The sequence below is a fragment of the Frigoribacterium sp. Leaf186 genome (assembly GCF_001423905.1).
Classification (GTDB): domain Bacteria; phylum Actinomycetota; class Actinomycetes; order Actinomycetales; family Microbacteriaceae; genus Frigoribacterium.
On record NZ_LMPQ01000001.1, the window covers coordinates 329,382 to 385,630 of the forward strand.

Consider the following 56,249-nt stretch of genomic DNA (forward strand, 5'->3'; position numbering starts at 1 on the left):
CCTGTCGACCACCGACGGTTCGGGTCCGTTGTGGAGGACCCGTGAGCCCGCCCGACCCCGTATCCTGGTCGACATGGCTCGACGCACGTCCCCCGAGAACACGTCCCCGAAACCGCCGAAAGAACCCGGCCGTCTCAAGCAGATGTGGCAGGTCTTCACCATGACCCGCCGCATCGACAAGACGGCGCTGCCGATGATGCTGCTGGCGTTCTTCGTACCGGTGCTGCTCGGTGTGGCCGCAGCGCTGCTGCTGACGGACGGCAACGTCCTCGCCCTCGTGCTGTACATCGTCGTCGGCGTGATGCTCGGGTTCTTGCTCGTGCTGATCGTGCTGGGCCGCAAGGCCGAGCGTGCCGCCTACTCGCAGATCGAGGGCCAGCCGGGCGCCGTCGGGGCCGTCATGAAGAGCGGCCTGCGTCGTGCCTGGCGGGCCGCCGAGATGCCCGTCGCCGTCCAGGGCCGCAGCCAGTCGGCCGTCTACCGCGCTGTCGGCCGGCCCGGCGTCGTGCTGATCGCCGAGGGCGGTGCCGGTCAGACCCGTCGCCTCGTCGACGAGGAGCGCCGCAAGATCACGCGCATCCTGCCGAACGTGCCCGTCCACGTGCTGAACGTCGGCCCGGACGCCGACGCCGTCCCGCTGCACAAGCTCGCCGGACGCATGAACAAGCTGAAGTCGTCCATCAACCGCAACGAGGTGCTCGCGGTCAGCAACCGCCTCCAGTCGCTCGGTCAGAACGGCCTGCCGATCCCCAAGGGCGTCGACCCCTTCAAGGTGCGGTCGGGTCGTCCGCGCTGACGCCCCACCCCGACGTGTCGTGACGACGGCGCCCCTCCGACCAGGAGGGGCGCCGTCGTCGTCCGTGGCGAGGTCCCTGGTCAGACGCGGACGAGGAGCGTGCCGGCGACCCGGTCGTGCAGGCCCCGCTGGTCGAGGTCCCAGACGACGGCCGGGATCACCAGGACGAGCAGGGCGGATCGCAGCGCGGGCCGCCAGACGCCGATGCGGCCGCCCGCCATCGGCACGAGGCGCAGGCCCACCGCGAGGTGCCCGAGCGACCCGCCGAACAGCACGAGGAACAGCACCTGCATCAGCAGGAAGACGCCCGTGATCGCGAGCCCCTCGCCGCCGAAGAAGAGGGCGGCGACGGCGTAGGCGACCGCCCAGTCGACGGCGAGGCCGGCGACTCGTCGCCCGAGCCGTGCCACCGACCGCGGACCCTTCTCGGGCAGGCCGAGGCGTTCGCCCGGCCAGCGCTGGGCCCCGTCGTCGGGACCGCCGACCGAGGGGCGGGAGGGAGGCGCGGTGCGATCGGGCATGCCCCGAGCCTACCGAGGGGCCGAGCCGTAACATGCCCGAAACATGAGGGACACCGCAGCGAAACGGCCCCTCCGTAGCCTCGTCGCAGGCTGCGTCCCGCATCCGATCCGTTCCCAGCTCATTGGAGAGACATCTAGATGTTCACCGATTCTTCCGAGGTGCTGAAGTTCATCAAGGACACCGACGTCAAGTTCCTTGACATCCGCTTCACCGATCTGCCCGGTGTCCAGCAGCACTTCAACATCCCCGCCTCCACGGTCGACGAGGAGTTCTTCTCCGTCGGACAGCTCTTCGACGGGTCCTCCATCCGGGGCTTCGCCTCCATCCACGAGTCCGACATGCAGCTCATCCCCGACGTGACGACCGGGTACGTCGACCCGTTCCGCGCCGAGCGCACGCTCGTCCTCGTCTTCGACATCTTCAACCCGCGCAACGGCGAGCTGTACAGCCGTGACCCGCGCCAGGTGGCCAAGAAGGCCGAGAAGTACCTGGCCTCGACCGGCATCGCCGACACCGCGTTCTTCGCCCCCGAGGCCGAGTTCTACATCTTCGACGACGTCCGCTACGAGGTGAAGCAGAACGCGAGCTTCTACAGCGTCGACAGCGAAGAGGGCGCCTGGAACACGGGTCGCGTCGAAGAGGGCGGCAACCTCGCCAACAAGACCGCCTACAAGGGTGGCTACTTCCCGGTCAGCCCGGTCGACAAGACCGCCGACCTCCGCGACGACATCAGCCTCAAGCTGATCGACTCGGGCCTCGAGCTCGAGCGTGCGCACCACGAGGTGGGCACCGGCGGCCAGCAAGAGATCAACTACAAGTTCGACACGATGGTCCACGCCGCGGACGACATCCTGAAGTTCAAGTACATCGTCAAGAACACCGCAGAGCAGTGGGGCAAGGTCGCGACCTTCATGCCCAAGCCGCTGTTCGGCGACAACGGCTCAGGCATGCACACGCACCAGTCGCTCTGGAACGACGGCAAGCCGCTGTTCTACGACGAGAACGGCTACGGCGGGCTCTCCGACCTCGCGCGGTGGTACATCGGTGGCCTGCTCAAGCACGCCCCCGCCGTGCTCGCGTTCACGAACCCCTCGATCAACTCGTACCACCGGTTGATCCCGGGCTTCGAGGCCCCCGTGAACCTGGTCTACTCGGCCGGCAACCGCTCGGCGGCCATCCGCATCCCGATCACGGGCACGAACCCCAAGGCCAAGCGCATCGAGTTCCGCGTGCCGGACGCCGCCTCGAACCCCTACCTGGCGTTCGCGGCACAGCTGATGGCGGGTCTCGACGGCATCCAGAACCGCATCGAGCCGCACGAGCCGGTCGACAAGGACCTGTACGAGCTGCCCCCGGAAGAAGCGAAGAACATCCCGCAGGTGCCCGCGTCGCTCGACGGTGCGCTCGACGCGCTCGAGGCCGACCACGAGTTCCTGACCAAGGGCAACGTCTTCACGGAAGACCTCATCGAGACCTGGATCGCGTACAAGCGCGAGAAGGAGATCCTGCCCATGGCGCAGCGTCCCCACCCGTTCGAGTTCGAGCTGTACTTCGGCGTCTGACCCGTCGGCGACGATCGCCAAGAGGCCCGCATCCCCCCGGGGGTGCGGGCCTCTCGCCTGTGGTGGGCGGGCGTCCTCGGCGAGGCGACCCGCGCCTCCTCGGCGAGGCGACCCGCGCCTCCTCCGGGCTGCAGACGCCCTGGAGGCGCGGGTCGCGCACGCAGGACGGGCCGCCTCCCGCAGGAGGCGGCCCGTCAGCCCGTGCCCGACGATCCGGTCAGGCGGGTACGGCGGTCGGCGCCAGCACGCGGCGCTGGGCCGGGATGCGGCGGCCGCCCAGGGGACGGACCTCCCACCCGGCGGCGGACCAGACCTCGGCGTCGAGCACGTTGCGTGCGTCGATCACCACGGGGTTCGCGGCGAGCTCGGCGAGCCCGGCCGCGTCGGCCCCGACGAACTCGGGCCACTCGGTGAGCAGCAGCACCGCGTCGGCGTCCGTGACGGCCTCGGCGGCCGAGTCGGCGAACGACAGCGTCGGGAAGCTGCGCTGGGCCGTCTGCGTCGCCTCGGGGTCGACCACGAGCACCTGCGCACCCCGGAGGTGCAGGGCGGCCGCCACGTTCAGCGCCGGCGAGTCACGGACGTCGTCGGTGTGCGGCTTGAACGCGGCACCGAGCACCGCGATGCGCCGGTTGAGCACCGAGCCGCCGCAGGCGTCGATCGCCTGGTCGATGACCCGCTGACGCTGGGCCATGTTGATCTCGTCGACCTGCTGCATGAGCCCGACGACGCGGTGCGCCGACAACTCGTTCGCCCGGAACATGAGTGCGCGGATGTCCTTCGGCAGGCAGCCTCCCCCGAAGCCGAGACCGGCGTTCAAGAACTTGCGGCCGATGCGGTCGTCGAAGCCGAGCGCGTCGGCCAGGGTCGACACGTTGGCGCCGGCGGCCTCGCAGAGCTCGCTGATGGCGTTGATGAACGAGATCTTGGTCGCCAGGAAGGCGTTGGCGCTGACCTTGACCAGCTCGGCGGTGGGCAGGTCGCACGAGATGACCGGCGTCCCCGTGGCGATCGGCATCGCGTAGACCGTGCGCATGACGGCCTCGGTGCGGACGTCCGTGCCGCCGAACACGATGCGGTCGGGACGCAGGGTGTCCTCGACCGCGTGACCCTCGCGGAGGAACTCGGGGTTCCAGACGAGGTCGGCCGTGACGCCTGCCGGCACCACGCCGGCGACGATCTCACGCAGGTGGGCGGCCGTGCCGACGGGGACGGTCGACTTGCCGACGATGAGGCCGTCGTGGCTGAGGGCGGCGGCCACGTTGCGGGTGGCCTCCTCGACGTAGGAGAGGTTCGCGGCGTGGCTCCCCCGGCGCTGCGGCGTGCCGACGCAGACGAAGTGCACGTCCGACACGGCCACGGCCTCGGCGAGGTCGGTCGTGAAGGCCAGCCGACCCGAGGCGACGTGCTTCACGATCAGCTCGGGCAGGCCGGGCTCGAAGAACGGCACGCGGCCGTCGGCCAGGGCGGCGACCTTGGCGGGGTCGGTGTCGACCCCGATCACGTCGAAGCCCATCTCGGCCATGGCGGCGGCGTGCGTGGCCCCGAGGTAACCGGTGCCGATGACGCTGATTCGGGGCTTGACCGGGCTGCTGGCGGTGGTCTGCTCGAGGGCGGCCGAGTCAGAGGTGGTGGCGTCGTTCGTCATGATGCGCTCCTGGGGGTGAGGGAGGTGCGTGAGGGGTGCGAGGTGGTGGGGAGGGCCGTCATGTCGCCGGCTCGAGGTCGTAGCCGATGTCGCGACGGGTGATGCCCTCGGTGAAGGCGGCGAGGCTGTCCGACCGGGAGGTGAGGCGCCAGTCGTTCGTGGAACGGACCCCGTCGACGACGGTCGTGGCGACCAGGTCGAAGTACGAGAAGCCGATGATGTCGTCGTTCGCCGGGTCCGCGAGGGCGGTGAAGAGCGAGTCGAACCACTGGGCCTTCTCGCTGGTCGTGGTGGGGTCGGACGACCCGCCCGTCTCGCTGGCGCCGATCTCGGCGAGCAGGATGTTCTTGCCGGGTGCCACGGCCCGGAGCTGCGCGAGCGTGGCCCCGAACGTGCTGTCGAAGGTGGGCTTCGACTTGTCGTCGTAGGGCGGGCGGTAGTAACCCGACATGCCCACGATGTCGACGTAGTCGGCGCCCGGGTAGAGGGTGGCCAGGAAGTCCTGCGCCGTGTGGTTGCTGCCGCCCGTCTTGCCCGTCGCGAGGCGGTCGACGCGCGTGGGCGCCCAGACCCAGGCGACCAGGTCGTTCGCCCCCTGGCGTTCGAAGAGGTCGTGCACGTGCTGCCAGGCCGCCACGAAGTCACCGGGCGCGTTGCCGTTCACCGCGCCCTTGCTGTTGCCGTAGTCGGTGCTCCAGGGGTACCAGGTGCCGTTCATCTCGTGGTCGAAGCGGAGCGCCAGGGGCATGCCGTTCGCCACGATGTCGTCGGCGTAGGTGGTGAGGTACTGGTCGAAGCTGCCGTCGATGATCTTCGACAGGCTGTAGTCGGGCTGCTCGGGCTCGTTGTTGCCGGCCTTGATCGGCTGTGACTCCCAGGTCAGCACCGGCAGCTTGCCGCGCGACCACGACGACCGGACGGCGTCCGCCCGGAAGCCCTGGTCGAAGCCCTGGAAGTAGCCGACCATGTTGGCTTCGGACCCGACGGCCGCTTCCTGAGCGTCGTAGGTCGCCCAGTTGAACGGTGCCTGATCGGTGAAGAGGCCGAAGTAGCGCGACTCGGGGTCGACGATGGACGCCAGCGACGGGGTCCGGACCGGCACGGGGCCGATCGTGCCACCGCCGGTCGATCCGTTCGAGCCACCGCCTCCCGAGCCGGTGCCCGTGCCGGTGGAGGCGCCGCCACCGCGACCACCGGACGCCGTCGCCGCGGTGCCCGAGCCGGCGCCACCGCCCGCGCCGCTGCCTGCCCCGCCACCGCTCGAGGAGGCGGCGGACTGGGCCTGGGCGAGGGCCGATTCGGCCGAAGAGAGCTTCGCCTGGGCCGCCGACAGCTGCCCCTCGGAGGTCCAGGCCTGCTGCTGGACGTCGGCCAGGGCCGCCTTGCTCTCGGCGAGTTGCTTCTTCGCCGAGACGAGTTGGTCGAGCAGGGCCGACCGGTCGGCCTTGAGCGACGAGACGTTGATCGACGGGTCGACGCCCGTGACCTCGGTGACGGCGCTGCGGACGACGTTGTCGGACGGTGAGATCCAGATGAGCCACGAGATCATGGCGAGCAGCACGACCACGGCGGTCGCGCCGAGTGCCGTGCGGCGCGCGTTGCCGTGCGAGGTCGCCCACCAGGCGCCGGACTGCATGTGGAGCGGCGTGACGAAGTCCTGAGTCGAGTCAGACAATGAAGAAGACCTCCAGGGCGATGATGGCGGCGCCGATCAGGTACGGGAATCCGGCTTTGGGGTTGAGACGGCGTCGAGGAGGCGCGGTGGTGGTCGCCACGGCGGCGACCGGCGTCGAGGTGGGCGCGCCGGCCTCCTCGGCCTCGGCCTCGGCGGCCAGAGCGGCCTTGCGGCTCCTCACGAGGACGGCACCGCGCTCGTCGGTCTCGTCGGCTGCGGAGCCGAAGTCGAAGAGGGTGTCGACGCCGGGGTCGACGCCGTCACGGAACTGCCGCTCGAGGGCGTCGATGGGGGCCTCGTCGGCCACCTCGTCGAGCGCGCCCTGCATCTCGTCGTTCGCCGCGCCTCCTGCGTACGCGCCGGCCCTCGTGCCCCACCCGCTGGCGTGACCCATGCGGAAGAAGCCGATGACCCGGATGGGCATGAGGAAGAACGTCGACACGATGATGAACACCGGCAGGCGGAAGAAGTCCGACGGCTTCTCGGCGAGGTGGCGCATCTGGCGGATCGCCATGCTGAGCACCGACGAGAGCACCATCAGCACGACGATGCCGATGACGCCGGTCTGGACGCCGTACTCCTCGAGGATGCCCCGGTAGAGGTTGACGCCCTGGCCCGTGATGCCACGGTAGATCCAGCCACCGATGACACCCATCAGCATGAACGGCAGCACGATGTCCATCGCGAAGAAGAACGCGAGCAGCGGTGCGTGCCCGACCATCCACGGCATCATGCGCAGGGTGTTGTACTGGCTGCCGCGAGCCCAGCGCAGCTGCTGCTTGTAGAGCTTCTTGACCTGCAACGGGGCGTCCGTGTAGACGAGGCTCGTGTGCTGGTACACGGTGCGGTAGCCCTCTTTGAGCGTGAGGTTCGTCAGGGTGCGGTCGTCGCTGACCTCGAGGAAGACGCCCATGAACTTCTCGGTCATGAACTTGTCCATGACCCGGACGAGGATCTCGCGCCGGAACGCGATGGTGCGGCCGGGCAGGCAGCCGATCTGGCCGAGCACGCTCTGGGCGGGCATCGAGTAGAGGGCGCGGGAGTTCTCGAGCCAGTCGGCCCACCGGGTGATCCAGCTGCGCTCGGGCTCGAGGATGCGCTGACGGGTGGTGACTCCCCCGACGTTCTCCTGGGCGAAGGGCCGCAACAGCTCGGGCAGCGTGCCGGGCGTCCAGACCGTGTCGGAGTCGACGAGGACGGTGATGTCGCCGCGGCTCAGCTCGGTGCCGATCATCACGGCGTTCCGCTTGCCCGGGATCGGCGTGTGCACCCACCGGACGAGCGGGCCGAACTCGTCGCACACGGCGGCGAGCTCGGGGTTGGGCTTGCCGTTGATGACGACGATGATCTCGCCCGGACGCTGCTCGACCATGCGGCCGATGACGTCACGGAACAGGTCGAGGGGCTCGTCGACCACGGGGACGACGACGCTGGTGGTGCCCCGGAACTGGCCGGTGAAAGGGCGGTAGCGGCGCGAGAGCAGGACTTTGACGATCCACAGCACCCAGATGAGGGCGCTGTAGGCGGCGAAGAGGTAGATCTCGGGGTATCCGCCGGCCATGGATCGGAGTTGCAGGATGAAGGTCAACACGATGGCCACCTGAGGTGTGAGAAAGGGATCGGCTTCCACAACGCTGGGGAACTGGTCTATCGGGTTGAGGGAATTCTCAGTCACGGACGGGACGCTCACAACCGCCCCCCGCGCGCGGGGCATCCACGGGTGACGGCGGGGTACGTCGGGTCCGTCGAGCTGCTGTCGGCCGAAGTGCCGACACGGAACCCGTCGATCGACGCACGCCCGGTGACGGTGCCACCAGAGGGCCGGGCCGTGGGCCGCGTCTCGCGAGTCACCGCCAAAAGGCCCGCTCAGGGGCATCATGCCCTGAGCTCGACATGTCGTTTCCCTTTGGGCACCCAGGGCACGCGTCACGGCGTCTCTGCGGTGGACCCCGCACGCGGGCCATCTGCCCGAAACAGCCCGGACATCTGGCCCGGGGTACGGGCGACCCGTTCGGGGTACGCCGGGGAAGGACCGAAGTACCCCGGAACGAGAACGACGCGCGATCGCATCCCGGGCGTGTCGCGTCCGGCGGAGGCGTCAGCCGAGCGGTTCGGGTGTCTCCTCCAGGCCGTAGAACTCCCTCTCGAACACCGCCCGCGACCTCCGGGTCGCGGCGAGGTAGTCCTCTTCGAGTGACGTGGCGGAGCCGGGCGGGTACTCCATCAACCGGGCCACTCCCTCGAGCTGACGTCGATCGCGGGGCAGGACGTCCTGCGTGCGCGACGTCCAGAGGGTGACGGCGGAGCGGGCTCGCGACGCCATGATCCACGCGTCGTGCAGGCGCTGCGCGTCGTCGGGCGAGACGAGGCCCGCGTCGCGGGCGGCGGAGAGCGCGTCGAGCGTCGACGGCGTCCGGAGGCCGGGCACCCGGACCGCGTGCTGCAGTTGCAGCAGCTGGACGAACCACTCGACGTCGCTGAGGGACCCCCGTCCGAGCTTCAGGTGCCTCGAGGGCTCGGCCCCCTTCGGCAACCGCTCGGATTCGACCCGGGCCTTGATGCGCTTGACCTCGCGCACCTGTTGGTCGGTCAGCTCGGCCGGGTAGCGCACCGTGTCGGCGACGGCCATGAAGTCGTCGAGCAGGGCCTGGTCACCGGCCACGGGTCGGGCTCGCAGCAACGACTGGGCCTCCCAGGTGAGCGACCAGCGGGCGTAGTAGGCGCGATACGACGCCAGCGACCGGACCACCGGCCCGTTCTTCCCCTCGGGGCGCAGCCCGGTGTCGAGGTCGAAGGGCACGAGGGCGTCCGAGGTGAGGCGGCTCATCTCGGCGGCCACGGCGAGGGCCCGGCGGTGCGCCGTGTCGTCGCCGTCCTGGGCGCGGTAGACGTAGAGGACGTCGGCGTCCGAGCCGAAGCCGAGCTCACCCCCGCCGTAACGACCCATCGCGACGACGGCGAACTCGAGGTCGCCGGCCCCGCGACGGGCCAGGGCGAGGGCTCCGGTGACCGACGCGGTGGTGACCGCGGTGAGCCCGCGCGCGAGCGCGTCGATGTCGAGGATGCCGAGGATGCCGCCGACGGCGAGACGGAGGATCTCCCGTCGACGGGCCTGACGCAGCACGGCTGCCGCCGCGTCGGGCGACCGGTGGCGGGAGAGGGTCGCCGTCGTCTCGTCGAGCAGGCTCTCGAGGGGCCGCGCCGCCAGTTCGACGTCGTTCTCGAGCCAGGCCGCCGCCTCGGGGATGCGCTCGAGCAGGTCGGCCGCGAAGGTCGACGACGACAGCACCGTCGTCAGGCGGTGAGCGGCCCCCGACGAGTCACGCAGCATGCGGAGGAACCAGTACGACTCCCCCAACCCGTCGCTCAGTCGCCGGAACGCCAGCAGGCCGAGGTCGGGGTCGGTGCCGTCGGCGAACCACTGCAGCATGGCGGGCAGCAGGTGCCGCTGGATGTTGGCGCGTCGGGAGACGCCCGCGGTCAACGCCGCGATGTGGCCGAGCGCACCCTTCGGGTCGGCGAAGCCGATGGCCGCGAGCCGCGCGGTCGCCTGGTCGGAGCTGAGGGCGAGGTCCTCTTCGGGTCGCGCGGCCACCGCCGACAGGAGAGGGCGGTAGAACAGCCGGACGTGGAGGGTCCGCACCCGTCTCTTCACCCCCTGCCACAGGTCGACGAGCTGGGTCGCGCCGGCCGCGAGGCCGGTGCCGCGGGCGAGCACGCGGAGGGCGTTCTCGTCCGTCGGCATGAGGTGCGTGCGGCGCAGTCGCGTGAGCTGGATGCGGTGCTCGAGCAACCGCAGCACACGGTAGTCGCGGTCGAACTCGGCGGCCTCGGCGCGACCGACGTAGCCGCGCGAGGCCAGGGCCCCGAGCGCGTCCAACGTGGAGCGCTGGTGCACCCGCTCGTCGGCCTGGCCGTGCACCAGCTGCAGCAGTTGGATCGTGAACTCGATGTCGCGCAGGCCACCCGGACCGAGCTTCAGCTGCCGGTCGACCTCGTCGGCGGGGATCAAGGCCGTGACGCGTTCGCGCATGGCCTGCACCGACTCGACGAAGTTCTCGCGGGACGCGGCGGACCAGACGAACGGGGCCATCGCCGTGACGTACCGCTCGCCGAGCTCGACGTCGCCCGCCAGCGGCCTCGCCTTCAGCAGGGCCTGGAACTCCCACCCCTTGGCCCAGCGGTCGTAGTAGGCGACGTGCGACTCGAGCGTGCGGACGAGGGCGCCGTCCTTGCCCTCGGGGCGCAGGTTCGCGTCGACCTCCCACAGGTCGGGCTCGACGGCGAGATCCGAGATCGCCCGGGCCGCGTGCATCGCGAGGCGGCTGCCGATCTCGACGGCCCGACCGTTCTCGAGCCCGTCGACCCCCTCGGCGACGTAGACCACGTCGACGTCGCTGAGGTAGTTCAACTCGCGTGCCCCGGCCTTGCCCATGCCGATGACGGCGAGGCGGGTGCGTTCGACGTCGGCCGCGGGGAACGGCACCTCGCGCCGGGCGACGTCGACGGCCGCGTCGAGTGCGGCGCCGGCGAGGTCGGCCAGGGCGGCGGCGACGCGGGGCAGCACCTCGACGGGGTCGTCGGCCTCGAGGTCGTACGAGGCGAGCTGCAGCAGGTGCCGTCGGTACCGCACGCGCAGGGCGACCCGGGCCTCGTCGCCGGTCAAGTCCTCGGCGGCCCGACGGACGTCGAGACGGTAGTCCTCGGCCGACGGCGGCTCGTCGAGGGGGTCGAGCAGCACCGCCGCCTCGGCCGGACGTCGCGCGACAAACTCGGCGAGCCCTTCCGATGCGCCCAAGACCCTGAGGAGGCGCGGGCCGGCCTGGCCGTCGAGCAGCGCCTCCACGCCGGCACGGTCTCGCTCGACCGATCTCTCGAGGTGCCGCAGGGCGGCGTCCGGGTCGGCGACGGTGGCGAACCACGGGACGAGGTCGCGGATGCCCGGCACCTCGGACACGAGGCGGTCGAGCCGGTCGCGACCGCCCCCGAGGTCGTCGAACCCGAGCCGCGCCAGCTCGGAGAGACCGGTCGCGGATCGGGGCATGGGGACGGGCCGGCCGGTCGTCAGAGGATCTCGAGGTTCGAGCGCAGCTCGAACGGCGTGACCTGCGCTCGGTACTCTTTCCACTCTTGGCGCTTGTTGAGCAGGACGTAGTTGAAGACCTGCTCGCCGAGCGTCTCGGCCACGAGCTCGCTGTTCTCCATGATCGAGAGGGCGTGGTCGAGGCTGGCCGGCAGCTGCCGGTACCCGAGGGCGCGACGCTCGGCGTCGCTCAGGCCCCAGACGTTGTCTTCGGCCTCGGCCGGCAACTCGTATCCCTCTTCGATGCCCTTGAGACCGGCCGCGAGCATGAGCGAGAAGGCCAGGTAGGGGTTGGCGGCGGAGTCGATGGCCCGGTACTCGACGCGACTCGAGTTGCCCTTGTTCGGCTTGTACAACGGGACGCGCACGAGGGCCGAGCGGTTGTTGTGGCCCCACGTGACGAAGCTCGGTGCCTCGTCGCCGCCCCAGAGGCGCTTGTAGCTGTTGACGAACTGGTTCGTGACGGCCGTGATCTCGGGAGCGTGCTTGAGCAGGCCGGCGATGAACTGGCGGCCGATCGTCGAGAGCTGGTACTCGGCACCGGCCTCGTAGAAGGCGTTGGAGTCGCCCTCGAACAAGGACATGTGCGTGTGCATGCCCGAGCCGGGGTGCTGGCTGAACGGCTTCGGCATGAACGAGGCGAAGACGCCCTGCTCGATGGCGACCTCTTTGATGACCGTGCGGAAGGTCATGATGTTGTCGGCCGTCGTCAACGCGTCGGCGTACCGGAGGTCGATCTCGTTCTGGCCGGGGCCGGCCTCGTGGTGGCTGAACTCGACCGAGATGCCGAGGTCTTCGAGCATGCGCACCGAGCGGCGGCGGAAGTCGTGTGCGGTGCCACCGGGCACGTTGTCGAAGTAGCCGGCGGAGTCGACCGGCTGCGGGCCGTCGGCGCCGAGCTGTGCGCTCTTCAAGAGGTAGAACTCGACCTCGGGGTGCGTGTAGAACGTGAAGCCCCGCTCACCGGCCCGGGCCAGGGTGCGCTTGAGCACGTTGCGGGGGTCGGCCACGGCGGGTTGGCCGTCGGGCGTCGTGATGTCGCAGAACATGCGGGCGGTCGGGTCGACCTCGCCCCGCCAGGGCAGGATCTGGAAGGTCGTCGGGTCGGGCTGGGCGAGCACGTCGGCCTCGTACGACCGGGTGAGCCCCTCGATGGCCGAGCCGTCGAAGCCGATGCCCTCGGCGAAGGCCCCCTCGACCTCGGCCGGAGCGATGGCGACGGACTTGAGGGTGCCGATCACGTCGGTGAACCAGAGGCGGATGAACTTGATGCCGCGCTCTTCGATCGTGCGGAGGACGAAGTCCCTCTGTTTGTCCATGCCACGGCCTTTCTGCTCCGCCACTACGGTAGTGGACATGCCCCGACTCCGCTTGGCGCTCGCGCAGACCAACCCCGTCGTCGGCGACCTCGCCGGCAACTCCGCCCAGATCGTCGAGGCGGCCCGTCGGGCCCACGCCTCGGGCGCCGACCTGCTCGCCGCCGGCGAGATGAGCGTCACGGGCTACCCGATCGAGGACCTCGCCAGCCGGCCGAGCTTCCTCCAGGCCAGCCGGCACGCCGTCGAGGTGCTCGCCGAGACCCTCGAGGCCGAGGGTCTGGGCGACCTGCCCGTCGTCGTCGGCCACGCCGACGGCCCCTTCGAGCCCCGGCTGCTCGGCACGAGCAACGCCCCGACGGCCATCGCGCAGAACTGCGCGAGCGTGCTGCAGGGCGGGCGTGTCGTCACGACCACCGCCAAGTACCACCTGCCGAACTACTCGGTCTTCGACGAGTACCGCGTGTTCATCCCCGGTGACGAACTCTTGGTCGTCCGGGTGGCGGGCGTGGACGTCGCGCTCGTGATCTGCGAGGACCTCTGGCGTGACGGCGGCCCGGTCGAACGCGTGCTGCACGCCGACGCCGGCCTGCTCGTCGTGATCAACGCCAGCCCGTTCGTCCGCGACAAGGACGAGGTGCGCCTCCCGCTCGTGACCCGCCGGGCCGTCGAGAACGACACCCTGGTGGCCTACGTCAACATCGTGGGCGGCCAGGACGACCTCGTCTTCGACGGCGACAGCGTCGTGGTCGACGGCAGCGGGACGATCCTCGCCCGGGCCCCGCAGTTCGACGAGCACCTGCTCGTCGTCGACCTCGACCCCGAGGCAGCCACCGACACCGAGTTGCCCGAGGGCATCCGCCGCGTCGAGCTCGAGCCGGCCGGCGCCGCGACCGGGCAGGGTGGCGACTCGTCGTCGGTCGACGCGACCCGCGCCTCCTCGTCCGAGCCCGCGACCGAGCCCGGACGGGACGTCGCCGAGCTGCCCGACGACCGCCAGCAGCTCTGGAACGCCCTGGTGCTCGGCACCCGCGACTACGTGCGCAAGAACGGGTTCCGCAGCGTGATCCTCGGCCTGTCGGGCGGCATCGACTCGGCCGTGTGCGCAGCGATCGCCGCCGACGCCATCGGGGCCGACGCCGTGTACGGCGTCTCGATGCCGAGTCGGTGGTCGAGCGAGCACAGCCGCAGCGACGCCGACGACGTGGCCGAGCGGATCGGGGTGCGGTACTCGACGGAGCCGATCGCCGACCTCGTCGCGCCCTTCGAGACGCAACTGCACCTCACCGGCCTCGCCGCCGAGAACGTCCAGGCGCGGGCCAGGGCCCTCGTGCTGATGGGCCTGTCGAACCTGCACGGCCACCTCGTGCTGACGACCGGCAACAAGACCGAGCTGGCCGTGGGCTACTCGACGATCTACGGCGACTCGGTGGGTGGGTTCGCCCCGATCAAGGACGTCCCGAAGACCATGGTCTGGGAGCTCGCCCGCTGGCGCAACGCCCATGCCGAGTCGATCGGTGAGACGGCGCCGATCCCCGAGAACTCGATCACCAAGCCGCCGTCGGCCGAGTTGCGTCCGGACCAGAAGGACGAGGACTCGCTGCCGCCCTACGAGGTGCTCGACGGCATCCTCGAGGGCTACGTCACGAACGCACTCGGGGCGGCCGACGTCGTCGCGCTCGGCTACGACGCCGACACCGTGGCCGAGATCACCACGCTGGTCGACCGGTCCGAGTGGAAGCGCCGCCAGGGGGCGATCGGTCCGAAGATCTCGGGCATGGCCTTCGGTCGCGACCGCCGCCTGCCGATCACCTACCGACCGACGACGGTCTGAGGCCCCGGCGTCTCGTCGGCGGTCCGCCGACGGGACGGCCGAGCCGATCAGTCGTCGGCGGCCTCTTCGGCGTCGAGGGCAGCGTTGCGCGCCTTGATCGTCTCGATGGCGTGCGCGGCCTCGTCGCGCGTGGCGTACGGCCCGGCGCGGTCGACGGCCGGTGAGACCTTGCCCTCTTCGACCTCGTGCGTCTTCGTGTTGAACCAGAACTCGGCCATGGTGTCGTCCTCTCGGTGCGGCTGTCGAGAACGCGAGCCCGTCGCGCTCCCCCTAAGCTTGATCGTATGCCCCGGGACTCCCACGGATTCTTGACCCCGGGCCGGATCTCAGCGCAGCGTCCGGTCCCCCCGTCGATCGCCCGACCCGAGTACGTCGGCAAGGCCGCGCCGGCCGAGTACACCGGCGGTGACGTCTACGACGCCGAGACCGTCGAGCTCATCCGCGAGAGCGGCCGCATCGCGTCGCAGGCGATCGACGCCGTCGAGGCGGCCCTCCGCCCCGGCGTCACCACCGACGAACTCGACCGCGTCGCGCACGAGTTCGTCGTGGGCCACGGCGCGTACCCGTCGACCCTGGGCTACCGCGGGTACCCCAAGTCGGTCTGCACGTCGCTGAACGAGGTGATCTGCCACGGCATCCCCGACGACACCGTCCTGGCCGACGGCGACCTGATCAACATCGACATCACCGCTTTCAAGAACGGCGTGCACGGCGACCTCAACCGCACCTTCGTCGTCGGCGAGGGGGCCCCCGCGACCGTAGACCTGGTCGACCGCACCCGCGAGGCCCTGCGACGCGGCATCAAGGCCGTGGCCCCGGGGCGCCAGGTCAACGTGATCGGTCGCGCGATCGAGTCGTACGCCAAGCGCTTCGGCCTCGGCGTCGTGCGCGACTACACCGGCCACGGCGTCGGACGAGCGTTCCACTCGGGCCTGATCATCCCCCACTACGACGCCCCGCAGTACGACGACGTCATCGAGGTCGGCATGGTCTTCACCATCGAGCCCATGCTCACCCTCGGCGGCATCGACGCCGACGTCTGGGACGACGACTGGACCGTCACCACCCGCGACAAGAGCCTCACGGCCCAGTTCGAACACACCCTGGTCGTCACCGAACGCGGTGCCGACATCCTCACGCTCTCCTGAGAAAGGACCCCCATGGCACGCACGGCAGTGGGAATCGACATCGGCGGCACCGGCATCAAGGGGGCGATCGTCGACCTCGACAGCGGCGAACTGCTCTCGGACCGCATCAAGAAGAGCACCCCGGAGGGCGGCGAGCCCGACGCCATCGTCGCGGTCGTCAAGCAGATCGTCGACGAGCTCGGCCTCGACGACGCCTCGCTGCCGGTCGGCGTGTGCTTCCCGGCCGCGATCATGGACGGCAAGACCCTGTCGGCGGCCAACGTGTCGAAGAAGTGGATCGGCTTCGAGGCCGAGAAGCTCTTCGAGACCACCCTCGGCCGGAACATCCACTTCGTCAACGACGCCGACGCCGCCGGCTACGCCGAGACGCGCTTCGGCGCCGCGAAGGGCGTCAAGGGCCTCGTGATCATGACGACCCTGGGCACGGGCATCGGCACCGCCCTGATCAACGACGGCGTGCTCATCGTCAACGCCGAGCTCGGCCACCTCGAGATCGGCGGCAAGGACTACGAGACGAAGGCCTCGTTCGCGGCGAAGGAGCGAGACGACCTCAGCTGGAAACACTGGGCCAAGCGCCTGCAGAAGTACTACTCGCACCTCGAGGCCCTGCTCTACCCGCGCCTGATCATCGTCGGCGGGGGCGTCTCGAAGCACCACGACGAGTTCTTGCCGTTGCTCGACCTGCGGGCCGAGATCGTCCCGGCCGCGTTGCGCAACAACGCCGGCATCATGGGCGCCGCCGCGCTGGCCGCCGACTCGAACCCGGCGTTCTGAGGCGGGTCGCGACTAACGCGAGAAGACCCCGGGTCAGGAGGCGCGCCTCCTGATCCGGGGTCTTCTCGCGTGAGGCGGATGGGCCGACTGTTACGCCGGGTTCTGTCCCGGTGCCGAAGCACCCTGGACGGCCATCTCTCTCGGGACTGCGTTGCCGCAGCCCTCTAGCGGTCTACCCGGGGACTCGGCGAGCAGCGTCGACGTCCCCTCTTTGACCTTGCTCCGGGCGAGGTTTACATAGCCGGCCGGTCACCCGAGCCGCTGGTGGTCTCTTACACCGCCGTTTCACCCTTACCCCGCGTCGCCCCCGAAGGCGCGACCCGTGGCGGTCTGCTCTCTGTTGCACTTTCTCGCGGGTTGCCCCGGGTGGGTGTTACCCACCGCCCTGCTCTGTGGAGCCCGGACGTTCCTCGGCGGCGGGTTCGCACCCGCCGACGCGACCGTCTTGTCGACCCATCCGCGTGAGCGAGCCTACCGGTGCGGCGCTCAGATGCCCGACTCGTAGGTCCGCACGAGGATCGCGTTGCTGTCGGGGCAGAGCACGACGTCGTCCTCGGCCGCGGCACGCACCGCGGCGAGGTCGCTGCCGGTCAGGGCGACTCCGCTGGCGCTCGAGACGCCGCCGCGCAGCAACGAGGCGCCGACGCCGTAGCGGTCACGCTGTCGTTCGTAGAGGGCCAGCAGCTCGGGTGGCACGGTGGCCGCGATGGTGTCGCGGTTCGCGACGACCTCGGCCCGCTCGGCCTCGAGCTCGGCGAGCTTGGCGTCGCGGCCCGTCTCGGCATCGGCCCGGCGGGTGTCGAGCTGGTCGAGCTCGCCCTGCGTGACGGTGGCGACGGCACCGAGGCTCTCGACGCGCTCCATCACCTGGAGCTCGACGTCCTCGAGGTCGGAGCGGCGCTTCGCGAGGGCGGCCAGCTCGCCCTCGAGGGCGGCGACGTCCTTCGTCGACGACGACGAGGCGATGCGCTGTTCGTCACGGGCGACGCGCGCCTCGACGACGGCGACGTCGGACTCGATGCGCTTGAGTTCGGCCTGTGCGTCCTCCCACGCGCCCTGCTCGGTCGCGAGGCGGCTGCGCAGACGCGAGCCGTCGCCCTCGAGCGAGGCGAGCACGGCGATCTCGGGCAGGTTCGCCCCCTTGTGCGCGATCTGACGCAGCGAGGTGTCGAGTTGCTGCAGGTCGAGCAGCAGGGCCTGGTGCTCGTAGCTGGCTTTCATCAGGGGCATGGGGGCTCTTCTCGTGATCGGGGGATGCGGGGGCGGAGCGCCCGGGAGGTGCGGGTCGCGCAGGTCTCGGAGGTCGCGCCGCGGGGTCGTCGCGTCGGACGACCCGGGGTGCTCACTGCACGACGGCGAAGTCCCACGGGTCGGTCCGCAGGTCGCTCAGGGTGACCTCGACGTCGTGCAGCTCGAGGCGGAGCTGTGCTGCCGCGGTGTCGAGCCAGAGCCACTCGCTCGCCCAGTGCGACACGTCGACGAGGGCGGGGCCGCGACCGAGTCGCATGAGGTCGCGGGCGTCGGACGCGGGGTGGTGTCGCAGGTCGCTCGTGACGTAGACGTCGGCGGAGAGCACGGCGGGGTCGGCGAGCAGCGAGTCGCCGGCGCCGGCGCAGAGGGCGACCGTCTCGACGACGCGGTCGGCCTCGCCTGCCACGCGGACGCCCGACGCGGTCGGGGGCAGGACGTCGCCGAGCTGACGGGCGAGGGCGACCAGGGTCATGGCGTGCGGCAGGCGCCCGACGATGCCCAGCCCCGTGCCTTCGACCGACCCCGCGACGAGCGGACGCTGCTCGACGAGGCCGAGCTGGTGGGCCAGGACTCGCGAGGTGCCGGTCTCGACGACGTCGGCGTTCGTGTGGGCGGCGACGAGGCCGCACCCCGCCCGGACGAGCCGCGCGACGACGGCACCCTTGGTCGTGTCTTCGGACACCGTCGACACGCCGTGGAAGAGCAGGGGGTGGTGCACGAGCAGCAGGTCGGCACCCATGCCGAGGGCCTCGTCGACCGTGTCGAGCACTGCGTCGACCGCGAGGTGCACGTGGGTCACGGGCTGGTCGGGATCACCGACGACCAGGCCGGGAGAGTCCCACGACGAGGCGCCCGCGAGAGGCCAGAGACGTTCGATGACGGAGTTGACCGAGGCGAGGGTGGACACCTCGACAGCCTAGTCGCGAGCCGTCGAGCGGAACCCCGTGATCATGACCGCGACGATGAACGCGACGACTGCGGCGCCGAGGAGGGCGACGACGACCGAGACCGGCGTCGAGAGGCCGGTGAGGTCGACGGCGCGGACCAGGTAGCCCTGCCAGGCGAACGAACCCAGCTCGCTCAACAGCAGGCCGAAGCCGACCACGGTGCCGAGCACGACCCCGGCCACCACGCCGATCGGGCCGCGGCGGGCGACGCGCGACGCGTCGTCGGGCCGGGTCGAGACGGAGGCCAGGGCGGCCAGGCCGACGATGCCGGTCGTCACGGGGACGGCGACCGTCGCGACGACGGCCGAGGCCACGGCGAGGCCGGGCACGAAGGCCAGCACCACGGCCGCGACGACGAGCAGCAGGGCCGCGGCAGCGACGACGAGCGCCAGGGGGCGACGAAGCAGGGGCGGGACGGGGGCGACGGAGGCGGCCTGCGCGTCGGTGACGGACTGCGCGTCGGTGACCGGCTGCGCGTCGGTGACCGGCTGCGCAACAGGGGCCGACGGGGTCGGCGCGACCAGCGCCTCCTGGTCGGCGGCCGCCTGCTCGTCGGCGTCGTCGGTCGCCGAGGCGGTGACGGCCTGGGGGCCGGTCGGCGCGATCACGGCGGGGGCGTCGGCCGGGGCCGGAGCCGCGGCGGAGTCGGTGGGGGCGGCCGGCGCGTGGCCGGCCTCGACGACGGGTCGGGGTTCGCGCGGTGCCCCGGGGGTGACCACGGGGACGACGCCGGTGAAACGCAGGCGGGTGGCCTCGAGGGCGCGCGTGGCCTCGTCGGTGCCGACGCGGGTGATCTCGTCCTCCCACGAGGCGAAGCGGGCGGCCTCGACCCGGCGCAGGTCGAGCTGGGCCTGGACCACGGCCATGAGGTCGATCGTGGCCGTGTCGTCGAGGCGCTTCTCGACCAGACGGGCGAGCACGTCGTCGTCGAGCGTGAGTCGTTCGGGAGGCTGCGGCAGGCCGTCGGGCACCGACACGGCGAGCACCGGCAGGGTGATCGCCGACGTGTCGACGGAGTGCCGGGCGACGCTCGCGGGGCGGGCCTCGTACGCGTCGGTGGGGACGACGTCGTCGAGGTCGACGTCGGCCCGGTGCGACGGGGTCGAGACCGGACGGGGCTCGCGGTGCGGCGGGCTGACGGGCACCTCGGCGGACGTGGGTGCGGCCGACGCGTGCACGGGTGCCTCGGGGTCGATCTCGGCAGCGGGCGCCTCGACGTCGGTCTCGGCAGCGGGGGCCTCGGGGGCGAGGGTCTGGTTCACGGGGTGGTGCTCCTGGTCGTGCCGGCCCGGCCGGGCGGAACGCTCGGGGGCGGTGTCGTCGAGGGGTGCGACGAACGTCACACGGCGCCGGTGGAACGCGACGTCGTCGTCGGGGGGTGCGATGCCCCCGACGCTCGCGGTCTGCACGTTGTCGGCCATGCTCGGATGGTAGGTGACGAACGGCCGCTGGCCGGGCGGACTCGCCGGTCCGACCGGCACATTCGTCGATCTCGAGGGCTCGGACGGCCGGGTCGGGTGGCGCCGACGTCGGCAGGGTCAGGAGGCGCGGGTCAGGTGGGCGAGCACCTCGCGCGAGACTCCCCGCGAGCCGAGTCCGAGGTGCCCGGACCGCCGGTGCACGGCGAGCGTCGCGTCCGGCAGGCCGGCGACGGTCCGGGCGACGAGGTCGAGGGGGTAGAAGCCGTCCGCTCCCCCGGCCACGACGAGCGTCGGAGCGGTGACCGCCCCGAGGCGGTCGCCCACGTCGAACGAGTCCTCGGCCTCGAGCGTGGCGACGAGGTCGTGGTGACGCTCGCCGACGACGAAGTGGGGCGCGAGTCGGCCGAACCGGCGCAGGAGGTTCGAGGCGGTGACGCCGGTGGTGGTCTGCGCGAGCATGGTCGCCGCGGCCCGCCTCGCGTCGCCGTCGCGGAGGTGTGCCGCCACGCGGCGCTGGGCCTCGCGGCCGTCGTCGCCGAGCCGGTGGGCGGCCGAGACGAGCACCAGCCGACGCACCACCAGCGGGTGGTCGACCGCGAGCTGCAGGGCGATGCTGCCGCCCGTCGAGGTGCCGACGACGTCGATCGGCCCGTCCGAGATCTCGGCGGCGGCGCGGGCGACGTCGCTCGCGAGGTCGTGCATCGTGGTGTCGGGCGGCAGTCCGCGCCGTCGGCCGAGCGTCCACAGCTCGACCTCGTGCGCGAGCGCCGCCGTCTCGAGTCGCAGCAGGGTGCGGTCGAAGGCCGAGGGGTGGTGACGCCCCGGCCCGACGCCCGGCAGCAGGACGGTGGGCGTGCCCTCGCCGCGTCGGACGAACGGCAGGCCACCCACGGTGCCCCGGGTCGTGGCCGGTCGCGGCGTCACGGCCGGCCCAGTCGTCGGAACCTCGCCGGGGCCTCGCCGCCCTCGACGAGGTCGACGAGGATCGAGCCGACGAGCGGCGTGAACTTGAAGCCGTGCCCCGAGAACCCGGCGCCGACCACGACGGGGCCCACCCGGTCGAGGACGAAGTCCTCGTCGTCGGTCGACGTGTAGGTGCAGCTGATCGGGTCGGCCGTCTCGGCGTCGACGCCCGGCAGCCACTCGCGGGCGTAGCGCCGCAACGCGTCGAGCTGCTCGGGGTCGGCCCGGTACGTCCGCCGGTCGGGGTGGACGACCGGCCCCGTGCCGTGCCAGCCCGCCTTGACGCCCTCGCCCGGCGTGAGCATGCCGTAGACCACCCCGGGCCACCACGACTCGGCCGCGGCGTCGGGGTCGGGCCGGTGGTTGAAGCTCGGCCAGACGGCGTCGACGTCGCGGACGGCGAAGTGGGCGGGCTGCTCTTGCGTCACGGTGAGCCTCGGCAGGCGCACGATGCGGCCCACGACGTCGGCGGTCCACGCACCGGCCGTCACGACGACGCGACGGGCGGTGATCTCGGCGTCGGCCGTGACGACGCGCACGCGGTCCGGCCCCTCGACGTGAAGGCCCGTGACGGGCGTCGACCAGAGCAGCCGCGCCCCGTGGGCGACGGCGGCACCGGCGAGGGCACGGAGGGCGTCGGCCGCCCGGATGCGGCCGCTGCCCGGCACGTGCAGCACCTCGGTCTCGAACCGGATGCCCCGCCACCGCTCCCCCGCGTCGACGGGGTCGACCAGTTCGCTCGTCACGCCCGCTTCGGCGTGCAGCGCCCGCATGCGGCGGAGCATGGCGGGGCGACCGTGGTTCACGACCCCCACGAGGTCGAGCAGGGGGGTGCCGGTCTCGTCGGCCAGCGCGTCCCACCGCACCCGCGCCTCCTCGGCGAGGGCGACGTAGTCGGCGTCGTCGTAGGCCAGGTTGAGGTTGCGCGTCGCACCGTGCGAGGCGCCGCGGTGGTGCCCCTGCTCGAACCGTTCGACGAGGACGACCTCGTGGCCTCGCGACGCGGCCTGCCAGGCCGTCGCGAGCCCCATGGCCCCACCGCCCACGACGACCAGGTCGACGTCGGCACGGGACGGGCGCGAGTCACCGGCGGGCATCCCCCGAGCATAGGAGGCGCGGTGCGGCACCGCCCGTCGCCTCGCGTCGGCCGGACGCCCCCACCTGTGCCCCACCCACGGGGGCTGCTGCGGCGTCGCCGCGTGCCGGTAGCATCCGACGACGGCCGCCGCGGGACGCGGTCCGCGCGACAGCAGGGGGACCACGTGGACCGACCGGACGACCAGGCAGCGACACCGGGGCACCAGGGCGTGACGCCCGCATCGGACGTGGCGGAGTGGCTCGTGCAGCGGTTCGGGCCGCTCGAGATGCGCGTGCTGCCGAGCGACTACCCCGTGGGAGGCGTCGACGCGACCGACGGGGGCCACCCCGAGATGGTGCGCGTCCGCCTCGGCACGACCGAGTTCGTCGACCTGGCGCACGACGGGTCGCACTGGTTCGCCGTGCCGCTGCGCATCGACGCGGCCGGGCCCACGCCGCTCGACCAGCGCCGGCGGGACCCCCTCGGCGTCGGCGTGGGCGACGGGACGCCCGCCGTGCTCGACGCGGCCACGGGCTCGGTCCGCCACTGGGCCGCCCTCGTGCCGCCGGAGTCCCGTCTGGGGACGGCCTGGCCCGCTCCCCAGACGTTCGCGTCGTCGACCGCGGCGGACGCACCGTCGTCGGGCAACCGACGCGGGGTGCTGTTCGGCGTGCTGGGCGCGGTGGGCGTCCTCGCCTTCGGTGCCGTCTGCTTCGCGATGTACCAGGCCAACGGCGGTGACGCCGCCCTCGTCGAGACCGGGTCCGAGCTGGTGACCGAACTCACCACCGGGGACTGCTTCGACATGACCGACGGCCTCGACGAGACGCTCCAGACCTTCGTCGACGTGACCGCCTGCGGCGAGATGCACCACTTCGAGGTGTTCGCCGAGCCGATCCTGGACGACGTGTCGTTCCCGGGAGACGACGAGGTGACCCGTCTCGGCGACGAGGCCTGCTACGAGTCGTTCGCCGGGTACGTCGGGTCGTCGTGGGAGGACTCGGACCTCGACTACGGCTGGCTGACGCCGACCGAGGACTCGTGGAGCACCGGGGACCGCGAGGTCACCTGCTACCTCATGACGGATCCCGAGGGCGAGGCGGCGAGCCTCGCGGGCAGCGGGCGCTGACCTCCCCGGTGACGGGGGCGGCCCCGGGTGCCCTCGACCTGCCATGATCGGCGGATGACCTGGCGCAAGCTCCTCAAGGCCTTCCCCACCGTGATCCTGGTGGTCGACATCCTCATCCGGATCGTGTCGGTGGCGGTCGTGCCGCGCAACCGGCGCCCGAGCTCGGCCATGGCGTGGCTGATGGCCATCTTCGTCGCCCCCATCCCCGGCAGCGTGCTCTACGCGCTGCTCGGCAGCTCGAAGCTGCCGAAGGACCGCCGTGACAAGCAGCGCGAGATCAACTCGCTCATCCTCGAGAACACCCAGGGCCTCGACAACCGGGTGCCGACCGACACCCAGCCGCCCTGGTTCGGCACGGTGGTCCAACTGAACCGCACACTCGGCGCGATGCCCTTGATCCCCGGCAACGCGACCCGGCTGCTGCCGGACTACGCCACGTCGATCGCGGCGATGACCGAGGCGGTCGACGCGGCCGAGCGGTACGTGCACGTCGAGTTCTACATCTTCACCCGCGACGAGTCGACCTTCTTGTTCTTCGACGCCTTGAAGCGTGCCCACGACCGCGGCGTCAAGGTGCGGGTGCTGTACGACCACTGGGCGACCATCCGCAACCCGCAGGGCCGTGTGACGCGCACGTGGCTGCGCGAGAACGACATCCGCTTCGAGGAGATGCTGCCCTTCCACCCCACCAAGGGCATGTGGCGGCGGCCCGACCTCCGCAACCACCGCAAGATCGTCGTCGTCGACGGCGACGTGGCCTTCACCGGCTCGCAGAACATGACCGACCCGAGCTACAACAAGCGCGGCAACATGCGGCGCGGTCTGCAGTGGAAGGACCTCATGGTGCGCCTCGACGGGCCCGCCGCGATCGGCCTCAACGCCCTGTTCATCACCGACTGGTACAGCGAGACCGACGAGCTGCCGACGGACGCCCAGGCCGGGCCCCGCGTCGAACCGCGCACGGGTGATGACGCCTACGAGTGCCAGGTCGTCCCGAGCGGGCCGGGGTTCGACGGCGAGAACAACCTGAGGCTGTTCAACGCCCTGGTCTACGGCGCGCAGGAGCGCCTGATCATCGCCAGCCCCTATTTCGTGCCCGACGACTCGATGCTCTACGCCATCACGACGGCCGCCGAGCGCGGGGTCGACGTCCAGTTGTTCGCCTGCGAGGTCGCCGACCAGTTCCTCGTGTACCACGCCCAGCGGTCGTACTACGAGACGCTGCTGCGCGCCGGGGTGCGCATCTTCTTGTACGAGAAGCCGATCGTGCTGCACTCGAAGCACTTCACGGTCGACGACGACGTGGCCGTGATCGGCTCGAGCAACATGGACATGCGGTCGTTCAGCCTCAACTTCGAGGTGTCCCTCATGGTGCGGGGTGCCGGGTTCGTCGAGCAGGTACGCGAGATCGAAGAGGACTACCGCGCGAAGTCGCACGAGATCACCCTCGCCGGCTGGCTGACCCGACCCGCCCCCCTGCAGGTGCTCGACAACGTCGCGCGTCTGACCGCAGCGGTGCAGTAGCGACGTCCGGGCCGGTCCGCCGACCGCCGTCACGCGACGGATGTCGTCGAATCGTGACGTCACGGCAAGCTCGCAGGAGGCGCCCCTCGCCAGTGCGGGGCAGGGAGCGTAGCGTCACCGGGGTGATGCCTCCCTCCGTGAGAACAGTCGGCGAGCTCAGGCGCTCGGGCCACGTCCCGAAGCCCCTCCGCACCGAGATCCGAGACAACCTGCTCGACGCCCTGCGGGAGGGCCGCGACCCCTGGCCCGGGCTCCACGGCTTCGAGTCGACGGTCATCCCCCAACTCGAGCGGGCCCTGATCGCCGGTCACGACGTCGTGCTCCTGGGTGAGCGCGGCCAGGGCAAGACCCGGCTGCTGCGCACCCTCGCGGGCCTGCTCGACGAGTGGTCGCCCGTCATCGAGGGGTCCGAGCTCGGCGAGCACCCGTTCGAGCCGATCACGACCGAGAGCCGTCGCCGGGCGGCCGAGCTCGGGGACGACCTGCCGGTCGCCTGGCGGGGCCGCGACGAGCGGTACGTCGAGAAGCTCGCGACACCCGACACGAGCGTCGCCGACCTCATCGGCGACGTCGACCCGATGCGCGTGGCCGAGGGCCGCAGCCTCGGCGACCCCGAGACGATCCACTTCGGGCTCATCCCGCGCGGACACCGCGGGATCGTCGCGGTCAACGAACTGCCCGACCTCGCCGAACGCATCCAGGTGGCGATGCTCAACGTGATGGAGGAGCGCGACATCCAGATCCGCGGGTACGTGCTGCGCCTGCCGCTCGACGTGCTCGTCGTCGCCAGCGCCAACCCCGAGGACTACACCAACCGCGGGCGCATCATCACGCCCCTGAAGGACCGCTTCGGGGCCGAGATCCGCACGCACTACCCGACCGAGCTGGTCGACGAGGTCGCGGTCGTCCGACAGGAGGCCGACCTCGTCGCCGAGGTGCCCGACCACCTCGTCGAGATCCTGGCCCGCTTCACGCGGGCCCTCCGTGAGTCGCCGTCGGTCGACCAGCGCAGCGGCGTCAGCGCCCGGTTCGCCATCGCCGGGGCCGAGACCATCGCCGCCGCCGCGCTGCACCGGGCGACCCGTCAGGGCGAGGACGTGGCGGTGGCGCGCCCGATCGACCTCGAGACCGCGGTCGACGTGCTCGGCGGCAAGATCGAGTTCGAATCGGGCGAAGAGGACCGGGCAGAGGAGGTGCTCGAGCACCTGCTGAGGTCGGCGACGGCCGAGACGGTGCGCGCGCACTTCAGGGGCCTGGACTTCGACGCCCTCGTCGACGCCCTCGAGTCGGGTGTCATGGTGACCACCGGCGAGCAGGTGACCGCCCGGGACTTCCTGGCGGGGCTGCCCTCGCTCGGCGAGAACGACCTCTACGACCGGGTGGCGGAGCGCCTCGGCGCGACGTCCGACGGCGCCCGAGCGGGTGCGGTCGAGCTCGCGCTCGAAGGCCTCTTCCTGGCCCGGCGGGTCAGCAAGGAGAGCGGCGACGGTGAAGCGGCCTACGGGTTCTGAGGTGCGACGTGGCCAGGAGTAACCGGCGGCTGCACCGGGCCGCGCGCTACCAGGCGTACGCCGACGGCCCCGACCCGCTCGCGCCTCCTGCTGACCTCTCGGACGCGCTCGACGCCGTCGGGCGCGACGTCATGGCGGGCACGAGTGCCGAGGCCGCGCTGCGGGAGTTCCTGCGCCGCGGGGGGAAGGACCAGACCGGTCTCGACGACCTCGCCCGCCAGGTCGCCGAACGCCGCAGGGCCCTGACCCGCGACCACCACCTCGACGGCACCCTGCAGGAGGTCCGCGAGCTGCTCGACCGGGCGGTCCGAGCCGAACGGGCCCAGCTCGCCCGCGACGTCGACCTCGACGACGGCGATCGCGCGCTGGCCCAGCTGCAGCTCGACAGCCTGCCGCCGTCCCCGGCCGGGGCGGTCGCCGAGCTGTCCGACTACCGGTGGCAGAGCGGCGAGGCCCGACAGGCCTACGAGCAGATCAAGGACCTCCTCGGTCGCGAGATGCTCGACCAGCGCTTCGCCGGCATGAAGGGCGCCCTCGAGAACGCGACCGACGCCGACCGCGAGGCCGTCGCCGAGATGCTGCGCGACCTCAACGACCTGCTCGACGCCCACGCCCTCGGCGACGACACCCCCGAGCAGTTCGACGACTTCATGGCGAAGCACGGGGCGTCCTTCCCCGAGCAGCCGGGCGACGTCGACGAGCTGATCGACGCGCTGGCCGCCCGCGCCGCCGCCGCCCAGCGCCTCCGCAACTCGATGACGGCCGAGCAACGAGCCGAGCTCGACGCGTTGGCCCAGCAGGCCTTCGGCTCCCCCGACCTGATGCAGTCGCTCGAACAGCTCGACGGCACCCTGCGCTCGTTGCGACCGGGCCAGGACTGGGGCGGCTCCGAGGGCATGGACGGCGAACAGGGCCTCGGGCTCGGTGACGGCACCGGCGTCTTCCAGGACCTCGCCGACCTCGACGCGCTCGCCGAACAGCTCGCCCAGCAGTCCCGCGGGTCGACGCTCGACGACGTCGACGTCGACGCCCTGAGGCGCCAGTTGGGCGAGCAGGCCGCCGTCGACGCCGCCGCGCTGCGACGACTCGAGAAGGCGCTGCGCGACTCGGGAGCCCTCCGGCGTCGGGCCGACGGCACGCTGGCGCTCACGCCGCGGGCCATGCGCCAGCTCGGCAAGGACCTCCTGCGCGACGTCGCCACCAAGCTGTCCGGACGATCCGGGAGGCGCGAGCTGCGGTCCGCCGGAGCGCTCGGCGACCGCTCCGGCGCGAGTCGCGAGTGGGCTTTCGGCGACACCGAGCCGTGGGACGTGACGCGGACGATCACCAACGCCGTCACCCGGACCGCGGCCGAGGGGGCCCGGACGGACGCCGGGGTGCGCATCGAGATCGGCGACGTCGAGGTGCACGAGACCGACGCCCGGACCCAGGCCTGCGTCGCCCTGCTCGTCGACACGTCGTTCTCGATGGCGATGGAGGACCGCTGGGTGCCGATGAAGCGCACCGCGCTGGCCCTGCACACCCTGATCACGTCGCGCTTCCGGGGCGACGACCTCCAGCTGATCGGCTTCGGACGGCACGCGGAGGTGATGCCGATCGAGCAGCTCGTCGCCCTCGATGCGAAGTGGGAGAAGGGCACGAACCTGCACCACGCGCTGCTGCTGGCGAACCGGCACTTCCGCAAGCACCCGACGGCGCAACCCGTGCTGCTGATCGTCACCGACGGCGAGCCGACCTCGCACCTCGAACCCGGGGGCGAGGTGTTCTTCGACTACCCGCCGCACCCCGTGACGATCCTGCGGGCGGTCGAGCAGCTCGACGTCGCCCGCCGACTCGGCGCGCACACCAGCTTCTTCCGCCTCGGCGACGATCCGGGCCTGGCACGGTTCGTCGACGGGATGGCCCGCCGGGTGGACGGCACCGTGGTGGCGCCGGACGTCGACGACCTCGGTGCCGCGGTCGTGGGGTCGTACGTCAGAACAAGGGCCACGGAACCGCCGGCATAGGGCCGTGCGGCTCGGGGAAGACCCCTGCGGCGAGCAGTCGGTCGCAGCGGTCGTCGAGGGCCTCGAGCTCGTCGGCGGTGACGAGCGGGCTAAGGGCGGCACCCAGGGCGCCCGAGAGACCCGACCGGACGCGGGCGACGCCTTCGGCCTCCGACGCGGTCAGAGGGTCGCCGACCCAGCCCCACAGCACCGTGCGCAGCTTGTGCTCCGCGTGGAAGGTGAGACCGTGGTCGACGCCGAACCGCCGCCCGTCGGGCAGCGCGAGCACGTGGGCGCCCTTGCGGTCGGCGTTGTTGACCACGACGTCGAAGACGGCCATGCGTCGGAGCGCCTCGGTGTCCTCGTGGATCAGGGCCACGGGCCCGTCGTCGCCGTCCCCCTCGAGGACGAGGCGCCAGCCGTCGTCGGGCAGGTCGTCGACCGGGACGAGGTCGACGGCGTCGTGCTCGGGGTCGACGTCCTGCCAGAGCTGCACCATGCCCTCACCGAGCGGACCGTCGCGCAGCCAGGTGCGGGGCACGACGTCCCAGCCCAGGGCCTCGGAGACGAGGTAGGCCGCCACCTCGCGGTCGGCGAGCCGACCGTCGGGGAAGTCCCAGAGCGGCCGTTCGCCGGCCACCGGCTTGTAGATGACCGACACGTCGCCCAGGCGGGCCAGGAACGACGCGTTCGACGCCGTGCGGATCCGACCGGTGAGCTCGAGCTCGACGTCGTCCGACGCGACGGGGCCGGCATCGGTGCCCGCGCCGGGCTCGTCGACCTCGGCGTCGTCCGACGGCGCCGACGACATCAGAGGTCGCCGGGCAGGACGCAGACGTGGCCCTCTGGGTCGATCGGCTGACCGCAGAACGGGCACAGGGGACGCCCCGCGCCGACGATCTCGAGGGTGCGTGCCGCGAACGCGCGGGCCGTGCCGACGGGGATGCGGACGACCATGACCTCGTCGGGCTCCACCTCGGTCTCGTCGTCGAGCTCGGCGTCGTCGTCGACCTCGACGAGCGGGAACGCCTCGATGACCACCTGGGCGGTCGACGGATCCCAGCCGAGGCTGAGCGCTCCGGCACGGAACTCGGGTTCGACGGGCTGGTCGAGGGGCTCGTTGTCGACGAGTTCGACCGGGATGCCCGTGGGCACGCTGACCGGGTTGCCGTCGGCGGCCATCACCTGGTCGAGGATCTCGTCGATCTTCTCGGCGAGGGCGGCGGACTGCATCTTTTCGAGCCCGACGCTGGTGACGCGGGCCCCGTCACGGGCCTGGAGGTAGAACGCGCGGGCGCCGGGGCGGCCGACGGTGCCGACGACGACGCGATCCGGCCAGTCGAAGGCATGGACGATGGAGGGCATGCGTCGAGTCTACGAGCGGCCCGACGCGGGCGCTCAGGTCGCGGCAGGCTGCCCGGCGTCACCGTCGTGACCGGCCGGACCCGCGCCTCCTCCGACGGCCGCGTCGGCTGCCGGAGCCGCCTGTCGCAGCCACGAGAGGTCGCCCGAGTCGGTGTTCGTCGCGACGACGTCGGGGCGGTTCGGTCCGTAGCGCACGATCGACACCGAGGCGGGACCGACGGAGATGCGCTGGAAGAGGTCGAGGTGCATGCCGTAGGCGTCGGCCAGGATCGACTTGATGATGTCGCCGTGGCTGACGGCGACCCAGACGGCGCCGGGGCCGTGCTCGGCCTCGAACGCCGCGTCGTGTCGACGGACCGCGGCGACCGCCCTCGACTGCATGGTCAGCAGCGACTCACCGCCGGGGAAGACCGCGGCCGAGGGCTGGTTCTGCACCACCGACCAGAGGGGCTCGGTCGAGAGGTCCTTGAGCGGCCGGCCCTGCCAGTCGCCGTAGTCGCACTCGGTGATGCCGCGGTCGATCGGCGTCGTCGGTGCCGCGGTCTGACGGTCGAGGATCGCCCGCGCCGTCTGGCGGCACCGTTCGAGCGGGCTCGACACGACGCCGACGAGCGGGACGACCGCGAGGCGCTCGGCCGTGCGCCGCGCCTGCTCGCGACCGACGTCGTCGAGCCGGACGCCGGCCGTCCGTCCGGCGAGCACGCCGCTCGCGTTGGCGGTGGTGCGTCCGTGCCGGACGAGGACGAGGGTGGCCATGCCCCGAGCCTAGACACCCGCGGGCCGCGCCAGCCCCGGTCCGCCGGCTCGGCGGCACCGCTGAGGGGGCACGACGGTGCCTCTCTCACCCGGCGACCCGGGCCTAGCGTCGAGGCACCGACACGGGAAGGACCACCATGCAGATCGAACCCACCACCCCCACCGTCAAGAACCCGCCCGAGCAGTTCGCGGGCGACGTCTGGCTCGACGTGATCGCCGCGCCGCACACCGACGACCAGCGCATGACCGTCGCCACGGTCCGCTTCGCCCCGGGCGCCCGGACCGCCTGGCACTCGCACGCCCGGGGCCAGTACCTGCGGGTCACGGCCGGCGTCGCGCGCTTCGGCGACCGCGACGGCACCGTCCACGAGGTGCACCCGGGCCAGACGATCTACACCCCGCCCGGGCAGGACCACTGGCACGCCGCCGGGGGCGACGGCTTCATGGAGCACATCGCGATGCTCGAGGCCGGCGACGACCCGGCCACGACCACGACGTGGCTCGAGCACGTCTCGGACGACGACCTGGCGGGTCGCGTGTGAGCGGGCGCCCGCTCGCGGCCTTCGTCCCCCGGCTGATCGGCTGATCGGCGCGTCGGTCGAGGGAGGACGAGGAGGCGCGGTGCCGGGGCGACCGACACCGCGCCTCCTCGGGACTCCCGGCTTCTCGGGCTACTCGGCCGAGGCGGCGCGGAGGCCCTCGACCAGCGGCGTGGTCGGGCGGCCGATCAACGCCCGGAGGTCACCGCTCGTCTCGGCGAGCAGTCCGTCGCGGATGTTGCCGTCGAGGGCGACGACGAAGCCGACCGTGCCCTCGTCGAGGCCGGCGCCGCGCAGGCGCTCGGCGTGCTGCTCGGGCGTGAGCGACTCGTAGCGGACGGGCGTGCCGGTGATGCCCGCGACGGCCTCGGCCAGCTCGTCCCAGTTCCAGGCGTGGTCGCCCGACAGCTCGAAGACCCGCCCCGCGGTCGAGTCGTCGAGGGCGGCGACCGCCGCGGCCTCGGCGTAGTCGCGGCGGCTGGCGCTCGCGACGCGGCCGTCGCCCACGCTCGCGGAGACGACGCCCGACTCACGGGCCGTGGCGACCTCGCCGGCGTAGTTCTCGGTGTACCAGCCGTTGCGCAGGACGGTCGCGGGCACGCCGGAGGCGGCCAGGTGCTCTTCGGTCGCCTTGTGCTCGGGCGCCAGCACGAGGGCCGAGGTCGTGGCTTTGGGTGCACTCGTGTAGACGACGCGGGCGGCCCCGGCGGCCTTCGCGGCGTCGACGACGGCGGCGTGCTGCGCCACGCGCTGCCCCACGGCGTCGCTCGAGACGAGCACCACCACGTCTCCGGCGCCGATGACGGCCGCGACGGTGTCGGGTCGCGTGTAGTCGAGCTCGGCGGTGCGGACGCCGCGGTCGGCGAGGTCGGCCAGCTTCGAGACGTCGCGCGACGTGGCGACGACGCTCTCGGGGGCGGCTCCGCGGGCGAGGAGGGCCTCGACGACGAGGCGGCCGAGCTGACCGGAGGCGGCAGTGACGATCGTGGACATGGTGTTCCTTTCGGTTGCGTGCCCGGGACAACGACGAAGGTGGGCCCCGTCTTCCCGGTTCGGCGGCCTCGGCGCCTCAGCGACCGAACGACCGCCGGAGGGTCCGCACGATGGCGGCCCGCGCCTCCCGGCCCGAGCGCGTCGGCAGCAGCGGATACGCGTGCACGTCGCCCTCGCCCTCGTGCCACTCGAGGGCGACGCCCGCCCGGGCCGCCTGCTCGCGGAGGAGGTGCGCGTCGGGGTTGAGGACGTCCCGCGTGCCCGTGAACACCGTCACCGCTCCCAGCCCCGTCAGGTCGCCGAAAATCGGGCTGACCGTGGGGTGCCCGAGGTCGAGCGAGCCGCGCCAGTGCTCGGCCAGCACGCGACCGCCGGGCGTCCCGAGCCACGGGTCGGTCGGCTGCACCTCGGGGATGCGCGGGTTGCTCCAGGTCAGGTCGAGCGCCGGGGCGATCAGCACCGTGTTCGCCACGACGACGCCTGCGTCCCGCAGCGACAGGGCCGCCGAGAGCACGATCTGACCGCCGGCCGAGTCCCCCGCGAGGGCGACCGGGCCGTCGGCCGAGGTGACCAGGTCGACGATGCCGACCCGCGCCTCCTCGGCGGTGCCGAAGGGCACCAGCGGGTAGATCGGCAGGACGACGGTCGCGCCCACCTCGGCGGCGAGCTGCGCGGCGAGGTGCCAGTGCTGCGAGACAATCTCGCCCACCCAGCCACCGCCGTGCGCGTAGACGACGGTGCCGTGCGAGGCGCCGTCACGCCGGGTGATCGTGTAGACCGGCCAGCCGCCGCGCTGCGCGACGTCGACGCGGACGTCGTCGCGCAGGGTCGCCGGCGGGCCGAACGGAGCCGGTCGCAACGAGCGCTGCCGGATGCGCCGGCGAGCGCCCGCGGCGGTGACGAAGGTGCGGTTCGCGTGCGTCGCCCGCAAGAAGACGGGGACGAGCGCGCGGGGCAGGACGAGCCTCGCGGCCAGGGGCACGCGGACCCCCGAGGAGGCGCCGGCGGGTTCACGGGACGGGCTCGGCTTCACGGCCGCGACGCTACTCGCGCTCGCCGTGGTGAGCACCGCGAGGACCGTCGGTCCCGTGGACGGCCCCGACGTCGAGGCGCGACGCCCCCTGGCCCCGGGGGCGTCCGGGCCGCCGCGCATGTGCGGCTGGTTGAGTGCACCCGAACGTTCGACCGCACGAAGGGGCAGGCAGCACACGGGCATCTCGGAGAAGGACTACGACGTCGCCGTCATCGGCGCGGGCCCCGCGGGCACCGCCGCGGCCCTGCGCGCGGCCGAGCTCGGGGCACGGGTCGTCGTCCTCGAGGCGGCACGCGTCGGCGGCACCTGCGTCAACACCGGGTGCGTGCCCACGCGGGTGCTCGCCAAGACGGCGCGGCTGATCCGCGAGACCCGGCACGCCGACGTCTACGGCGTCGACGTCGCTCCCCCGACGATCGACTGGGCGTCGACCGTCGCCCGCGTCCGGGAGCGCGTCGACCGGGTGCGCTCGATCAAGCGCGAGGCCGACCGCTTCGAGGCCGCCGGCGTCGAGCTGGTCCACGAGGGCCGCGCCCGGTTCGTCGACGACAGCACCCTCGTCCTCGACAGCGGGCGGACGATCTCGGCGGAGTCGATCCTGATCTGCGTCGGAGGGCACTCGCGACGGCTGCCCGTCCCCGGTGCCGAACTCGCCACGGTGCCCGAGGACGTCCTCGACCTGCCGACCCTGCCGCGCCGGGTGGCCGTGATCGGCGCGGGCAACACGGGTGCCCAACTGGTGACCGTCTTCGACGCCTTCGGCAGCGACGTGACGTTGCTCGACCTCGCCCCTCGCGTGCTGATGGCGTCGGACGCCTCGATCTCGGAGGTCGTCGCCGGGGCGTTCGCCGAACAGGGCATCGACGTGCGGACCGGCATCGACGGCGTCGAGAGCCTCGCCCGCGCCGAGGACGGCTCGATCACGCTGACCTGGCGGCAGGACGACGACACGCTCTCGGCCGACTTCGACGTCGTCGTCATGGCCACCGGCTGGCCGGCCGACGTGGACGACCTCGGGCTCGAGAACGCCGGCATCGAGGTGGTCCGCTCGTCGATCCCCGCCGACCGGTACTTCCGGACGGTGGTGCCGCACGTGTTCGCGGTCGGCGACGCCAACGGCCGCGACATGCTCGTGCAGGCGGCACAGTTCGAGGGCGAGGCGGCGGCCGAGAACGCCGTCCTCGGGGCGAACCGTCGGACGCCGCACCACCTGCTGCCCGCCGGCGGGTTCACCGACCCCGACTACGCCGGCGTCGGCCTCACCGAGGAGCAGGCCCGCGAGGCGGACGAGGACTGCGTCGTCGTCACGATCCCGTACTCGAGCGTGGACCGCGCCGTGATCGACGATCGCGAGACCGGGTTCCTCAAGCTGATCGCCGACCGACGTCGCGACCTGGTGCTCGGCGCCCACGCCGTCGGCGAGAGCGCCGTCGAGGTCGTCCAGGCGGTCACCACCGCCATGGCGGGCGGCGTCGACGTCGCGACCCTGGCCGACGTCCGGTTCGCCTACCCGACCTACAGCGCCGTGATCGGCATGGCCGCCCGGGCCGTGCTCGCCACCGGCACAGACCGGTAGGAGGCGCGGGTCACGGCTCAGGGACCGCCCAGCCAGTGGTCGATGCGGTGGTGGTCGGGGCGGAAGCCGTTCTCGACGCCCCACAGCACGGCCTGCGTGCGGCTCGTGGCGCCGATCCGTCGGTAGACCGAGCGGATGTACGACTTGACCGTGTTCGGGCTCAGGTAGGTCAGCGCCGCGACCTCGGCGTTGCTCTTGCCCTGGGTGATGAGGGCCAGGATCTCGGATTCGCGGTCGGTGATGCCCTCGCCGCGACCGGGCCAGTCGAGGCCCGGCGCGCTCGGCGCCCGGCCCCGCACGTCGCTGACGACCTGCTCGCCGCGGTGGACCGCCTCGAGCGCCTCGACGAGCTCGCGCGCGGTGAGGGTCTTCGACAGGTAGCCGTGCACGCCCTGCGCCAGGGCCGCCTCGACGAGCTCGGGGTGGAAGTTCCAGGTGTAGACGACGACCTTGCCTGCTGCGGGGTTGGCGACGAGCTCGGCGAGTTCGTGGTGGTCGGACTCGGGCTGGGCGAAGGAGTCGTAGAGCACGACGTCGACCCGGTCGGACAGCGCCGTCGTCGCGTCGATCTCGGCCACGACCACCCGGTCGCGGTACCGGTCGAAGAGGTGCGCGAGACCGGCGAGCACGACGTCGTAGTCGTCGACGAGGGCGACGGTGATCGATCGGGTCGGTGCGAGGGGCATGACGACACCATCCCACCCCGAGGGGTGTGCCGCCACCTCCCCAGGGGTGGTCTGCTGTGTCATGCGACGCCAGGGCACCGCCGGTGCCCGTCGCTCCCCTCCTGGAAGGAGAAGACCATGATCGGTCTCATCATCAGCCTGCTCGTCGTCGGCCTCATCGCGGGGTTCATCGCCCGGGCGGTCGTTCCCGGCCGTCAGAGCCTCTCGATCGTCATGACGATCGTGCTCGGCGTCATCGGCTCGTTCGTCGGCGGGTTCCTCGGGTTCCTGCTGTTCCAGCACGACCCCACCGACGGGTTCTTCCAGCCCGCCGGCATCATCGGCTCGATCATCGGCGCGATCGTCGTCCTCGCGATCTGGGTCGCCGTCTCGGGTCGCCGCAGCACCGCGCGCCGCTGAGCGACGGCCCCGCCGGGTGCGCCGAACCGCACCCGGCGCGGGGCCGCCTGCTTCACCACCCCGGCTGCGCGCTGACCTCGCAGGTCTGCCACCAGCCCCGGGTGCCGGGGGTGCCCGACAGGACGCCGTCTCGGTCGACCGTCGCGACGTCGACGTCCCACGCGTCGGTGATGCCGTCGAGGTCGTCCGGCGTTCCGGCCAGGATCGCCGTCGCCAGCACGTCGGCCGTGACCAGGTCGTCGGCGCACACCGTCACCTGCGTGAAGACCGCACCCGACTCGCGTCGCCACACGTGCTCGCCGCGTTCCGCCGTACCCGACGTCGCCACGGCCCGGCGGTGCCCCGTCAGCTCGACGACGCCGAGCAGGGCGTCCCGACGGCCGGGGTCGACCACGCCGCAGCGCCACGGCTCGTGACGGGCGTCGACGGCCTGCCCGCCCCGGCCGAGCACGTCCCCGCCGACCCCGAGCAGCCACGACCCCGACGTCTCGTCGAGCACACGGCCGGCCTCGTCGGTCGCGAGGGCCTTGACGAGACCCGACAGGTCGACCACCCCGTCGGGCCGATGGGGCGTGAACGCCCCCCGGGTGGCTGTCCGCCAGCCGAGGGCCTGCGCGTACACCTCGCGCACGAGCGGAGACGCGTGGGGCAACGACAAGCGCCCGTGGGCCATCCGGTCGAGCTCCGAGTCGGCGCGCCAGAGGCTGAAGACGCCCTCCCACCGCTCGAAGACGCCGAGCACCTCGCTCCACGCCTCGTCGCCGGGGTCGTCGACCGCGTGCAGACTCGCGACGGTGCCCATCACCCGTGCCGTGCGGATCACAGGCCGGCCTGGTCGAGCGCCGACTGCAGCGACGTCAGGTAGCCCTGGCTCGTGTAGGTCGCGCCACTGACCATCTGGACGTTCGCCGACCCCGCGGCCAGCGCCTCCTGCCGCAGGATCGGGGCGGCCCGGTTGCTGATCTGCACCGAGCGGCCGCCGTCGTTCGTGAGCTGCACGGCGGTCACGTCGGCCAGGGCTCCCCCGGTGACCGTGACGGCCACCTGCACCGGGCCGTAGGGCGTCCGGCTCACGACGCCGGTGTAGGTCCCGTCGACGACGGCCGGGGCTGCGGGGGCGGGCGCCGGAGCTGTGGCGGCCGGTGGCGCGGTCGACGGCGGGACCGTGGTCGGCGACGGGGACGCCGTCGCACCGGCGGCAATCGACGCGGTCGGCCCCGGCACGACCGGAGCCGTGGCCGTCGTCCCGGTCGAGACCTGCGACGCCTGCCCGACCTGCCAGCCCAGCACGAGCACGACCGCCGAGGTGACGACCCCGGCCACCCGGCCGCGGACGCTCACGAGTCGAACCTCTCGAGGTGGATGCGGTGCTCGGGCACGCCCTCGGCCCGGGCGTCACGCACGACGAGGTCGCTCCAGGCGGGCGGTCCGCAGACGTAGAGGTCGGCCTCGTCGAGGTGCGGGAACACGCTCCGCAGGGTGACGCCCCGCGCGACGGCCTCCGCCGACCGCCAGGTCGACCCGTGCGACGGTCGGTGGCCGACCATCGAGTACACGGCCGTGCCCGACCGACGCCCCAGCTCGACGACCTCGTCCCACAGGTACGCCTGCGAAGCATCGGAGGCGCGCAGCAGCACCGTGGCCTCGCCCGGTCGCAGCGTGGCCGAGTCCACGAGCGTGCGCACCGGGGTGATGCCGATCCCCGAGGCGATCACCGCGAGGTACGGCTTGGTCCGGGCGTCGTCGGTGAACAGGCCGTAGGGGCCCTCGAGCGACACGCGCGTCCCCCGACGGAGGCGCCCCAGGCGAGCCGAGCCGGCGCCCAGGTCACGCACCGTGATGCGTGCGGCGTCGCGGGTCGGCATCGCCGAGAACGAGACGGGGTGCGCGTGCCACCAGGTCGCGGCCGACCAGAACCGCCAGATGCCGTACTGGCCGCCCCGGACGCCGAGCCGGTCGAGGTCGTGACCGGCCAGGTGGATCGACACGACGCCCGGCGCGATCTCGACCACGTCGACGACCCGCACCCGGTGCCGGAGGCTCACGACGGTCGGCCGGACGAACCGGAACCAGCCGATCGATCCGACCGCGAGGGCGTAGAGGGCGATCCAGTAGGCGCGCTGCGGCGTGCCCGTCGCCATCACGCTGCCCGCGCTCAGCTGGTGCGGCAGTGCGACGAGCACCGCGGCGTAGGTCAGCAGGTGGACGACGTGCCAGGCCTCGTAGGGCCAGCGCCGGCGAACGACGACGAGGGACGAGACGACCACCACGACGAACAGCAGCAGCGAGAGGTACGCGAGGGGCGCGTCGGCGATGCCGCCGAAGATCGAGACGGTCTCGGCGACCGGGTCGACCCCGTCGGCGAGGGCGTAGCCGACGGTGATGAGGGCACCGTGGGTCAGCAGCAGGTACAGCACGGGCTTGCCGAGCGAGCGGTGCACGGCGAGGGCGTGGTCGTGACCGACCGTGCGGTCGATCCACGGGATTCGAGCCGCCAGCACGATCATCACCAGCACCAGGTCGGTGGCGACGAGCCCGGCGACGATGCCGGCCGCGGTGACGACGCTCGCGACGTCGACGACGGTCGCCGCGCCTCCGGAGGACAGCCACAGGGTGACGGCCAGGGCCACGGACACCCAGCAGGCGGTCTGGAGGCCGTCGGCCGCGACCGATCGACGGCGCCAGGCCCGACGTCGACGGCGGGCGTCGGGAGCCGGCCCGGGGGCGGGACGAGGCGGGGCCGGGCGCGGCGGGGTGCCACGGGGTGCCGTGCGGGTGGTCGTCATGGTGGGCCTCCGGTCGGGCCCGACGGGCCGAGCGTGGAGCCTCGACCCGCCGGGGTGGTCCGAGACTCGCGGGCCCGCCCATGAGAGGACTCCGAACGGCCGCCCCGTCGCCTTCGAATGCTCACATCAGCCGGGGGCTCCGGGCCCCGAGGCGATCAGCCCCGAGGAGGCACGGTGACGGTCGCGCGCGCACCCCCGCCGGGCTCGTTGACGAGGGTCGCCCGCCCGCCCGCCCGCCGCGCGACGGCCTGGACCAGCGCGAGGCCCAGTCCGCTGCCCCCGCTGGAGGCGCGTGACGGGTCGGCGCGCGAGAACCGGTCGAAGGCCACGGTCAAGAAGTCCTCGGGCACGCCCGGGCCGTCGTCGACGACCGAGACGACCAGTCGACGGTCGACCGTCTGCCCGACCGAGACGGTGATCGACCGGGCGGCCGGTCGAACCGAGAGCGCGTTCGCCACGAGGTTGTCGAGCACCCGTCCGAGGGCGGTGACCGACAACGGGTAGCCGACGGCCTCGTCAGGCACGTCCACCTCGAGGTCGACGGCCGAGCCGGGGGCGTCGCCGCCCGGGCCGGCCAGCACCCGGGCCCGGTCGACGGCCGCCATGGCCTCGGTGACGAGGTCCGCGCCCGTGACGACCTCGGTCGAGCCCACCTCGGTGGACTCGAGCCTCGAGAGCTCGAGCAGGGTCGAGGCCAGTGTCGTGAGCCGGGCCACGGTCTGCTCGGCCGAGAGCAGCTCGCGTTCGAGAGCCGCCGCGTCGCCGAAGTCACGGTGGGCCAGTTCGAGCCGGGTGGTCAGCACCGCCAAGGGCGTGCGCAGCTCGTGGCTGGCGTCGCTGACCATCTGCCTCTCGCGATCGGCACTCTGCCGGACGCGCTCGACGAAGGCGTTGAGCGTCCGCGCGAGCGCGCTAAGCTCGTCGTCCACCGGCCCCACGGGCAGCAGGTCGCCGCCCGGCTCGTGGCTGAGCGATTCGGCGGCGCGGCGCATGCGGGTGACCGGCCGCAGCGACACGGTCGCCAGGAGCCAGGCGGCCACCGCGATGGCCGCCAGGGCCAGCACCGAACCGGCCACCAGCGAGCGGTCGATCGCCCGCAGGGTCAGGTCACCGGCCTCGCCGCTGCGCGCGGCCCAGACCTGGAACGTGCCGGCGCTCGCGTCGACCCGCTCGCCCACGACCGTGTACCCGACGCCGTCGGCCTCCTCACGCAGCACGACGTCGCCCGGGGTGCGACGTTCGAGGGGTTCGTGCAGGTCGCGCGGCATGGAGTTCACCAGGGTGCGCCCGTCCGGGGACTCGATGCTGACGAGCACGCCCTCGGACGGCTCGTCGGGCGTCTCGTCGGGGTTCGTCGTCAGGTCGGCGACGAACGCGCGCAGGTCGCTCGTCGCCAACGTGACCTCGCTGTCACGCGTGACCGAGCGCACCTGCACATGCAGCACCAAGGCGATGGCGACGAGCACGACGGCGGCGACCACGACGCTGCCCACGGTGATGCGGGCGCGGATCGACAGGCGCCTCACGCGGGGTCGTCCGCCGCGGAGGGCACGACGTCCGCCCGGTAGCCGCTGCCGCGCACCGTCGTGATGACGACGTCGGCCCCTGCGGCCGAGAGCTTCTTGCGCACGTAGCTGACGTACTGGTCGACGATCGAGGGGTCGAAGTGCTCGTGCGAGCCCCACACCTCGTCGAGCACCTCCGTCCGCGACACGACGACGCCGGGGCGTCGTGCGACGAAGCGCAACAGACCGAACTCCTTCACGCTGAGCGGCATCGACCGGCCGTCGGCGGTGGCCCGCAGGGCGATCGAGTCCATGCGCAGCCCGCCCAGGGCGACGATCGTCCGCTCGTCGGAACCGCGCCTCCTCAGCTGGGCCCGGAGTCGGGCGCTGAGCTCGGCGACCGCGAACGGCTTGGTGAGGTAGTCGTCGGCGCCGGCGTCGAGCCCGAAGATGCGGTCGTCGAGCGCGTCCCGCGCCGTGATCATGATGACCGGCAGGGTCGCGCCGGACTCGCGGAGGCGGCGACAGACCTCGTAGCCGGTCATGCCCGGCAGCATCACGTCGATCGCGGCCGCGTCGAAGGGCGGGACGTCGGTGCCGTCGTCGGGCGAGGGGGCGAGCGCGAGCAGGGCGTCGAGTCCGGTCGTGACGAGCCGCACGTCGTACCCGTCACCGACGAGGCCACGTTCGACGAGCGCGCCCATCTCGGGGTCGTCCTCGGCGAGCAGGATGCGGGGCATGCGTCGTGTCTACGGGACGCGCGGCAGGTCGGCAAGCCGACCCGCGCCTCCCGGGACCTCCGCCTCTCCTCCCCCGGCCGACGACGGCGCAACATGTGAACATTCGAAGACCGGGAGGCGCGCTCGCCCGATGCACGGCGCTTACGGTCGGAACTCCCCCGTCCCGCACCCCGAGAGGTCACGCATGCGCTCCACCACCCCCCTGCACGACGAGCTGATCCGATGAACTGGGAGCTCGACGGGCTGCCGTTGCACCCGCTGATCGTGCACTTCGTGGTCGTGGCCTTCCCCGGGGCCGCCCTGCTCCTGCTGCTGTCGGCCTTCTGGCCGGCAGCCCGTCGACGACTGGGCATCATCACGCCGCTGCTCGCCCTGGCGTCGCTCATCGCCGTGCCCCTCGCCACCTCGTCGGGCGAGTCGCTCGAGGAGAAGGTCGACGGCAGTGCCCTCCTCGAGACCCACACCGAACTCGGCGACACACTTCTGCCGTGGGCCATCGCCGTCTTCGTCGTGGCGGCGGCGCTCTGGGCCTGGCAGCACTACGTGGTGACGCCCGACGCGCAGCGCCCGCACCCGACGCTCAAGGCGACGACCCGGCGCGGCGCGACGATCGTGCTGAGCGTCCTCGTCGTGGTCGCGTCGGTCGGGGCGATCGTCACGACGGTGCGCATCGGCGACTCGGGGGCGAAGGCCGTCTGGTCGGACTCGAGCGAGGGGTGAGGCCCGACCGCGCCGGACCGGGCCCGGCCGGTCGCCCGGTCAGGGCAGCCTCCGCTTGCTGGCGGCACCGTCACGAGAGTGCTGTGCTGACCGCATGACCGAGTCCACGTCCCCTCTGCCGACCCACGACGACGAACCCCACACCGGCAGCCTGTCCGGTCGCCTCAACTGGCTGCGCGCCGGCGTGCTGGGCGCCAACGACGGCATCGTGTCGGTGGCGGCCATCGTGGTCGGCGTCGCCGGGGCGACCTCGTCGACCTCGGCCATCGCGACCGCGGGGGCCGCCGGTCTCGTCGGAGGCGCGATCTCGATGGCGCTCGGCGAGTACGTCTCGGTGAGCAGCCAGAGCGACAGCCAGAAAGCACTGATCGCCAAGGAACGAGCCGAACTCGAGGCCGACCCCGAAGCCGAGTTCGAGGAGCTGACCGCCCTCTGGCGAGCTCAGGGCCTGTCGGACGAGACGGCCACCCGGGTCGCGACCGAGCTGACCGAGAAGGACGCCCTCGCCGCACACCTCTCGGCCGAACTGCACATCGACGAAGACGACGTGGTCAGCCCCTGGCACGCGGCCCTGTCGTCGGCGATCGCCTTCTTCGCGGGGGCGATCCTGCCGATGCTGGCCGTGCTCCTGCCCCCGGCAGGCCTGCGCGTGCCGATCACGTTCGTCGTCGTCCTGCTCGCCCTCGCCGCCACCGGCGCCCTCGGAGCCCGACTCGGCGGGGGCGGCGTCGGCCGGGCCACGGTGCGCGTCGTCGTCGGCGGTGCGATCGCCCTCGCGGCGACGTTCGTGATCGGCAGGTTGCTGGGCACCAGCGGCCTGGTCTGACGGCTCCGCCGGTCCCCGAAGCGCGAGGCGCTCTCCTGACGGGCCCGACACACACGGCACGGCGGCCGGACGATCCGAACCCGCACGGGTGCGCGGATCAGGGCGCCGCGACGTCGTGGCGAGTACGCCTGGATGTCGCGGCCCACTCGGGTCGCCTCCCCCATCACCGAAGGACTGCCATGCCTCTCATCCGCATCGACCTCGTCGAGGGTCGCTCCGACGACCAGATCGCCGCCATCGGCGACACCCTGATGGCCACGCTCGTCGACGTCTACGGCCTGCCCGAGCGCGATCGCTTCCAGATCGTGACCGAGCACCCGGTGGGCCGGTTGACCGCGCTCGACGTCGGCCTCGGCATCGACCGCTCCGAGCAGGTCGTGATCATCCAGATCTTCACCCAGGAGGGCCGCAGCACCGACGAGAAGCAGGCCTTCTTCGCCGCGCTCGCGGCGGGTCTCGCCGAGGTCGGCGTCGCCGGAGAGGACCTGATCATCGGCTTTGTCGAGAACACCGCCGCCGACTGGTCGTTCGGCTTCGGACGGGCCCAGTACGTCACGGGCGAACTGGCCACGCCCGGCAACTGAGCCCGAAGGCGAACGAGACGCCCGCCGACCACGCGGAGCCGGGACCCGCGGGCGAACTGCATTGCCGATGCCTCAGGTGGAAAAGGGATGACGGCGCATCGTGCGCCGACCCCCCTCGTCCACCCGATGCCGGGCCTCGTCCGAACTAGGGGATGGCGATGTCTCCTTGATGCAGGACGCGGGGGTTCGCGTAGGTGTCCTTGATCGCCTGTGGCGTGTTCGCGGACTCGAGCTGCTCCGACCAGTGCATGAACCACGTCCAGTTCGGCTGCGCGGCCAGCTGCGCCGACGTGGGCATCTTGCCGACCTCGCCCAGAGCGATCGGCTTCCCTGCCGCGATCGACTGCATCGTCTGGTATTCGGCTGCACTCGGGAAGGTCTTGTACCAGGCGTCGAGCGTGACGACGTCGACGTACGAGCTGCCCGGGTAGTAGGCGGCCAGTCCCCCGGCCGGGTTGTCCTGCACGTTCCAGGCCCAGATGAGGTTCGTCATGCCCTTCGTACCAGCGAGGTAGTCGCGGGTGATCTGGTAGAGCTTCGTGGAGCCCGCCGATCCCGAACGTCCGCCCCACCAGGCCCACTGCTCGTTCATCTCGTGCAGCGGGCGGAAGATGGCCGGCACGCCCGCGTCCTTCAGCTGCTGCAGGTAGGGGACGACCTCGTCGAGTCGTGACTTCCACGCCGAGTTCAACGCCGTGCCGTTCGTGGTCAGCTGCGACCACTGTGCGTCGGTGAGGTCCGCGTTGACGTCGTTCCAGGAGCACGACGAGCCGACCGTCGGTGGGCAGACGTGCCATGTGAGCGAGACGAGCGCCCCGTTCTTCCACTCCGTCTTGGCCTGGTCGACGACCCGCTGCCGGTTCGCCACGTCGGAGGCGGCGAAGAGGAAGTCCCCGCCCCAGAGCGCCGGGTAGACCCCGGTGATGTCCTTGACGCGCTGTGTGTACTGGCTCGGCTGCCCGGCGGGCTCCTTGTTGTGTTGCCCGCTGATGGTCTTCTGGCCCTTGATGCTCGCCAGGTAGTTCAGCACCGTGCTCTTGCCGGTCGGGCTGAACGCCTCGGCCGGGGTCGCCGCGGGGGCGCCCACGGCGAGGATACCCGCCAGGAGGAACGCGATGCCGGCCCCGAGGGCGGTGTGCTTCGGACGTGTGGTCATGATGCTTCTCCTCGCTCGACCACCGCGGTGATCGTCGATGCGAGCCGACGTCGTCGTGCGGCTCGGAGTGCGACGGCACCGGCGATGACCGATGCCAGGGCGGCCAGGGCGAGCGCCGTGGTCGAGGTCGAGCCGGTGAAGCTGAGACCTGTGGAGGCGGTGGTCGCGGAGGCCGGGACGGTGCCGGTCCCGCTGACGGGCACCGCGCCTCCTCCACCGGACCCCGGACCTGCGGCCGGTCCAGCCCCGCCGCCGGGCGTACCGGGCGTGCCGGGATCGACGGGCACGACCGCGGCAGGGTCGACCGTCGTGACGACGTCGTCCACGAGCAGCTCGCCCGCGCCGTCGCCGCCGAGGTAGAAGGCGAGCTGGGTCACGCTCGACGGGTCGAGGACGGCGTCGCCTGCCCAGGCGGGCGGCGCGAACGCGTTGAAGGGCACGTCGATCTGCTGCCAGCCCTCCCCCTCGACCGGGAGGGTGGTCTCGAAGTACGACCCTCCGGCCACGATCTGTACGGTCACGTCGTCACCGGCGGGGGCACGCAGCGAGAGCGAGAGACCGGTGTAGCCCCACCAGTCCTGCGGCTCGGCGAGGGTGCGGACGACGCCCGCGTAGCCGGGGCCCGCGAGGTCGTAGGCGAACTGTCCTGCCTGGGAGCCCGTGGACGGGTTCTCGCCGAGGGTGGGTGTGACGGCTCCGCCGCCGGTGTTGCGCACGTAGGTGCTGGTGAGGGCGGCGTCGTCGGCGTACTCCTCGAAGTCCTCCACGACGAGCGCCTCCGTGGGGAGCGGACGCGTGGCGAAGGACGCCGTCGTGGGCACCGACGTCGTGGTGCCGACGCCGTTCACGGCCTCGACCGACCACTGGTAGGTCGTGCCGGGCACGAGCGTGACGTCGGGCCGGTACGACGTGCCCGTGAGACCGTCGGCCGAGGCCACGACGGTGCCCTCGGCGTTCGTGAGCGCGAAGCGGTAGTAGGCGGCATCGGTCGCGGCCGTCCAGGCGAAGTCCGGCGTCGAGGTGATGCCCGTCGTCTCGTCGAGGGGCGCCTGGAGCGAGAACGCGCCGGGCGCCGTGGTGGGGTCGACGGCCGCGGACCGCAGGGTGGCCCGCGTGAGGTGCGCGTCTCCGGTCAACACGACGCGGACGTGGTCGTCGGCGAGGCCGTCGGCGACGACCGAGCCCTCGTCGGTGACGACCGTGGCGGCGGGCACCCACGTGCTGCCGTCCGCGCTGGTCTCGATGCGGGCGGCGGCCGGCTCGTCGACCTGGAGCTCGGCCCGGGTGAGCCCGGCGCGCTGCCAGGCCACCGTGCCGGGTGTGCCGTCCGTCGCGGTGACGGACCCTCCGTCGGGGTCGGCCGCGACCGTCACGCCGTCATGTTCGGACGAGAGGCGCCAGTCCTGCACGGGGTCGACGAGCACGTCGCCGCCGTCCGGGTGGACGATGTCGGACGCGGGTCCGGTCGTCCCCGTGCCGTCGAGAGCCCGGACCCGGTAGGAGGCGCCGGCCGGGGACTCGATGTCGGTGACGGTCCCGGCCGACGCGCCCAGCGCCTCCTCGGTGACGGTCGTCCACGACTGGTCGGCGACCTGTCGCTCGACGACGTATCCGGCGGCGCCTGCCGTCCCGCGCCAGGTGATGGTCGAGATGCCCTGGGCTCGCTGCACGCTCGTCACGAGCGGGGCCTCGAGAGGCAGGGCGGGCAGGACGACGCCGATGTCGCGGGCGTACTGGCGGATCGCCTCGGCCCGAGACTCCTCGGATGGCGTGCCTCCGGGCAGGTGGAAGGTGAACCCGTCGTCGTGGGGCACGAGGCCGGCGCGGTCGTCGTGGCCGAACAGCGACCAGGCGAACATCCCGGAGACGGCTGGGTCCTGGGCGAGCGGGCTCAACAGCGCGGGCGTCGCCGCCGTCGAGGCGTACTCGCCGGCGATGTAGACCTTCCCGGCGGCGGTGACGGTCGCGGCATCGGCTGAGACGCGGGCGGCCGTCGGCGGGTAGTAGTGGACGTCGACGATGTCGAGCGCGGTCGCGGCGAGGGTGTCGGGGTCGATGTCGAACCGTCGGCCGGCGGCGACGAGCTGCGACGGGGCCTGTTGTTTGATGTGGGCGACCTGTTCGTCGATCCACGGGAGGGTCATGCCCTCGAGTTCGTTGCCGAGTTCCCAGGCCATGATGGTCGGGTCCTCGGCGTAGGGGACGCCGGTCAGCGCGTTGGTGCGCCCGACGACGTGGTCGACGTAGTCCTGGTACGCGGCGATGGCCCGCGGGTCGGTGTAGAAGTCGGCGGACTCGAGGCCCAGGGGCGTCGTGAAGTCGCGGTGGCCGCCGTGGTAGTACTCCCACTCGTCGGTGAGCGGCAGGATCAGCCGGATGCCGAGCGACCCGGCGTACGCGACGGCGAAGTCGATCGTGGCGAAGGCGTCGTCGTCGTACTCGCCCAGGCTCGGCATCAGCGCGAGCGTGTTCGCGTCGTCCTGGGCCGTCGAGGTGGCCATGTGCGACCGGACGACGGTGATGCCGGCTCGGTGGGCCGAGTCGAGGGTGTCCTTGATCCGGAAGAAAGTCGGGTAGTCGACCCCGCCGACGTTCTCGTCGAGGCCCAGCCAGTAGATGTTGGCCCCGCTGGCCCGGAAGGTCTCACCCCCGAGCTGGAGGCGCGACGCGTCCCGGGTGACGAACTCGGTGTTCTGGGTCGTCCACTCGGCGCGGGGCGCGGCGGACGCGGCCTCCGCCTGGTGTGGCGACAGGGGTGCGAAGGAGCCGAGCAGGACGCCCGTGGCGACCACGGCGCACACTCGGATCGACCTCGTCCGTGTCGGTCTCGGGGTCGTGCGGGACGGATGATCGTGGCTGCTGACGCTGGTGGCGGTCGGTGTCGTCATCGGTGCTCAGGCTCCTTCGGCTGTGCGGTGATCAGGGCGCCCCGGTCGGGCCGCCCGGTGTCAGGTGGTGCTGACCAGCCGCCGTGTGTCGACCCGGTTCGGGTCGACCAAGTCGGGGCGGTGGACGAGTGCTGCGGCTCCCAGCAAGGGAGCGGCGGATCCGAGGGCTGCCGGGACGACGAGCACCTCGGCGCCGTAGGCGAGCACGGTGGCTCGACGGGCCGCCTGGCGCACCAGGTCGACGTAGTCGGGCACGACCCCCGCGAAGCCGCCGCCGATGGCGACGGCGTCCAGGTCGAGCAGCGTGGTCGTGCTGGCGATCGCCTGGCCGACGGCTGCTGCGGATCGGTGGACGGCCGCCAGGGCGGTCGGCTCCCCTGCGGCGCACGACAGGGCGAGGTCCTCGCCCGTGGACCCGGCCCAGCCGTGGCTCCGGGCCCAGCGCACGGCGTTCGTCCCGGACGCGACGGCCTCGAGCGTGGTCGAGTCGGCCTCGCCTGCTTCCCCTCCGAAGCCGGCGACGTGGATCTGGCCGACGTGTCCGGCGTTCCCCGTCCTGCCCGACACCAGGGTACCGCCGACGATCAGCCCGCCGCCGACCCCGGTCGAGACCACCATGGACATCGAGTTCGCCAGCCCGGCCGTCGCTCCGAGCCAGTGCTCGGCGAGAGCGATGCAGGTGCCGTCCAGGCGCAGCCGGACCGGCAGGGCCGGGAGGCGCTCCTCGACTTCTCGGCGCAGGTCGAACCCGGCGAGCACGGGCAGGTTCTTCGGGCTCACCGTGCCCGCGACGAGGTCGACGGGGCCGGCCGACCCGATGCCAGCACCCACCAGCTCGCCGCCGGCCGGGAGGGCGGCCAGGGCACCGTCGACCACGGTGCCGACGGCACCCCGCAGCTCTGCCCGCGAGGCCGCCGCGCCCGTGGCGGCGCGCACCCGGCTGCCCCCGACGATCCGGCCGTCGTCGTCGACGAGGGCAGCCTCGACCTTGGTGCCGCCCAGGTCGACGGCCAGGGCGATCCTTGACATCGTCAGGCCCGGTCGACGACGAGCTGGTTCGACGTGCGGAGCACGCTCGCCGAGGTCAGCTGGTCGGGGGTGAGGTCGGCGTCGCTCGTCACGCGGAACGTGACGGACTCCCCGGGCAGCAGGGTGACCATCATGTCGTCGACGACGGCGTGCACGTCGACCTTGTCGACGAGCAGCGTCACGTCGCGAGCCAGGGAGGCGCTGGTCACCACGACGTCGTAGCCTCCGTCGACCGCGGTCACGGTCGTCGTGAGGTCGGCGGCGGTCAGGGCCGAGTCGCGCTGCTCGACCGGGAACCACAGCCCCCGCTCGGCACCGACCGTGGCGACGACCAGCTCTCGGGCCGGATCACCGAAGGCGGCGACCTCGTCGGCGATCGCGACCGTGGTGGTCGTGCGGGCGTCGAGCGCCAGGTCGACCGTCGCGGAGGCGAGCACCTCGCCGTCGTAGGAGAGCCTCTGGAGGACGACCTGCGCCTCCCACGCGTCGGGCGAGTCGTTCGAGACGGCGGTGACGAGGTCGTCCCCGCGCGGCTGGATCGTGACGAGGCGGTCGGCGTAGACGTGCTTGAGGGCGTAGAGCAGCGGCTTGGCGCGGCCGTAGCCGTCGACGGCGGCCCAGGAGGTGACGGGCCAGCAGTCGTTCAGCTGCCAGACGATGGAGCCCATGGTGGTGGGGCTCCACGACCGCCAGTGCTCGATGGCGAAGGCGACGGCGTTCGCCTGGTTCAGCGACATGGCCCAGTGCCAGTCCTCGGTGTCGTCGGGCAGCGGGAGGTGCGCGACGAGGCCGTCGGTCAGCTTGTCGTTGCCGTCGGTCGCCTTCTGGTGCCAGATCATGCCGGGCGACTCGGGCGTCAGGGGCGAGTCGGAGATCGACTGCTTGATGGTGGACCAGGTGGCGGGGCCCTGCCAGCCGAATTCGGCGACGAAACGGGGCACGGTGTCGCGGTAGTGCGGGTAGTCGACGCGGTTCCACAGCTCCCAGAGGTGTACCGAGCCGTGCTCGATCTCGTTCGCCGGTCGTCCGGGGTCGCCCGACCAGGGGCTGCCGGGCGTGTAGGACCGTTCGGGGTCGAGCTCGGCGACGAGGCGCGGCAGCAGGTCGAGGTAGTAGCCCAGGCCCCAGGTGCGGCCTTGGAGGCGCTTCTCCCAGCCCCACTCCTCGAAGCCCCAGATGTTCTCGTTGTTGCCGTTCCAGAGCACGAGGCTCGGGTGGGACATGAGGCGCGTCACGTTGTCGCGGACCTCGGCCTCGACCTCGCCGCGGAGCGGCTCCTCCTCGGCGTAGGAGGCGCAGGCGAAGAGGAAGTCCTGCCAGGTCATGATGCCGCGCTCGTCGCACAGCTCGTAGAAGTCGTCGGACTCGTAGTAGCCGCCGCCCCAGACGCGCAGCAGGTTCATGTTCGCGAACTCGGCCTGGTCGAGGCGGGCGGCGACGCGGTCGCGGGTGACGCGGGTGACGAAGGCGTCGTCGGGGATCCAGTTCGCGCCCCTGGTCCAGACCGACTGCCCGTTGACGACGACGCGGAAGCTGGTGCCCTCTGGGTCGGGCTTGAGTTCGACGACGACCGTGCGGAAGCCGATGCGGGTCGACCAGGCGGCGGCGGGCCGGTCGTCGACGCCGAGGTCGACGGCGAAGTCGTAGAGGACGGCGTCGCCGTGGCCGCGGGGCCACCAGAGCGCGACGTCGTCGACGTCGAGGTCGACGACGGCCTCGGTCGCGCCCGGGGAGACGTCGACGCCGGCCGTGGCTGCCTCGGCTCCGTCGGGGCTCGTCACGGAGCCGGAGACGGTCACCGCGACGTCGGACCCGGCCGCCCTCTCGATCGTGACGTGGGCACGGACGTGGCCCGCGCCTCCGTCGGTCGTCACGACGGGGCGGACGCTGTCGACCCGGGCGCCCGACCAGGAGTGCAGGGTGACGGGCTTGTGGATGCCCGAGGAGGCGGCGTCGAGGCCCCAGTCCCAGCCGAAGTTGCAGGCCGCCTTGCGGATGGCGTTGAAGGGGTGGAAGTAGGTGTGCGGCCGGTAGCCGATGTCGAGGCTGGCCTGGTCGGCGTAGGCGACGGGCGAGGCGAAGTGGACGACGAGGTCGTTGTCGCCGTCGACGAGCACCCCGTCGGCCGGGAGGCGGTAGGTGCGGTGCTGGTTGACGGTGCGTGCCAGCTCGGTGCCGTTGAGGGTGACCGTTGCGACGGTGTCGAGGCCCTCGAAGACGAGGTCGTGGCGGTCGTGGCCGTCGGGGCTCCACGCGAACGTGGTGCGGTATTCCCAGTCGCTCTCGCCGATCCAGGTGACCTTCTGCTCGTTCCGGTCGAGGTAGGGGTCGGGGATGAGGCCGGCGGCGAGGAGGTCGGTGTGGACGAGGCCGGGCACCGTCGCGGGGACGCTCGCGGCGGCGATCTCGGCGGGCACCGGGCCGCGGGTCGAGCGGACGGACCAGCCGTCGTGCAACGGGCGGCGGGTCTCGGTCGCGGTGGTGGGGAGAGTGGTGGTCACTTGGTGGCTCCTGCCGTGAGGCCGTTGTAGATGTATCGCTGGAGGAAGAGGAAGGCGATGAGGGTGGGGACGATCACGAGCAAGGTCCCGGCCGCGATGACCTCCCACTGCGCGCCGAAGGGGCCCATGAAGCGGAACAGGGAGGTCGAGATGACGCCGAGGTCCTGCGAGGGCATGTAGAGGAACGGGATGTAGAACTCGTTGTAGACGGCGATGCCCTTGATGATGACCACTGTCGCGATGGCCGGCTTGAGCAGCGGCAGGACGATCCGCCAGTAGACGGTGAAGCGGCTCGCGCCGTCGAGCATCGCGGCCTCGTCGAGCGAGACGGGGATCGACTGCATGAACTGCAGGAAGATGTAGATCGCGACGATGTCGGTCCCCATGAAGATGAGGATCGCCGCGCCCCGAGTGTTGAAGAGGTCGAGGGCGCTGATCACCTGGAAGGTCGCGACCTGCGTCGTGACCGACGGCACGAGGGTCGCGAGCAGGAACCCCCCGAGCACGAGCTTCCGGCCGCGGAAGCGGAACCGGTCGATGGCGTAGGCGGCCATCGTGCCGATCAGGATGGTCCCGACCACGGACACGACGAGGATGATCCCCGTGTTGACGAAGCCCATCAGCATGCCGCCCTGGGTGAAGGCGGTGACGAAGTTGTCGAGGTTGAGCCAGTTGCCGGGCGGGGTGAGCGGGGTCGTGGTCCGGTACTCCTCGTCCGTCTTGAACGCGAGCATGACGATGGTGACGAGCGGGACGAGGGCCGCGAGGCACGCGAGCACGAGGCTGACGTACTTCACGGTCGTCCCGGTGCGGGCGAGCGTGCGCGAACGGTTCAGCGACGCAGTGGTGGTCACGAGGCGTCCTCCTTCTTCTCGTCCGGGAAGAGCAGCCGCTGCACCGCCGTGATGACGAGCACGATGACGAGCAGGACCACGGCCATGGCGGAGGCCAGGCCCACCTTCGAGAAGCGGAACGCGGTGTCGACGGTCTGGATGACGAACGTCTCCGACCCGTTGGCGCCTCCGGTCATGATGTAGGGCATCTCGAACGCGGAGAGGGCACCGGCGATCGCGAGGATGAACGACAGGCCGAGGATGCGTCGGATGCTGGGCACGATGATGTAGAGGAACTTGTGCCACGACGTCGCGCCGTCGAGGTCGGCCGCCTCGTACTGCTCGGACGGGACCGACTGGATCGCGCCCAAGAAGAGCACGAAGTTCAGGCCCATGTAGCGCCAGACGCTCGTCGCGGCGAGCGAGGTGTTGACGACCCCGGGGTCGCCGAGCCACTGCGGGGTGTTCTGGACCCCGACCAGGGCGGCGAGGGCGTCGAGGGTGCCGCCGGGGCGGAAGAAGTAGAGGAAGACGAGGCCGATCGCGACCCCGTTGATGAGGTACGGGAAGAAGATGATCCCCTTGAACAGGTTCGAGAAGCGGGTCTTGAAGCTGAGGAGGGTCGCGAAGTACAGGGCCAGGACGAGCTGGGCGATGGCGCCGGCCAGGTAGAAGAGGCTGACGAAGAAGACCTGGAAGATCTCGGGCCGGGTGAAGATCTCGACGAAGTTCTCGGGGCCGACGAACTCCTTGACCGGCGACAGGCCGTCCCAGTCGGTGACGCTGTACCAGAGCAGGTTAGCGACCGGCACGTAGGTCAGGACGATGAGGAACGCCAGCGGCACGACGAGGAAGAGCCACGGGGTGACGCGCAGGCCGCGACGGCCCACGCGCCCGACCGGGCCGGCGCCGGGGCGGGTGCCCCGGCGCCGGCCGTCGTCGGTGACGGTCGCCGCGACCTCGGGAGGCGAGGCGAGCTGGGTCATTCGGAGACCTTCTCCTGCGCTGCGGCCCAGCGGTCGTTGAGGTCGGAGAAGAACGAGTCCTCGTCGCCGTCGGCGGCGCCGCGGGCGGTGTCGATCAGCTTCTGGCGGTAGGTGTTGCCGAAGATGTCGATCTCCGCCTCGTTGGCGATGTCCGTGAGCAGCGCCTCCTTGCCGACCGGGTCCGGAGCCAGCTCCAGGTACTGGACGTCGAGGGCGCTGAAGTCCGAGAGCGTGTCGGGCTCGGGGTCGCTCTTGACGGGGCTGATGGCCCCCTGGCTCTCGGCGTAGCCGGACTCGTTCGTGAACCAGTCGACCCAGGCCTTCGCGGTCGCTTTGTTGTCGCTGTTCTTGCTGACGGCGAGGACTTTGTCACTGGCCGTCACCGAGGTGAACTGGTCGTCGACCTGCCAGGGCATCGGCCAGAAGCCGATGTCGTCGCGGGAGGCACCGGCGGCCTCGGCGGCGTCCTGCATCTGGCTGACGGCCCAGGAGCCGAGGACCATCGAGCCGATCTTGCCCTGGGCGAGGAGGTTCTTGGACTCCTCCCAGTTGGTCGTGGTCGGGTCGGCCTCGCTGAGGCCGGCCTCCACGGTCTGGAAGAGCAGGTCGTCGATCTTGTACTGGTCGGTGCCCTCGGTCCAGGGGGCGTCGTCCGCGGCCATCTCCATGCGGACGTCAGGGCCCTGGGTCGCGCCGAGGTTGCCCTCGATGGTCGCCAGCGGCCAGCCGTCGGCGTAGTTCGTGTAGTAAGGGTCGGCGTCGGTCTTGTCGCGGATCGCTTGCAGGTCGGTGAGGTACTCCTCCTGTGTGGTCGGGGCCTCGGTGACGCCGGCGTCGGCCCAGACCTTCTTGTTGACGACCATGCCCATGGCCGAGCCGAAGGTCGAGATGCCGTAGACCTGACCGTCGTAGGCGCCTGCGTCGACGAAGCGGTACTTCTCGCTCATCTCGTCGACCGTGCCGAGGGGCTCGAAGAAGCTCGCGTACTGGTCCTTCGTGACGTTCGAGCTGGGGATGAGCAGCGCGTCACCGTAGTCCTTCGAGTTCAGGCGGATCTTGACGTCGCCCTCGTAGTCGGTCAGCGCCTCGAAGGTCACGCTCGTGCCCGGGTACTCGTCCTCGAACGTCTTCGCGTAGTCGGCGAAGGTCGTGTCGACGAGGTCGGTGCGGTTGGTGAGCACGGTGATCTCGCCCGAGGGGTCGCCGTCGTCGTTGGACGCCGACGCGCAGCCGCTGAGGCTGATCGCGGTGAGCGAGACCATCGCCATGCCCATGAGTGCTGTCTTCTTCATGCGTGCGAACTCCTTCGTTCGTGGGGCCGGCGAGGTGCCTCGGCCGTTCTGTCCGTCAGGTCTCGGCGGGTGCGAGCTTGTCGGGTGCCTCAGCTTCACCCGCAGCCTCGTGCTCTGTCAAGACTTTGATTATTAATTTATGCATAGTGATGCCCCCGAAACGGTCATAGCGGACAAGGGGCGTCCGCTCTCGGGGACGTCAGCGAGCCGGCGGGCCGGTCGTCGCCCGGGGCACGAAGACGATGGCGGGCGCCTCGAGGGTGGGCGGTCTCTGGCCGTCGAGCACGGCCAGCACCGTCTCGCCCACCATCTCGCCGATGCGCTGGACGTCGTGGCTGAGGGCGGAGAGTGGCGGCTCGGAGAGCTGGCACTGGGCCGAGTCGTCCCACGCGACGATCGAGAGGTCGCCGGGCACGCTGAGACCACGGCGTCGCGCCTCGGCGAGCCCCCCGAGCGCCATGAGGTCGTTGTCGAAGACCACCGCGGTCGGAACAGCCGGGGCGCCCTCGACGACCTGGTCGTCAGAGTCGACCTGTGTGTCGAGGAGCGCCGACAGGGCTCGCTCGCCCGACTCGAACGAGTAGTCGCCCGTCACCGTCGCCGCGATCAGCCCCCGATCGTCGCAGACCGCGACGAAGGTGTCCCGGCGGGCGACGGAGTGGGCGAGGCGCAGCGGTCCGCTGACGTGGGCGAGACGGACGTGGCCCAGCAAGGCCAGCGCATCCACCGCCTCCTCGACGGCGACGTCGTCGTTCGTCCAGACGGCGGGGAGCCCACTCGAGATGGCGGGCGATGAGACCGAGATCGCGGGCAGTTCGAGCTCGGCGACCAAGGACACCCGCGGGTCGTCCACACCCAGGTCGACGAGCACGACGGCGTCCACGACGCCTCCGGCCGACCACCGGCGGCACAGGTCGAGTTCGGCCTCAGGGTCAGGAAGGACCCTGAGCAAGACCGCATGCCCCCGCGGCCGGACGACACGGTCGAGGCCGGCGGTGAGCTCGTGGAAGTACGGCTCGGCCCCGTAGATCTCGCTGGGACGCACCAGGGTCAGGCCGATCGGCCGCGGGAGGCGCGACGGACGGTCGCTCTCGTTCAGGGTCGCGTCTCTCATCGCCTCGTCCTCCTCGGCCCCGATCATGGTGCCGTGCGCTCTCTCGTGACCGCTATCGTGTCACCGACGCGGGCCAGCACCACACCAGGGCTCGCCCGAGGTGGGGAGGACGACGTGGCCAGACCCGAGTCCTCCGCGTCCGGGCCGGGCAGCAGGGCACTCGTCGTCGACGTCATCCGCTCGTCCGGCCCCATCAGCAGGGTCGAGCTGACCGAGACGACCGGCCTGACCCAGCCCAGCATCTCCAACATCGTCCGCAAGCTGCTCGTCGAGGGAATCGTGCGAGAAAGCGGTCGGGTGGCCTCGGACGGCGGCAAGCCTCGGACCCTCATCGAGATCAATCCTGGGGCCCTCTACGCAGTGGGCGTCCAGCTCGGTTTCGAGTCGATGACCTTCGTGGCGACGGGTGCGGGAGGGGGGATCGTTGCTCGGCAGCTCGTAGACGGTGCGTCGCTCGACTCGCCAGACGAGGTGACCGATCGCCTCGTGGCACAGTTCGACGCATTCGTCGACGCCGCTGACATCTCGAGGGCGTCGATCGCCGGCGTCGCCGTGGTTGCACCCGGCCCGCTGTCGGCCGACCACGGCGCCATACTCCGCTCCCCGACGCTCCGCAGGTGGGAGGGCTTCTCTCTCCGCGACAGGCTCTCGGAACGCCTCGACGTCCCCGTCCTGATCGACAACGACGCCGCGGCCGCGGCCGTGGGCGAGTTCTGGACGCGTCGTGTCCCCCGCACCGAGACCTTCGCCGGCATCTACATGGGCACAGGCCTCGGCGCCGGCATCATCATCGACGGGGCCCTGTACCGCGGTGCGAGCTCGAACGCTGGCGAGCTCGGGCACACGTCCGTCGACCTCGACGGCGAGCCTTGCTTCTGCGGCAACCGAGGATGCGTGGAACGTTATGCGGCGCCCGCCGCCGTCCTGCTTCGAGCCCGTGAGCAGTCAGGACGCTTGACCGGCCTCGGACTCGCCTTCGAGGACCACACCGTGGCCCAAGACTTCGACCGTCTGGCTCGCGCTGCCGTGGGCGGGCACCCTGTCGCCGAGAGCTTGATCGCCACGTCCGCGCGCTATCTCGCCGCCGCCGTCGTGTCGTTCGTCAACGTCCTCGACGTCGACCGGCTCGTGCTCTCCGGTCCCAGCATCGCGGTCGCGGGTTCCGTGTACGCCCGGGCCGTCCGAGAACGTCTCATGGAGAGCGCTTTCGCCCGGCAGTCTCACGACGTCCGCGTCGAGTTGGCCACGAACCCGAGGGACTCCGCCGCGATCGGAGCGGCAGCCCTCGTCTTGCAGAGTTCGGTCTCTCCGGGGCACGGCCCGCAGCTCGTTCAGCCGACCTGACCCGGCGCGACCCGGCCTGGACGACCTGCCCCGCGTCGAACGTCCTCGAGACCGTCACCGTCGATCGTCGTCCCTGCCGAGATCGATCGTGGGCCCTACCGGGCTCGAACCGATGACATCCACGGTGTAAACGTGGCGCGGGGCATTTGTTCTTGCCGCTAGTTGCGCAGAACTGCCTGTTTTCTGGGGCGAGGAGCGCAACTGCGTGCGAGAGAAAGCAGTGGTGCGCAGCTCGTCACCAACACCACACCGACACGAGCGAGGGCTAGCTTTGTCATTCGGGCATAGTGGCCGATGACGATGGCGTGATCGCGCGGCAGACCGCCGCGCCGCGCGTCAGTCCGAATGCCGGCCACTGCGAGAAGCAGCACCGACGCTTCCTTCAGAAGCTCGAAGCCCTCCCGAACGCACGACTCGTCGTCTGTTGCGCG

48 protein-coding genes, 1 tRNA gene and 1 other RNA gene (1 of these 50 only partly in view) are annotated in these 56,249 nt (G+C 71.8%); 16 read left to right on the top strand and 34 right to left on the bottom strand.

Annotated features, from left to right (window positions below; translation table 11 throughout):
• Positions 1-73: 73 nt before the first annotated feature.
• Positions 74-796 (top strand): DUF4191 domain-containing protein, encoded by a 723-nt coding sequence (locus tag ASG05_RS01585; RefSeq protein WP_056256535.1) that lies wholly within the window; start codon positions 74-76, stop codon positions 794-796.
• 80 nt (positions 797-876) lie between these two features.
• Here ASG05_RS01585 and ASG05_RS01590 read toward each other — a convergent pair whose 3' ends face one another.
• Entirely contained in the window at positions 877-1,317 is a 441-nt protein-coding gene (locus ASG05_RS01590; RefSeq protein WP_056256538.1) for an RDD family protein, read from the bottom strand.
• Positions 1,318-1,455: 138 nt separating this feature from the next.
• On the opposite strand from ASG05_RS01590, the gene glnA reads away from it, so the two are divergent.
• Positions 1,456-2,880: a type I glutamate--ammonia ligase gene (gene glnA / locus ASG05_RS01595; protein ID WP_056256541.1), complete on the top strand. Its 1,425-nt coding sequence runs from the start codon at positions 1,456-1,458 to the stop codon at positions 2,878-2,880.
• 217 nt (positions 2,881-3,097) lie between these two features.
• Here the strand turns inward: glnA and ASG05_RS01600 are convergent, their stop codons facing one another.
• The 5 genes from ASG05_RS01600 to ASG05_RS01620 form a co-directional block, all read right to left on the bottom strand.
• Positions 3,098-4,528 (bottom strand): UDP-glucose/GDP-mannose dehydrogenase family protein, encoded by a 1,431-nt coding sequence (locus ASG05_RS01600; protein ID WP_082486209.1) that lies wholly within the window; start codon positions 4,526-4,528, stop codon positions 3,098-3,100.
• Positions 4,529-4,586: 58 nt separating this feature from the next.
• Positions 4,587-6,203, bottom strand: coding sequence for a glycoside hydrolase family 26 protein (locus ASG05_RS01605; RefSeq protein WP_157489999.1), 1,617 nt, complete (start codon positions 6,201-6,203; stop codon positions 4,587-4,589).
• A complete protein-coding gene (locus ASG05_RS01610) occupies positions 6,196-7,794 on the bottom strand; it encodes a glycosyltransferase family 2 protein (protein WP_157490000.1) in 1,599 nt (532 codons plus the stop codon). Before ASG05_RS01610 ends, ASG05_RS01605 begins: the two co-directional genes overlap by 8 nt.
• A 507-nt stretch (positions 7,795-8,301) precedes the next feature.
• Positions 8,302-11,247, bottom strand: a complete 2,946-nt coding sequence (locus ASG05_RS01615) for a bifunctional [glutamine synthetase] adenylyltransferase/[glutamine synthetase]-adenylyl-L-tyrosine phosphorylase (protein ID WP_056256545.1) — start codon at positions 11,245-11,247, stop codon at positions 8,302-8,304.
• A 20-nt stretch (positions 11,248-11,267) separates the two neighbouring features.
• Positions 11,268-12,605: a glutamine synthetase family protein gene (locus ASG05_RS01620; RefSeq protein ID WP_056256547.1), complete on the bottom strand. Its 1,338-nt coding sequence runs from the start codon at positions 12,603-12,605 to the stop codon at positions 11,268-11,270.
• 37 nt (positions 12,606-12,642) lie between these two features.
• Here ASG05_RS01620 and ASG05_RS01625 point away from each other — a divergent pair, with 37 nt between their 5' ends.
• The gene (locus ASG05_RS01625) at positions 12,643-14,436 is read left to right on the top strand and encodes an NAD+ synthase (RefSeq protein ID WP_056256548.1); all 1,794 of its coding nucleotides are present in this window, start codon (positions 12,643-12,645) and stop codon (positions 14,434-14,436) included.
• A gap of 47 nt (positions 14,437-14,483) precedes the next feature.
• Here the strand turns inward: ASG05_RS01625 and ASG05_RS16100 are convergent, their stop codons facing one another.
• Positions 14,484-14,654, bottom strand: coding sequence for an SPOR domain-containing protein (locus ASG05_RS16100; RefSeq protein ID WP_157490001.1), 171 nt, complete (start codon positions 14,652-14,654; stop codon positions 14,484-14,486).
• 66 nt (positions 14,655-14,720) lie between these two features.
• On the opposite strand from ASG05_RS16100, the gene map reads away from it, so the two are divergent.
• Complete coding sequence (gene map, locus ASG05_RS01630; protein WP_056256552.1) at positions 14,721-15,584, top strand: type I methionyl aminopeptidase; 864 nt, start codon at positions 14,721-14,723, stop codon at positions 15,582-15,584.
• Positions 15,585-15,596: 12 nt separating this feature from the next.
• Entirely contained in the window at positions 15,597-16,358 is a 762-nt protein-coding gene (gene ppgK / locus ASG05_RS01635; protein ID WP_056256553.1) for a polyphosphate--glucose phosphotransferase, read from the top strand.
• A gap of 75 nt (positions 16,359-16,433) precedes the next feature.
• Here the strand turns inward: ppgK and rnpB are convergent.
• From rnpB to ASG05_RS01660, 6 genes are all read right to left on the bottom strand, one after another.
• Positions 16,434-16,814, bottom strand: an RNA gene (rnpB, locus tag ASG05_RS05395) — RNase P RNA component class A.
• A gap of 30 nt (positions 16,815-16,844) precedes the next feature.
• Complete coding sequence (locus tag ASG05_RS01640; RefSeq protein ID WP_235491354.1) at positions 16,845-17,588, bottom strand: zinc ribbon domain-containing protein; 744 nt, start codon at positions 17,586-17,588, stop codon at positions 16,845-16,847.
• A gap of 112 nt (positions 17,589-17,700) precedes the next feature.
• Positions 17,701-18,516 carry a Nif3-like dinuclear metal center hexameric protein gene (locus tag ASG05_RS01645; protein WP_056256556.1) on the bottom strand — a complete coding sequence of 272 codons (816 nt, stop codon included), beginning with the start codon at positions 18,514-18,516 and terminating at the stop codon, positions 17,701-17,703.
• Positions 18,517-18,525: 9 nt separating this feature from the next.
• Positions 18,526-19,977 (bottom strand): hypothetical protein, encoded by a 1,452-nt coding sequence (locus tag ASG05_RS01650; protein WP_157490002.1) that lies wholly within the window; start codon positions 19,975-19,977, stop codon positions 18,526-18,528.
• A 117-nt stretch (positions 19,978-20,094) separates the two neighbouring features.
• A complete protein-coding gene (locus ASG05_RS01655) occupies positions 20,095-20,901 on the bottom strand; it encodes an alpha/beta fold hydrolase (RefSeq protein WP_056256560.1) in 807 nt (268 codons plus the stop codon).
• Positions 20,898-22,037: an FAD-dependent oxidoreductase gene (locus ASG05_RS01660; protein WP_056256563.1), complete on the bottom strand. Its 1,140-nt coding sequence runs from the start codon at positions 22,035-22,037 to the stop codon at positions 20,898-20,900. Before ASG05_RS01660 ends, ASG05_RS01655 begins: the two co-directional genes overlap by 4 nt.
• A gap of 210 nt (positions 22,038-22,247) precedes the next feature.
• Here ASG05_RS01660 and ASG05_RS01665 point away from each other — a divergent pair, with 210 nt between their 5' ends.
• From ASG05_RS01665 to ASG05_RS01680, 4 genes are all read left to right on the top strand, one after another.
• Entirely contained in the window at positions 22,248-23,147 is a 900-nt protein-coding gene (locus ASG05_RS01665; RefSeq protein ID WP_056256566.1) for a septum formation family protein, read from the top strand.
• A gap of 54 nt (positions 23,148-23,201) precedes the next feature.
• Positions 23,202-24,671 (top strand): cardiolipin synthase, encoded by a 1,470-nt coding sequence (gene cls / locus ASG05_RS01670; protein ID WP_056256568.1) that lies wholly within the window; start codon positions 23,202-23,204, stop codon positions 24,669-24,671.
• A 125-nt stretch (positions 24,672-24,796) separates the two neighbouring features.
• On the top strand, positions 24,797-26,182 hold the full coding sequence (locus ASG05_RS01675) for a hypothetical protein (RefSeq protein ID WP_056256571.1): 1,386 nt from the start codon (positions 24,797-24,799) through the stop codon (positions 26,180-26,182).
• 8 nt (positions 26,183-26,190) lie between these two features.
• Positions 26,191-28,188 carry a VWA domain-containing protein gene (locus ASG05_RS01680; protein ID WP_056256575.1) on the top strand — a complete coding sequence of 666 codons (1,998 nt, stop codon included), beginning with the start codon at positions 26,191-26,193 and terminating at the stop codon, positions 28,186-28,188.
• On the opposite strand, the gene ASG05_RS01685 is transcribed toward ASG05_RS01680, so the two are convergent.
• The 3 genes from ASG05_RS01685 to ASG05_RS01695 are packed head-to-tail and all read right to left on the bottom strand — an operon-like array spanning position 28,157 to position 30,288.
• Positions 28,157-28,978: an SCO1664 family protein gene (locus tag ASG05_RS01685; protein WP_056256578.1), complete on the bottom strand. Its 822-nt coding sequence runs from the start codon at positions 28,976-28,978 to the stop codon at positions 28,157-28,159. The genes ASG05_RS01680 and ASG05_RS01685 overlap by 32 nt on opposite strands.
• Entirely contained in the window at positions 28,978-29,532 is a 555-nt protein-coding gene (locus tag ASG05_RS01690; protein ID WP_056256582.1) for a DUF3090 domain-containing protein, read from the bottom strand. The genes ASG05_RS01685 and ASG05_RS01690 overlap by 1 nt, the downstream gene beginning before the upstream one ends.
• 33 nt (positions 29,533-29,565) lie before the next feature.
• Positions 29,566-30,288: a histidine phosphatase family protein gene (locus ASG05_RS01695; protein ID WP_056256585.1), complete on the bottom strand. Its 723-nt coding sequence runs from the start codon at positions 30,286-30,288 to the stop codon at positions 29,566-29,568.
• A 137-nt stretch (positions 30,289-30,425) separates the two neighbouring features.
• On the opposite strand from ASG05_RS01695, the gene ASG05_RS01700 reads away from it, so the two are divergent.
• Positions 30,426-30,830: a cupin domain-containing protein gene (locus ASG05_RS01700; RefSeq protein WP_056256586.1), complete on the top strand. Its 405-nt coding sequence runs from the start codon at positions 30,426-30,428 to the stop codon at positions 30,828-30,830.
• Between the two features lie 129 nt (positions 30,831-30,959).
• Here ASG05_RS01700 and ASG05_RS01705 read toward each other — a convergent pair whose 3' ends face one another.
• Both ASG05_RS01705 and ASG05_RS01710 read right to left on the bottom strand, forming a co-directional pair.
• Positions 30,960-31,820 (bottom strand): NAD(P)H-binding protein, encoded by an 861-nt coding sequence (locus ASG05_RS01705; RefSeq protein WP_056256591.1) that lies wholly within the window; start codon positions 31,818-31,820, stop codon positions 30,960-30,962.
• Between the two features lie 76 nt (positions 31,821-31,896).
• Complete coding sequence (locus ASG05_RS01710) at positions 31,897-32,853, bottom strand: alpha/beta hydrolase fold domain-containing protein (protein ID WP_235491355.1); 957 nt, start codon at positions 32,851-32,853, stop codon at positions 31,897-31,899.
• A 55-nt stretch (positions 32,854-32,908) separates the two neighbouring features.
• Here ASG05_RS01710 and ASG05_RS01715 point away from each other — a divergent pair, with 55 nt between their 5' ends.
• Positions 32,909-34,429, top strand: coding sequence for an NAD(P)/FAD-dependent oxidoreductase (locus ASG05_RS01715; protein WP_235491356.1), 1,521 nt, complete (start codon positions 32,909-32,911; stop codon positions 34,427-34,429).
• Positions 34,430-34,446: 17 nt separating this feature from the next.
• On the opposite strand, the gene ASG05_RS01720 is transcribed toward ASG05_RS01715, so the two are convergent.
• A complete protein-coding gene (locus tag ASG05_RS01720) occupies positions 34,447-35,115 on the bottom strand; it encodes a response regulator transcription factor (protein WP_056256592.1) in 669 nt (222 codons plus the stop codon).
• A 117-nt stretch (positions 35,116-35,232) separates the two neighbouring features.
• On the opposite strand from ASG05_RS01720, the gene ASG05_RS01725 reads away from it, so the two are divergent.
• Entirely contained in the window at positions 35,233-35,514 is a 282-nt protein-coding gene (locus ASG05_RS01725) for a GlsB/YeaQ/YmgE family stress response membrane protein (protein ID WP_056256595.1), read from the top strand.
• Positions 35,515-35,566: 52 nt separating this feature from the next.
• Here ASG05_RS01725 and ASG05_RS01730 read toward each other — a convergent pair whose 3' ends face one another.
• The 5 genes from ASG05_RS01730 to ASG05_RS01750 all read right to left on the bottom strand — a co-directional run bounded on the left by ASG05_RS01730 (position 35,567) and on the right by ASG05_RS01750 (position 40,545).
• Positions 35,567-36,337 carry an FAD:protein FMN transferase gene (locus ASG05_RS01730; protein ID WP_235491357.1) on the bottom strand — a complete coding sequence of 257 codons (771 nt, stop codon included), beginning with the start codon at positions 36,335-36,337 and terminating at the stop codon, positions 35,567-35,569.
• The gene (locus ASG05_RS01735) at positions 36,334-36,855 is read right to left on the bottom strand and encodes an FMN-binding protein (protein ID WP_056256598.1); all 522 of its coding nucleotides are present in this window, start codon (positions 36,853-36,855) and stop codon (positions 36,334-36,336) included. The genes ASG05_RS01730 and ASG05_RS01735 overlap by 4 nt, the downstream gene beginning before the upstream one ends.
• Positions 36,852-38,300, bottom strand: coding sequence for a ferric reductase-like transmembrane domain-containing protein (locus ASG05_RS01740; protein WP_056256600.1), 1,449 nt, complete (start codon positions 38,298-38,300; stop codon positions 36,852-36,854). The genes ASG05_RS01735 and ASG05_RS01740 overlap by 4 nt, the downstream gene beginning before the upstream one ends.
• Positions 38,301-38,455: 155 nt before the next feature.
• Entirely contained in the window at positions 38,456-39,826 is a 1,371-nt protein-coding gene (locus tag ASG05_RS01745) for a HAMP domain-containing sensor histidine kinase (RefSeq protein WP_056256603.1), read from the bottom strand.
• A complete protein-coding gene (locus ASG05_RS01750; protein WP_056256606.1) occupies positions 39,823-40,545 on the bottom strand; it encodes a response regulator transcription factor in 723 nt (240 codons plus the stop codon). The genes ASG05_RS01745 and ASG05_RS01750 overlap by 4 nt, the downstream gene beginning before the upstream one ends.
• A 222-nt stretch (positions 40,546-40,767) precedes the next feature.
• On the opposite strand from ASG05_RS01750, the gene ASG05_RS01755 reads away from it, so the two are divergent.
• The 3 genes from ASG05_RS01755 (at position 40,768) to ASG05_RS01765 (ending at position 42,675) form a co-directional block, all read left to right on the top strand.
• Positions 40,768-41,265, top strand: a complete 498-nt coding sequence (locus ASG05_RS01755) for a DUF2231 domain-containing protein (protein ID WP_056256609.1) — start codon at positions 40,768-40,770, stop codon at positions 41,263-41,265.
• 94 nt (positions 41,266-41,359) lie between these two features.
• Complete coding sequence (locus tag ASG05_RS01760) at positions 41,360-42,091, top strand: VIT family protein (protein WP_056256611.1); 732 nt, start codon at positions 41,360-41,362, stop codon at positions 42,089-42,091.
• A gap of 179 nt (positions 42,092-42,270) precedes the next feature.
• The gene (locus ASG05_RS01765; RefSeq protein WP_056256613.1) at positions 42,271-42,675 is read left to right on the top strand and encodes a tautomerase family protein; all 405 of its coding nucleotides are present in this window, start codon (positions 42,271-42,273) and stop codon (positions 42,673-42,675) included.
• A 145-nt stretch (positions 42,676-42,820) separates the two neighbouring features.
• Here ASG05_RS01765 and ASG05_RS01770 read toward each other — a convergent pair whose 3' ends face one another.
• From ASG05_RS01770 to ASG05_RS01805, 8 genes are all read right to left on the bottom strand, one after another.
• Positions 42,821-43,831, bottom strand: a complete 1,011-nt coding sequence (locus ASG05_RS01770; RefSeq protein ID WP_056256616.1) for a glycosyl hydrolase — start codon at positions 43,829-43,831, stop codon at positions 42,821-42,823.
• The gene (locus ASG05_RS01775) at positions 43,828-46,719 is read right to left on the bottom strand and encodes a carbohydrate binding domain-containing protein (RefSeq protein ID WP_157490004.1); all 2,892 of its coding nucleotides are present in this window, start codon (positions 46,717-46,719) and stop codon (positions 43,828-43,830) included. The genes ASG05_RS01770 and ASG05_RS01775 overlap by 4 nt, the downstream gene beginning before the upstream one ends.
• Positions 46,720-46,779: 60 nt before the next feature.
• The gene (locus tag ASG05_RS01780; RefSeq protein ID WP_056256621.1) at positions 46,780-47,748 is read right to left on the bottom strand and encodes an ROK family protein; all 969 of its coding nucleotides are present in this window, start codon (positions 47,746-47,748) and stop codon (positions 46,780-46,782) included.
• A gap of 2 nt (positions 47,749-47,750) precedes the next feature.
• Positions 47,751-50,249, bottom strand: coding sequence for a glycoside hydrolase family 2 protein (locus ASG05_RS01785; protein ID WP_056256624.1), 2,499 nt, complete (start codon positions 50,247-50,249; stop codon positions 47,751-47,753).
• The gene (locus tag ASG05_RS01790) at positions 50,246-51,103 is read right to left on the bottom strand and encodes a carbohydrate ABC transporter permease (RefSeq protein ID WP_056256627.1); all 858 of its coding nucleotides are present in this window, start codon (positions 51,101-51,103) and stop codon (positions 50,246-50,248) included. The genes ASG05_RS01785 and ASG05_RS01790 overlap by 4 nt, the downstream gene beginning before the upstream one ends.
• Positions 51,100-52,068, bottom strand: coding sequence for a carbohydrate ABC transporter permease (locus ASG05_RS01795; protein WP_056256630.1), 969 nt, complete (start codon positions 52,066-52,068; stop codon positions 51,100-51,102). The genes ASG05_RS01790 and ASG05_RS01795 overlap by 4 nt, the downstream gene beginning before the upstream one ends.
• Entirely contained in the window at positions 52,065-53,360 is a 1,296-nt protein-coding gene (locus tag ASG05_RS01800; RefSeq protein ID WP_056256632.1) for an ABC transporter substrate-binding protein, read from the bottom strand. The genes ASG05_RS01795 and ASG05_RS01800 overlap by 4 nt, the downstream gene beginning before the upstream one ends.
• Positions 53,361-53,559: 199 nt before the next feature.
• The gene (locus tag ASG05_RS01805) at positions 53,560-54,474 is read right to left on the bottom strand and encodes a LacI family DNA-binding transcriptional regulator (protein ID WP_200936679.1); all 915 of its coding nucleotides are present in this window, start codon (positions 54,472-54,474) and stop codon (positions 53,560-53,562) included.
• A 114-nt stretch (positions 54,475-54,588) separates the two neighbouring features.
• On the opposite strand from ASG05_RS01805, the gene ASG05_RS01810 reads away from it, so the two are divergent.
• Positions 54,589-55,818, top strand: coding sequence for an ROK family transcriptional regulator (locus tag ASG05_RS01810; protein ID WP_056256637.1), 1,230 nt, complete (start codon positions 54,589-54,591; stop codon positions 55,816-55,818).
• A gap of 89 nt (positions 55,819-55,907) precedes the next feature.
• Here ASG05_RS01810 and ASG05_RS16105 read toward each other — a convergent pair.
• Positions 55,908-55,987 (bottom strand) — tRNA-Val (locus tag ASG05_RS16105).
• Positions 55,977-56,249 carry the 3' portion of a hypothetical protein gene (locus ASG05_RS16110; RefSeq protein WP_157490005.1) on the bottom strand. Its footprint extends 66 nt past the window's final position, so only the last 273 of its 339 coding nucleotides appear in the window; its start codon lies beyond the right edge, outside the window; it ends in the stop codon at positions 55,977-55,979. Before ASG05_RS16110 ends, ASG05_RS16105 begins: the two co-directional genes overlap by 11 nt.

What these genes read in the sequence shown, in the direction of transcription:
- ASG05_RS01590 (WP_056256538.1), bottom strand. Translation starts at nt 1,317, where the DNA reads ATGCCCGATCGCACCGCGCCTCCCTCCCGCCCCTCGGTCGGCGGTCCC.
- ASG05_RS01720 (WP_056256592.1), bottom strand. Translation starts at nt 35,115, where the DNA reads ATGCCCCTCGCACCGACCCGATCGATCACCGTCGCCCTCGTCGACGAC.
- ASG05_RS01765 (WP_056256613.1), top strand. Translation starts at nt 42,271, where the DNA reads ATGCCTCTCATCCGCATCGACCTCGTCGAGGGTCGCTCCGACGACCAG.
- ASG05_RS01805 (WP_200936679.1), bottom strand. Translation starts at nt 54,474, where the DNA reads ATGAGAGACGCGACCCTGAACGAGAGCGACCGTCCGTCGCGCCTCCCG.
- ASG05_RS01755 (WP_056256609.1), top strand. Translation starts at nt 40,768, where the DNA reads ATGAACTGGGAGCTCGACGGGCTGCCGTTGCACCCGCTGATCGTGCAC.
- ASG05_RS01585 (WP_056256535.1), top strand. Translation starts at nt 74, where the DNA reads ATGGCTCGACGCACGTCCCCCGAGAACACGTCCCCGAAACCGCCGAAA.
- ASG05_RS16100 (WP_157490001.1), bottom strand. Translation starts at nt 14,654, where the DNA reads ATGGCCGAGTTCTGGTTCAACACGAAGACGCACGAGGTCGAAGAGGGC.
- map (WP_056256552.1), top strand. Translation starts at nt 14,721, where the DNA reads ATGCCCCGGGACTCCCACGGATTCTTGACCCCGGGCCGGATCTCAGCG.
- ASG05_RS01600 (WP_082486209.1), bottom strand. Translation starts at nt 4,528, where the DNA reads ATGACGAACGACGCCACCACCTCTGACTCGGCCGCCCTCGAGCAGACC.
- ASG05_RS01795 (WP_056256630.1), bottom strand. Translation starts at nt 52,068, where the DNA reads ATGACCCAGCTCGCCTCGCCTCCCGAGGTCGCGGCGACCGTCACCGAC.
- ASG05_RS01780 (WP_056256621.1), bottom strand. Translation starts at nt 47,748, where the DNA reads ATGTCAAGGATCGCCCTGGCCGTCGACCTGGGCGGCACCAAGGTCGAG.
- ASG05_RS01725 (WP_056256595.1), top strand. Translation starts at nt 35,233, where the DNA reads ATGATCGGTCTCATCATCAGCCTGCTCGTCGTCGGCCTCATCGCGGGG.
- glnA (WP_056256541.1), top strand. Translation starts at nt 1,456, where the DNA reads ATGTTCACCGATTCTTCCGAGGTGCTGAAGTTCATCAAGGACACCGAC.
- ASG05_RS01695 (WP_056256585.1), bottom strand. Translation starts at nt 30,288, where the DNA reads ATGGCCACCCTCGTCCTCGTCCGGCACGGACGCACCACCGCCAACGCG.
- ASG05_RS01650 (WP_157490002.1), bottom strand. Translation starts at nt 19,977, where the DNA reads ATGGCCGACAACGTGCAGACCGCGAGCGTCGGGGGCATCGCACCCCCC.
- ASG05_RS01705 (WP_056256591.1), bottom strand. Translation starts at nt 31,820, where the DNA reads ATGTCCACGATCGTCACTGCCGCCTCCGGTCAGCTCGGCCGCCTCGTC.
- ASG05_RS01640 (WP_235491354.1), bottom strand. Translation starts at nt 17,588, where the DNA reads ATGCCCCTGATGAAAGCCAGCTACGAGCACCAGGCCCTGCTGCTCGAC.
- ppgK (WP_056256553.1), top strand. Translation starts at nt 15,597, where the DNA reads ATGGCACGCACGGCAGTGGGAATCGACATCGGCGGCACCGGCATCAAG.
- ASG05_RS01685 (WP_056256578.1), bottom strand. Translation starts at nt 28,978, where the DNA reads ATGTCGTCGGCGCCGTCGGACGACGCCGAGGTCGACGAGCCCGGCGCG.
- ASG05_RS01625 (WP_056256548.1), top strand. Translation starts at nt 12,643, where the DNA reads ATGCCCCGACTCCGCTTGGCGCTCGCGCAGACCAACCCCGTCGTCGGC.
- ASG05_RS01750 (WP_056256606.1), bottom strand. Translation starts at nt 40,545, where the DNA reads ATGCCCCGCATCCTGCTCGCCGAGGACGACCCCGAGATGGGCGCGCTC.
- cls (WP_056256568.1), top strand. Translation starts at nt 23,202, where the DNA reads ATGACCTGGCGCAAGCTCCTCAAGGCCTTCCCCACCGTGATCCTGGTG.
- ASG05_RS01675 (WP_056256571.1), top strand. Translation starts at nt 24,797, where the DNA reads ATGCCTCCCTCCGTGAGAACAGTCGGCGAGCTCAGGCGCTCGGGCCAC.
- ASG05_RS01700 (WP_056256586.1), top strand. Translation starts at nt 30,426, where the DNA reads ATGCAGATCGAACCCACCACCCCCACCGTCAAGAACCCGCCCGAGCAG.
- ASG05_RS01615 (WP_056256545.1), bottom strand. Translation starts at nt 11,247, where the DNA reads ATGCCCCGATCCGCGACCGGTCTCTCCGAGCTGGCGCGGCTCGGGTTC.
- ASG05_RS01740 (WP_056256600.1), bottom strand. Translation starts at nt 38,300, where the DNA reads ATGACGACCACCCGCACGGCACCCCGTGGCACCCCGCCGCGCCCGGCC.
- ASG05_RS01775 (WP_157490004.1), bottom strand. Translation starts at nt 46,719, where the DNA reads ATGACGACACCGACCGCCACCAGCGTCAGCAGCCACGATCATCCGTCC.
- ASG05_RS01660 (WP_056256563.1), bottom strand. Translation starts at nt 22,037, where the DNA reads ATGCCCGCCGGTGACTCGCGCCCGTCCCGTGCCGACGTCGACCTGGTC.
- ASG05_RS01690 (WP_056256582.1), bottom strand. Translation starts at nt 29,532, where the DNA reads ATGCCCTCCATCGTCCATGCCTTCGACTGGCCGGATCGCGTCGTCGTC.
- ASG05_RS01800 (WP_056256632.1), bottom strand. Translation starts at nt 53,360, where the DNA reads ATGAAGAAGACAGCACTCATGGGCATGGCGATGGTCTCGCTCACCGCG.
- ASG05_RS01770 (WP_056256616.1), bottom strand. Translation starts at nt 43,831, where the DNA reads ATGACCACACGTCCGAAGCACACCGCCCTCGGGGCCGGCATCGCGTTC.
- ASG05_RS01760 (WP_056256611.1), top strand. Translation starts at nt 41,360, where the DNA reads ATGACCGAGTCCACGTCCCCTCTGCCGACCCACGACGACGAACCCCAC.
- ASG05_RS01620 (WP_056256547.1), bottom strand. Translation starts at nt 12,605, where the DNA reads ATGGACAAACAGAGGGACTTCGTCCTCCGCACGATCGAAGAGCGCGGC.